Source organism: Streptomyces sp. NPDC017979 (assembly GCF_044328175.1).
In the GTDB taxonomy this organism is placed as follows: Bacteria; Actinomycetota; Actinomycetes; order Streptomycetales; family Streptomycetaceae; genus Streptomyces.
In genome coordinates, this window is record NZ_JBIRGU010000007.1 from 287,489 (window position 1) to 339,688 (window position 52,200).

43 protein-coding genes (1 of these 43 running past the window's edge) are annotated in these 52,200 nt (G+C 72.8%); 21 read left to right on the forward strand and 22 right to left on the reverse strand.

Annotation, left to right across the window (positions count from 1 at the left end; all coding sequences use genetic code 11):
• From ACH4E8_RS20775 to ACH4E8_RS20785, 3 genes are all read right to left on the reverse strand, one after another.
• On the reverse strand, positions 1 to 28 hold the beginning of the coding sequence (locus ACH4E8_RS20775) for an aldo/keto reductase (protein WP_398450219.1). The gene continues 959 nt to the left of window position 1, outside the view; 28 of the gene's 987 nt are visible here — the first part of the coding sequence; its start codon is at positions 26 to 28; the stop codon falls past the left edge of the window.
• Between the two features lie 165 nt (positions 29 to 193).
• Positions 194 to 535, reverse strand: coding sequence for a hypothetical protein (locus tag ACH4E8_RS20780; RefSeq protein ID WP_398450221.1), 342 nt, complete (start codon positions 533 to 535; stop codon positions 194 to 196).
• 207 nt (positions 536 to 742) lie between these two features.
• Positions 743 to 2,095 (reverse strand): M64 family metallopeptidase, encoded by a 1,353-nt coding sequence (locus ACH4E8_RS20785; RefSeq protein ID WP_398450223.1) that lies wholly within the window; start codon positions 2,093 to 2,095, stop codon positions 743 to 745.
• 317 nt (positions 2,096 to 2,412) lie between these two features.
• On the opposite strand from ACH4E8_RS20785, the gene ACH4E8_RS20790 reads away from it, so the two are divergent.
• Positions 2,413 to 3,696 (forward strand): tetratricopeptide repeat protein, encoded by a 1,284-nt coding sequence (locus ACH4E8_RS20790; protein WP_398450323.1) that lies wholly within the window; start codon positions 2,413 to 2,415, stop codon positions 3,694 to 3,696.
• Between the two features lie 49 nt (positions 3,697 to 3,745).
• On the opposite strand, the gene ACH4E8_RS20795 is transcribed toward ACH4E8_RS20790, so the two are convergent.
• The gene (locus tag ACH4E8_RS20795; RefSeq protein WP_398450224.1) at positions 3,746 to 4,843 is read right to left on the reverse strand and encodes an amidohydrolase family protein; all 1,098 of its coding nucleotides are present in this window, start codon (positions 4,841 to 4,843) and stop codon (positions 3,746 to 3,748) included.
• Between the two features lie 247 nt (positions 4,844 to 5,090).
• On the opposite strand from ACH4E8_RS20795, the gene ACH4E8_RS20800 reads away from it, so the two are divergent.
• Together ACH4E8_RS20800 and ACH4E8_RS20805 are read left to right on the forward strand one after the other, a co-directional pair.
• Positions 5,091 to 6,062 carry a zinc-binding dehydrogenase gene (locus ACH4E8_RS20800; RefSeq protein ID WP_398450324.1) on the forward strand — a complete coding sequence of 324 codons (972 nt, stop codon included), beginning with the start codon at positions 5,091 to 5,093 and terminating at the stop codon, positions 6,060 to 6,062.
• A gap of 262 nt (positions 6,063 to 6,324) precedes the next feature.
• On the forward strand, positions 6,325 to 8,034 hold the full coding sequence (locus ACH4E8_RS20805) for a lysyl oxidase family protein (protein ID WP_398450226.1): 1,710 nt from the start codon (positions 6,325 to 6,327) through the stop codon (positions 8,032 to 8,034).
• Between the two features lie 143 nt (positions 8,035 to 8,177).
• Here the strand turns inward: ACH4E8_RS20805 and ACH4E8_RS20810 are convergent, their stop codons facing one another.
• A complete protein-coding gene (locus tag ACH4E8_RS20810; RefSeq protein WP_398450228.1) occupies positions 8,178 to 8,627 on the reverse strand; it encodes an ATP-binding protein in 450 nt (149 codons plus the stop codon).
• A gap of 301 nt (positions 8,628 to 8,928) precedes the next feature.
• On the opposite strand from ACH4E8_RS20810, the gene ACH4E8_RS20815 reads away from it, so the two are divergent.
• Positions 8,929 to 9,165 carry a DUF397 domain-containing protein gene (locus tag ACH4E8_RS20815; RefSeq protein ID WP_398450230.1) on the forward strand — a complete coding sequence of 79 codons (237 nt, stop codon included), beginning with the start codon at positions 8,929 to 8,931 and terminating at the stop codon, positions 9,163 to 9,165.
• Between the two features lie 86 nt (positions 9,166 to 9,251).
• On the forward strand, positions 9,252 to 10,172 hold the full coding sequence (locus ACH4E8_RS20820; protein WP_398450232.1) for a helix-turn-helix domain-containing protein: 921 nt from the start codon (positions 9,252 to 9,254) through the stop codon (positions 10,170 to 10,172).
• A 63-nt stretch (positions 10,173 to 10,235) separates the two neighbouring features.
• Here the strand turns inward: ACH4E8_RS20820 and ACH4E8_RS20825 are convergent, their stop codons facing one another.
• Positions 10,236 to 11,048: an SAM-dependent methyltransferase gene (locus tag ACH4E8_RS20825; protein ID WP_398450234.1), complete on the reverse strand. Its 813-nt coding sequence runs from the start codon at positions 11,046 to 11,048 to the stop codon at positions 10,236 to 10,238.
• Positions 11,049 to 11,494: 446 nt separating this feature from the next.
• Here ACH4E8_RS20825 and ACH4E8_RS20830 point away from each other — a divergent pair, with 446 nt between their 5' ends.
• From ACH4E8_RS20830 to ACH4E8_RS20840, 3 genes are read left to right on the forward strand one after another with little or no spacing between them, the layout of a single operon-like run.
• On the forward strand, positions 11,495 to 12,544 hold the full coding sequence (locus ACH4E8_RS20830) for an iron-siderophore ABC transporter substrate-binding protein (protein ID WP_398450236.1): 1,050 nt from the start codon (positions 11,495 to 11,497) through the stop codon (positions 12,542 to 12,544).
• 14 nt (positions 12,545 to 12,558) lie between these two features.
• On the forward strand, positions 12,559 to 13,593 hold the full coding sequence (locus tag ACH4E8_RS20835; protein WP_398450238.1) for a FecCD family ABC transporter permease: 1,035 nt from the start codon (positions 12,559 to 12,561) through the stop codon (positions 13,591 to 13,593).
• The gene (locus ACH4E8_RS20840; protein WP_398450240.1) at positions 13,590 to 14,693 is read left to right on the forward strand and encodes a FecCD family ABC transporter permease; all 1,104 of its coding nucleotides are present in this window, start codon (positions 13,590 to 13,592) and stop codon (positions 14,691 to 14,693) included. The genes ACH4E8_RS20835 and ACH4E8_RS20840 overlap by 4 nt, the downstream gene beginning before the upstream one ends.
• 78 nt (positions 14,694 to 14,771) lie before the next feature.
• Here ACH4E8_RS20840 and ACH4E8_RS20845 read toward each other — a convergent pair whose 3' ends face one another.
• From ACH4E8_RS20845 to ACH4E8_RS20870, 6 genes are all read right to left on the reverse strand, one after another.
• Positions 14,772 to 16,208: a glucoamylase family protein gene (locus tag ACH4E8_RS20845; RefSeq protein ID WP_398450242.1), complete on the reverse strand. Its 1,437-nt coding sequence runs from the start codon at positions 16,206 to 16,208 to the stop codon at positions 14,772 to 14,774.
• Between the two features lie 165 nt (positions 16,209 to 16,373).
• Positions 16,374 to 18,221: a glycoside hydrolase gene (locus ACH4E8_RS20850; RefSeq protein WP_398450244.1), complete on the reverse strand. Its 1,848-nt coding sequence runs from the start codon at positions 18,219 to 18,221 to the stop codon at positions 16,374 to 16,376.
• Between the two features lie 105 nt (positions 18,222 to 18,326).
• Positions 18,327 to 19,235: a carbohydrate ABC transporter permease gene (locus ACH4E8_RS20855; RefSeq protein WP_398450246.1), complete on the reverse strand. Its 909-nt coding sequence runs from the start codon at positions 19,233 to 19,235 to the stop codon at positions 18,327 to 18,329.
• Positions 19,232 to 20,197 (reverse strand): carbohydrate ABC transporter permease, encoded by a 966-nt coding sequence (locus ACH4E8_RS20860; protein ID WP_398450248.1) that lies wholly within the window; start codon positions 20,195 to 20,197, stop codon positions 19,232 to 19,234. Before ACH4E8_RS20860 ends, ACH4E8_RS20855 begins: the two co-directional genes overlap by 4 nt.
• A 3-nt stretch (positions 20,198 to 20,200) precedes the next feature.
• Positions 20,201 to 21,442, reverse strand: a complete 1,242-nt coding sequence (locus ACH4E8_RS20865; protein ID WP_398450250.1) for a sugar ABC transporter substrate-binding protein — start codon at positions 21,440 to 21,442, stop codon at positions 20,201 to 20,203.
• Positions 21,443 to 21,804: 362 nt separating this feature from the next.
• Positions 21,805 to 22,863, reverse strand: coding sequence for a LacI family DNA-binding transcriptional regulator (locus tag ACH4E8_RS20870; protein WP_398450252.1), 1,059 nt, complete (start codon positions 22,861 to 22,863; stop codon positions 21,805 to 21,807).
• 469 nt (positions 22,864 to 23,332) lie between these two features.
• Here ACH4E8_RS20870 and ACH4E8_RS20875 point away from each other — a divergent pair, with 469 nt between their 5' ends.
• The 3 genes from ACH4E8_RS20875 to ACH4E8_RS20885 all read left to right on the forward strand — a co-directional run bounded on the left by ACH4E8_RS20875 (position 23,333) and on the right by ACH4E8_RS20885 (position 28,215).
• Positions 23,333 to 25,807: a SpoIIE family protein phosphatase gene (locus ACH4E8_RS20875; RefSeq protein WP_398450254.1), complete on the forward strand. Its 2,475-nt coding sequence runs from the start codon at positions 23,333 to 23,335 to the stop codon at positions 25,805 to 25,807.
• Positions 25,808 to 26,022: 215 nt separating this feature from the next.
• On the forward strand, positions 26,023 to 27,252 hold the full coding sequence (locus tag ACH4E8_RS20880) for an MFS transporter (protein WP_398450326.1): 1,230 nt from the start codon (positions 26,023 to 26,025) through the stop codon (positions 27,250 to 27,252).
• 60 nt (positions 27,253 to 27,312) lie between these two features.
• Positions 27,313 to 28,215, forward strand: a complete 903-nt coding sequence (locus ACH4E8_RS20885; protein WP_398450328.1) for an RNA polymerase sigma-70 factor — start codon at positions 27,313 to 27,315, stop codon at positions 28,213 to 28,215.
• An 18-nt stretch (positions 28,216 to 28,233) separates the two neighbouring features.
• Here the strand turns inward: ACH4E8_RS20885 and ACH4E8_RS20890 are convergent, their stop codons facing one another.
• Positions 28,234 to 28,899, reverse strand: coding sequence for a response regulator (locus ACH4E8_RS20890; RefSeq protein WP_398450256.1), 666 nt, complete (start codon positions 28,897 to 28,899; stop codon positions 28,234 to 28,236).
• On the reverse strand, positions 28,896 to 30,128 hold the full coding sequence (locus ACH4E8_RS20895) for a sensor histidine kinase (protein WP_398450258.1): 1,233 nt from the start codon (positions 30,126 to 30,128) through the stop codon (positions 28,896 to 28,898). The genes ACH4E8_RS20890 and ACH4E8_RS20895 overlap by 4 nt, the downstream gene beginning before the upstream one ends.
• Positions 30,129 to 30,261: 133 nt before the next feature.
• Here ACH4E8_RS20895 and ACH4E8_RS20900 point away from each other — a divergent pair, with 133 nt between their 5' ends.
• From ACH4E8_RS20900 to ACH4E8_RS20910, 3 genes are all read left to right on the forward strand, one after another.
• Positions 30,262 to 31,173, forward strand: a complete 912-nt coding sequence (locus tag ACH4E8_RS20900) for an ATP-binding cassette domain-containing protein (RefSeq protein ID WP_398450260.1) — start codon at positions 30,262 to 30,264, stop codon at positions 31,171 to 31,173.
• The gene (locus ACH4E8_RS20905; RefSeq protein ID WP_398450262.1) at positions 31,170 to 32,018 is read left to right on the forward strand and encodes an ABC transporter permease; all 849 of its coding nucleotides are present in this window, start codon (positions 31,170 to 31,172) and stop codon (positions 32,016 to 32,018) included. Before ACH4E8_RS20900 ends, ACH4E8_RS20905 begins: the two co-directional genes overlap by 4 nt.
• 142 nt (positions 32,019 to 32,160) lie before the next feature.
• A complete protein-coding gene (locus ACH4E8_RS20910; RefSeq protein WP_398450330.1) occupies positions 32,161 to 32,637 on the forward strand; it encodes a macro domain-containing protein in 477 nt (158 codons plus the stop codon).
• Positions 32,638 to 32,935: 298 nt separating this feature from the next.
• Here ACH4E8_RS20910 and ACH4E8_RS20915 read toward each other — a convergent pair whose 3' ends face one another.
• Positions 32,936 to 33,781: an NmrA family NAD(P)-binding protein gene (locus tag ACH4E8_RS20915; RefSeq protein ID WP_398450332.1), complete on the reverse strand. Its 846-nt coding sequence runs from the start codon at positions 33,779 to 33,781 to the stop codon at positions 32,936 to 32,938.
• Positions 33,782 to 33,896: 115 nt separating this feature from the next.
• On the opposite strand from ACH4E8_RS20915, the gene ACH4E8_RS20920 reads away from it, so the two are divergent.
• Positions 33,897 to 34,517, forward strand: coding sequence for a TetR/AcrR family transcriptional regulator (locus tag ACH4E8_RS20920; RefSeq protein WP_398450264.1), 621 nt, complete (start codon positions 33,897 to 33,899; stop codon positions 34,515 to 34,517).
• 50 nt (positions 34,518 to 34,567) lie between these two features.
• On the opposite strand, the gene ACH4E8_RS20925 is transcribed toward ACH4E8_RS20920, so the two are convergent.
• The 3 genes from ACH4E8_RS20925 to ACH4E8_RS20935 form a co-directional block, all read right to left on the reverse strand.
• Positions 34,568 to 35,224: a LysE family translocator gene (locus tag ACH4E8_RS20925; protein ID WP_398450265.1), complete on the reverse strand. Its 657-nt coding sequence runs from the start codon at positions 35,222 to 35,224 to the stop codon at positions 34,568 to 34,570.
• 158 nt (positions 35,225 to 35,382) lie between these two features.
• Entirely contained in the window at positions 35,383 to 36,219 is an 837-nt protein-coding gene (locus ACH4E8_RS20930) for a nitroreductase/quinone reductase family protein (RefSeq protein ID WP_398450267.1), read from the reverse strand.
• A gap of 436 nt (positions 36,220 to 36,655) precedes the next feature.
• Entirely contained in the window at positions 36,656 to 37,846 is a 1,191-nt protein-coding gene (locus ACH4E8_RS20935; protein WP_398450269.1) for a thiolase family protein, read from the reverse strand.
• A gap of 838 nt (positions 37,847 to 38,684) precedes the next feature.
• On the opposite strand from ACH4E8_RS20935, the gene ACH4E8_RS20940 reads away from it, so the two are divergent.
• From ACH4E8_RS20940 to secD, 3 genes are all read left to right on the forward strand, one after another.
• Entirely contained in the window at positions 38,685 to 39,602 is a 918-nt protein-coding gene (locus ACH4E8_RS20940; RefSeq protein ID WP_398450271.1) for a S1 family peptidase, read from the forward strand.
• 178 nt (positions 39,603 to 39,780) lie between these two features.
• Positions 39,781 to 40,209: a hypothetical protein gene (locus ACH4E8_RS20945; RefSeq protein WP_398450273.1), complete on the forward strand. Its 429-nt coding sequence runs from the start codon at positions 39,781 to 39,783 to the stop codon at positions 40,207 to 40,209.
• A gap of 292 nt (positions 40,210 to 40,501) precedes the next feature.
• Positions 40,502 to 42,814: a protein translocase subunit SecD gene (gene secD, locus ACH4E8_RS20950; protein WP_398450275.1), complete on the forward strand. Its 2,313-nt coding sequence runs from the start codon at positions 40,502 to 40,504 to the stop codon at positions 42,812 to 42,814.
• A gap of 54 nt (positions 42,815 to 42,868) precedes the next feature.
• Here the strand turns inward: secD and ACH4E8_RS20955 are convergent, their stop codons facing one another.
• The 3 genes from ACH4E8_RS20955 to ACH4E8_RS20965 all read right to left on the reverse strand — a co-directional run bounded on the left by ACH4E8_RS20955 (position 42,869) and on the right by ACH4E8_RS20965 (position 44,589).
• Positions 42,869 to 43,357, reverse strand: a complete 489-nt coding sequence (locus ACH4E8_RS20955) for a GNAT family N-acetyltransferase (protein ID WP_398450277.1) — start codon at positions 43,355 to 43,357, stop codon at positions 42,869 to 42,871.
• A gap of 79 nt (positions 43,358 to 43,436) precedes the next feature.
• The gene (locus ACH4E8_RS20960) at positions 43,437 to 43,814 is read right to left on the reverse strand and encodes a VOC family protein (protein ID WP_398450279.1); all 378 of its coding nucleotides are present in this window, start codon (positions 43,812 to 43,814) and stop codon (positions 43,437 to 43,439) included.
• A 49-nt stretch (positions 43,815 to 43,863) separates the two neighbouring features.
• The gene (locus tag ACH4E8_RS20965; protein WP_398450281.1) at positions 43,864 to 44,589 is read right to left on the reverse strand and encodes a siderophore-interacting protein; all 726 of its coding nucleotides are present in this window, start codon (positions 44,587 to 44,589) and stop codon (positions 43,864 to 43,866) included.
• 110 nt (positions 44,590 to 44,699) lie between these two features.
• Between ACH4E8_RS20965 and ACH4E8_RS20970 the strand changes: the two genes are divergently transcribed.
• Positions 44,700 to 47,393, forward strand: a complete 2,694-nt coding sequence (locus ACH4E8_RS20970; RefSeq protein WP_398450283.1) for a GNAT family N-acetyltransferase — start codon at positions 44,700 to 44,702, stop codon at positions 47,391 to 47,393.
• 358 nt (positions 47,394 to 47,751) lie between these two features.
• A complete protein-coding gene (locus ACH4E8_RS20975) occupies positions 47,752 to 49,233 on the forward strand; it encodes a PP2C family protein-serine/threonine phosphatase (RefSeq protein WP_398450285.1) in 1,482 nt (493 codons plus the stop codon).
• A gap of 21 nt (positions 49,234 to 49,254) precedes the next feature.
• On the opposite strand, the gene ACH4E8_RS20980 is transcribed toward ACH4E8_RS20975, so the two are convergent.
• A complete protein-coding gene (locus ACH4E8_RS20980; protein WP_398450288.1) occupies positions 49,255 to 50,757 on the reverse strand; it encodes a hypothetical protein in 1,503 nt (500 codons plus the stop codon).
• A 229-nt stretch (positions 50,758 to 50,986) separates the two neighbouring features.
• On the opposite strand from ACH4E8_RS20980, the gene ACH4E8_RS20985 reads away from it, so the two are divergent.
• Complete coding sequence (locus tag ACH4E8_RS20985; protein WP_398450291.1) at positions 50,987 to 52,105, forward strand: aminoglycoside phosphotransferase family protein; 1,119 nt, start codon at positions 50,987 to 50,989, stop codon at positions 52,103 to 52,105.
• Positions 52,106 to 52,200 lie beyond the last annotated feature (95 nt).

Consider the following 52,200-nt stretch of genomic DNA (forward strand, 5'->3'; position numbering starts at 1 on the left):
GGTCGGTGCCGATGTGGCGGTACTTCATGGGGTGTCCCCTCGTCCGCGCCCGCGGTGTTCACGGGCTACGGACAGGAGCCTCCCTGCTGGAGCGCACTCCAAGTCAAGTCGCGGACGGACCGGCTGCGGCCTCAAGACTCCAGCTCAGGGCTCAGGCTTCAGGACCCACGGCTCACGGCTCACGGCTCACGGCTCACGGCTCCGGCGACTCGGCGCGGGCGGCCATGATGTCGGTCTCGTACTGGTCGACGACCTGCTCGGCGCTGCGGCCGGAGTACCTGGCGACCTCGTCGACCGTGGCCACCGCCCAGTTGGCCAGGGAGAGGGCGAAGGCGATCAGGGCGTCCTCGCCCTGGGTGCGGCGTACGCCCAGGATGTACGCGAGGTTCAGGTACGGCACCAACTCGGGGGGCTGTTCGGAGTTCTGTCTGACCATGGCGATGGTCGTCCGGGTGGCCTCTGCCCGCAGCGGCAGCAGCCGTTCCCGTTCGGCATGGACCTCGACGAGCATGTGCCGGCGTGCTTCCTCGTCCACGCGCCCCTCCCGGTGACGACGCCTTCGACCGGATCCACGGTACGGAAACCGCGCGGGCGGGCAAGGGGAAACGGTCCACCACCCGCCCCTCGGGCGAGCGGTGGACCTCGGGTCAACCGCTGAGGCGAACGCACGGTCGACGGTGCACGCGCGTTCGCCGCGACTTTCGCCGCGACTTTCGCCGCGACTTTCGCCGCGGCTTCGACGTCAGAGGCGGACCTTCCAGTTGACGGCCGACTTCATGGTGGCGGCGACCTTCGGGTCCCGCACCGAGGCGGTGCGGTCCTCGGCGGTGACGGTCAGGGTGTGGGGGCGGCGGTCCACCAGGTAGCGGGCGACCTCCGCGACCCGGACCTCGGTGCGGCCCGCGAGCCGGCGCACCTCCTTGCCGTCCACGTACCAGCGGACCGTGAGCTGCTCGGCGCCCGGGCCCGCGAGGTTGACGACGTCCGCCTTCGCGGTGTGCCGCACGCGCAGCGGGGAGTCCGTGGGCGTCACGGCGGTCACCGGCTTCGCGTGGCGGTAGAAGCCGGCGATCATCGCCTCGACGCCGGGCAGGTTGAACGGCTTGTCGACCGAGCGCATCATCGAGTTGGCGGTGGGGCGGTTGAGACCCCTGACGAAGTAGCCGCCGCCTTCGTACGCGCCGACCGTTCCCCCGTCGGGCGAGGTCTCGCCGAGCCAGCGGTGCCACTTGACGCGCTGGGCGGCGATGTCGGCGGCGGAGCGGGTGGAGATGTTGCTGTCGGCGGGTTCGGGGCCGGTGTACTGCTCGTAGCCCGGGTAGTCGGGGTAGAAGTACTCGTCGGCGAGCTTGCCGAGCGAGTGGCCGGTCTCGTGGATGGCGACCTGGCCGGACTTGGCGTTGCCCGCGGAGGCGGTGGCGATGCCCTCGTAACCGAGGGTCGGGCTGGGCTCGTTGTAGCCGGCGCCGCCGTACTTGGCGCTGTTGGCGAGGACGATCACGAGGTCGGCCTCGGGCGCCTTGGCCACGTAGCGGTCGAGCTTGACCTGGTCGACGCAGAGCAGCCGCTCGATCTCGCCGCACCAGAAGTAGGAGCCCACGGCGGTGTCGCGGACGGTGGCGCGGTCCGGGTCGCCGCTGACCCCGGACTCGTTGGACACGGCGTCGACGGCCCATATGTTGAACATGCCCTCGTACGTGGTGTACGGCTCGACGGCGGCGGTCTGGGCCCAGATCTCCTTGGCGTCGGTGTGGAACTGCGGGAGTTCCGCGGCGGTGTAGCCGTCGCCGACCACGACGATGTCGAGGCGGTCGTCGGTGGCGCCGTTGTCGACGAGCTTGGTGACCCGGCCGTCCTCGGCGCTCTCGGCCGCGGACAGCCTGGCCTGCGGCCGGTCCCGGCCTTTCTGCGGGACGACGACGTGGCCGGATCCCGCCAGGGAACCGCGCTCGGGGCCGGGGACCTCGACCTCCACCACGGGCCGGTCGGGGGGCGTGGCGGCGACGGCCGCACCGCTGGGCGCAACGGCGACGACGGCGGTGACGACGGCGGCCACGGCGGTCGCCGCGGTGCTCCTGCGCACGGCTCGGCGCATGGGATCCCCTCCCCGGGAAGAGTTAAGCATCTTGTTAACCTCCATGAAACGCGTGCTTAAGTTAGGGGTCCGGGCCCCGGCTGCGCAATGGTCGGTCCGCGCCGAGGCCGCGCCGGCGGCCAGCAATACTGAGCCCGGCACACGGAGGCAGCCGAGCGGAGTGGGGCCCGATGAAGGAACAGGCCGAACAGGCCGAGCACACCGACCAGGCCGGTCGGACGGCACCCGTCGAACAGACGGCGCCGACGGCGCGGGCCGAGTCGACGGCACAGGCCGACATCGGCCGCCGGGTGCGCCGGCTGCGCAAGCAGCGCGGCATGACGCAACGCCAGCTCTCGGAGCCGGCGTACACCCCGGCGTACGTCTCCACGGTCGAGGCCGGCAAGGTCCGCCCCTCCGAGACCGCGCTGCGCTTCTTCGCCGAGCGGCTCGACACCTCGGTGGAGGAACTGACCACCGGCCGACCCGCCCGGTTGGCGACCGAGTTGCGGTACGCCCTCACCGACGCCCAACGGGAGTTGGCCACCGGCTCCGCCGCCGAGGCCGCCGTCCGCTTCGAACGGCTGCTGGCCGAGGCCGTGGAACTGGACCTGCCCCCCGAACGGGCGGAGGCGTTGCTCGGGCTCGGCGATTGCGCGCTGGAGTCCGGGGAACTGGACCTGGCGCGGGACCGCTTCGAGGCGGCGGAGCGGCTGCTCGCGGTCGCCCCGCTGCCCAAGCGCGCCCGGGCGGTCCGCGGCCGGGCGGTGGCACACCTCCTCGCCGGCGAACTGCGGTACGCCTGCTATCTGTTGGAGTCGGCGATCGACGGGCTCAGCACCAGCGGGCTGGCCGACCCGGAGGCGCTGGTCCTGCTGTACGCAGCGGTCATCGGCCCGTACATCGACATGGGCGCGCACGCGCGGGCCGCACACGCCGCCGAAGTCGCCCTGGCGCTGGCGCCCCGGGTCAGCGATCCGGCGCTGGTCGCGGGGATGCACCGCCAAGTAGCCCGCACCTTCCTCGCCGAAGGGCGCACCGCGGACGCGGACGCCGCACTGGCCGAGGCCCAGACGATCTACCGTCAACTGCGCCTCGGCACCGACCTGGCACACTGCCACTGGATGCGCGGATACGTCCACGCCCAGAACGGCCAACTCGATCTGGCGGAACGGGAGTTGCGTACGGCCCGGGACATGCTGACCGCCCGCCGGGCCACCTTGTACACGGCGCAGGTGGAGGTCGAGTTGGCGGACGTGCTGCGCCGGCTGGGCCGTTTCGACCAGGCGGCCGAGGTCGCGGCGACCCTGTTGCGACTGGGCGACCGGCACGGCGCGGTCCACGCGGGCGGTGCGCACCGGCTGCTGGGGCTGATCGCGGAGGAGCGCGGCGACACGGAGGACGCCGAGCAGCACTACGTGCAGGCGCTGGCGTTCCTGGAGCGCAGCGGCGCCAGCGGGGACCTGGCCGACCTGTGCCGGCTGCTGGGCGATCTGCTGCGCAGGGCGGGGCGGACGGAGGCGGCGATGGACGCGTACCGCACGGGTTTGGGCCACCGGGCCGCCCCGGGGACGACGACCCTGGGGCCGCCCCCGGCCGCTCCCCCGCACCCGGACCGCTGACGCACCCGCCGCTCTGGCCGGCCGCCGGCCCCGCCCGCAGCCGCAGCCGTCAGCGCACGGCGGCGGTGCGGCGCCCGGCCAGGGCCGGCATCAGGCGCAGCGCGTTCTCCCGGTTGACGCGCCGCCGTTGCAGGGTGCTCAGCCCGCTCTCGCGGTCGAGGGCGGGCGCGGCGACGTCGCTGACGGTGCCGGCGGGGCTGGCCGGCCAGTCGCTGCCGTACAGGATGCGGCCGGGGTCGGCGGTGGCGAGCAGCGCCGCGGCGGACGCGGCCCCCATCGGCGCCGCCGTGTCGAAGTAGAAGCGGTGCAGGTAGTCCCGTACCCGGGCGCCGTCGATCTTGGGGGTGAGGAAGCCGGCGAACGCGGCCATGCGGTCGGCGATGAAGGGCAGGAAGCCGCCGCCGTGCGGCAGGATGAAGGACAGGTCGGGGTACCGGTCCAGGGTCCCGTTGAGGATCAGGTTCACCGCGGCGCGCGTGGTGTCCAGGGGGAAGTCGCAGAAGAAGCTCGGCACTCCCGGCACGGCGTGTTCGGCGGGGTCGGTGCCGGGCAGTTCGTGCGGATGGGTGTTGATCACGGCGGAGCGTTCGTTGAGCTCCGCGAGGAGCTTGTCGTGGGAGGCGTCGCCGAGGTACACGCCGCGGGTGTTCGCCCGCATCTGCACGCCGACGGCGCCGAGTTCGTCCAGGCCCCGGGCGAGCGACCAGCGGGAAGTCTCCAGGTCGTCGGGGAAGAGCGGGGCGAAGAAGGCGAACCGGTCGGGGTGGGTCCTGGTCAGTTCGGTCACGGCCTCCAGGGCGACCGCGGTGCTCTCGCGCAGTTGGGTGCGGTCGCGAAAGCCCCGGACGGGCATGGCGAGGCTGACGACGGCGGTGGCGATGCCGGCCGCATCCATCACGGCCAGGGTGTCGTCCAACTCCCACTCGGTCCACCAGGGCAGGCGTGCCGGGTCGACGAGTTCCTGTGCGGTGGCCCAGGTGCGCCAGGCGGGGGCGGTGTAGTGGTGGTGGACGTCGATCCGGGCGTTGCTGGCGTCCGCGCCTGCCCGCTCGCCGGCCCGTGCGGGGTCGGCGACGGTCGCCGCCGCTGCGGCGGAGGCCATCAACAGCACGCTGCGGCGGCCGAGGGCCGGGCTCACTTCTGGCATGTCACTGTCCTGCCTGGTCAGTGGGGGTGAAGGTCGGTCCCACTGTGCGGTGGGGCGGGCCGATTCCCCGGGCGACACACGCCGGCGGACGGCTGAAGTGCACGACACCGGCCGCACTGCGAGCCCCGGCCGTACGCCATCGGGGTCCACTCCGCCTCACCGCAGCGCAGCGCCGGCGCCCGGCGGTGGCCGTGGAGCACGATGGGGGCGATCCGGCACACGAGGAGGAACCGTGACCCCCACGACCATGCGCGCCGTCGTCCTCGATCGCCCGGGCGGCGTGGCGGAGCTGCACCTGCGGACGCTGCCCAGGCCCGAGCCGGGACCGGGGTGGGTGCGGATCGCGGTGGAGGCGTTCGGTTTGAACCGCTCCGAACTCCACACCCGGCTGGGGCTCGCCGAGGGCGTGACCTTCCCCCGGGTGCTGGGCATCGAGGCGGTGGGGACCGTCGACCTCGACCCCGACGGAGTGCTGGCACCGGGCGGGCGCGTCGCCACGATGATGGGCGGGATGGGACGCACGTACGACGGCGGGTACGCCGAGTACGTGGTCGTCCCGCGCGCCCAGGTGATCCCGTTCGAGTCGTCGCTGCCGTGGGAGACGCTGGGGGCGCTGCCTGAGACCCTCCAGACCGCCTACGGCTCGCTGACCGTCGGGCTCGACCTGCAACCGGGGCAGACGCTGCTGATCCGGGGCGGGACCTCGGCGCTCGGGCTCGCCGCCACGACGCTCGCGAAGGACGTCGGCGCCACCGTCCTCGCCACCACCCGCAACCCCGATCGCCTCGCGGGCCTGGCCGAGCACGGCGTCGACCATCCGCTGGTCGACGACGGTCAGGTGGCGCGCCAGGTCAGGGAGGTCTTCCCGGACGGCGTGCACGCGGGGCTGGAACTCGTCGGCACGCCGACGCTGCCGGACACCCTGGCCGCGACCCGGGTGCACGGCACGGTCTGCTTCACCGGGATGCTCTCCAACGAGTGGCTGGTGCACGACTTCTACCCGATCTCCTATCTGCCGAGGGGAGTTCGACTCGCCGCGTACGGGGGCGAGGCGGAGGACCTGCCGGCCGCGGTCTTCCAGCGGCACGTGGACCGGATCGCGTCGGGCGACCTCACGCCGGGCCCCGTCCACGTGTACGCCCTCGACGACATCCGGACCGCGCACGACGACCTGGAGCACAACCGGCGCCCCGGCAAGCTCGTCGTCCGGACCCGATGACGCCAACAACCGACGGCGCCACTAGCACAGTTGGCGACCTCGTGAAGCCCCTCGGGGTCTCCACGGCCTGAAGTGCGCCCTCTTGGGCGCTTTCCGGACAACGATCGACGTTCCGCGCCACACAGACAACCCACAGACTCGCGATGCTCTCTGGAGGGGTGGCCACGGGATTCGCTGCCGGGCTCGACCACCCGGGGAAGGCGGCCCGTGCGCCGACCGACCGACCTGCCAGGGTCGGTGACACTCGTCCGAACGAGGGACAATGACCAGACATCACCGCGCACGACTGTGGCGTTCCGGGCTCGCATCCGCGGCGGCGCTGACGGTGGCAGCGGGCGTCACGGGGGCCACCCCCGTGTCCCGGGCCACCCCGGTGCAGCCCAAGCTGAGCCTGATCGCCGCGTCCGACTCCGTGGTCCTCGATCGCTACGTGGGGGAACCCGGCGAGCCGTCCGGGGTCTATCTCGACCTCGGCACGTACCTCGCCGTCGAGGGGCCGGCGCTGGAGTTCCGGGTGACCCGGGCGTCGTACAAGGACCCCGTGGTCGCCCGCCAGATCATCCGCAGCGGCGGCAAGACCGTCACCAAGACCCTGCCCAAGGGGCTCGTCAAGGACTTCTCCGGGCTGCCGGACTTCCTCCAGATCACCCTCGCCGACTCGACGGGCAAGGTGGTCGCCGCGCAGAAGGAGAGCTTCTGCCCGAACAACGCCGCCAGCCGGATCCGTCCCGACGGCCCGGCGAAGGCCAAGTTCCCGGAGAGCTGCCCGACCAACCCCTTCACCCTGGGGTCGGTCTGGGGCATCCAGCACGGCTGGGCCGCCAATGTGTACGCGCCCTTCTACGGTGCGCCGCTCGACCTGCCGGACGGCCAGTACGCGGCGACGGTGTCGGTCACCAAGAAGTACCGGGACCTGCTCGGCATCCCCGACAAGCCCCAGAAGCTCAAGGTCACCGTGCGCACGCCGCCGCGGACCCCGTCGGGTGAGGGCGCACGAGCGTCGGCGGCCGGCGGGCACGGGTCGCACGGATCCGGTCACGGGGGTCACGGCGGACACGGTGCGCCGAACTCGACTCCGGGGCTCGGCCGCGCCCACCTCCAGGGCTACGGGGTCGACACCCCGGCGCCCCCGGCGCTGCCCTGGGCGCTGAAGAAGGAGGGCTTGAAGGCCGCGGCGAGCGGTGACGGCCCCGGGCGCACCGACGGTTCGCGCATCGCGCCGCCCCGCCAGCCGGCGGCGAAGCGGCCGACCGGGCGCGCCTCGGTGCCCGCGAACGTCCCCAAGCCCGACCTGCGGGCGCTGCCCGCCTGGGACATCTTCATCTCCGCCGGTCCGGAGGGCGAGGCGCCCGGCCGCGATCACCTGGCCTTCAGCAGCACCACGTGGAACGCGGGCCCGTCCCCGCTGGTCGTGGACGGCTTCCGGCAGCCCAACAAGGGCCTGATGGACGCCTATCAGTACTTCTACGACGCCAAGGGCAAGCAGGTCGGCTACGCCCCCACCGGCACCATGGAGTGGGACCCGCGCGAGGGCCACGTGCACTGGCACTTCACGGACTTCGCCGCGTACCGGCTGCTCAAGGCGGACCAGAAGGAGGTCGTGCGCAGCGACAAGGAAGCGTTCTGCCTGGTGAACACGGACGCAGTGGACTACACGGTGAAGAACGCCAACTGGCATCCGTTCAGCACCGACCTCGGCAGCGCGTGCGGCGAGGAGAACTCGATGTCGGTGCGGCAGTCGCTGGACGTCGGCTCGGGTGACACCTACGCCGGCTACCTGCCCGGACAGACCTTCGACATCACGGACGTGCCCAACGGCACGTACTGGATCCAGATCGTCGCCAACCCCGACAAGCGGCTGAAGGAGACCGACCTGACGAACAACACCTCGCTGCGGAAGGTCGTCCTCGGCGGCAAGCCGGGCGCGCGGACGGTGACCGTGCCGCCGCACGACTTGATCACCTCCCGCTGACGTCGCGCGGGGCCGGCAGCGCCGAGCCCCGCGCCCGTCCCGTCAGGGCCCGGTCGCGCCGTTCGCGGGGCCGGGCCCCGTCGCGTCCGGGGCCCTCGGAACGAGCGGCGGGCTGATCTTGCAAAATGGTTACGGCAGAAAGATCAAGGAAGCCCGGCAGGCAGCGGCAGGGACGCCCAGACGGTCTTGCCGCGCGGCGGGGTCAGCTCCCAGGACCACGACGTGCTCAGCGCCTCGATGAGCGCCAGCCCGCGTCCGCCGAGCGCGCAGTCGTCCGGCGCGCGCAGGCACGGGGGGCGGGAGCTGGGGTCGGTGACGGCGCAGACCAGGTCGCCGGGGTTCAGGAAGATGCCCAACCAGACCGGGTAGTCCCCGTTCTCCCACGCCGTGGGGTCCAGGGCGTGTTGGACGGCGTTGGTGACGAGTTCGCTCACGACCAGTTCCGCATCGGCCACCAGTTCGTCGAGCGCCCAGCCGCTCAGCGTCGAGGCGACGAAGCGGCGCGCCTGGGGCGCGTTCCGCAGCCGTCCGTCGAGGCCGCAGGCGGCGAAGCCGGAGGGTGCGGCGCCGGCAGGAGTCGGCCCGGTGGGCACGCCCCCGCGCCGCCCCCAGGAGGGGCCGCCCGACGGGGTCGCCCCCGCGGCCCGTGCCGATCCGGTCCTTGCTTCGTCGGTCAGTCCCGGGGTGCGGGCGCTCCTGGCCGATGAGACTGACGCATGGGTCGTCACAGATCATGTCCCCCTGGACATCAGGCGCGTTGACACTCTGTCAGCAGCCACCGTCCGAGTATGTCGAGTGCTCCCGGCGAATGCAATTGCATCTGGGATTGCATTCGAGATTGCATTCGGTGGAGAGTGGAGGGGAAGAACCCGCCGCAGGAAAGGGGCTGTTGCCGTGGCACAGGTCTACAACGGCATCCCGGCGACCGCACTGGCCGCCGTGACTTGGACGAAGAGCAGTCACAGCAATGCGACCGGCAACTGCGTGGAGTTGGCCGGGCTCCCGGACGGTTCCGTCGCGATCCGCAACTCCCGGGACCCGCAGGGCCCGGCGCTGATCTACACGCGCGACGAGGTGGTCGCCTTCCTCGCCGGTGCCAGGGGTGGCGAATTCGACGCGGTCGTCGGCTGAAAATCGTCTTCCGAACACCCGCACCCTGCCGGGCGGGCCGGCCTTGGTGAATACTGGCGTTTTCCCCGCTTCCGCAGGAGCGCCAGATGGCTGCAGTCGAGCCGCACCTATCGTTGTTCGCCCGACCACTGGGGGCGGTGGAGAAGAACCCCACCGCCCTGAAGTTGATCCTCGGCGGCAAGCTGCGTGAGTTGCGCACGGCCGCCGGGCTCGACCCGGCCGACGTGGACCGTCGCCTCGGGTTCTCGCGTTCGAAGACCAGTCGGATCGAACTGGGCAGGCACGGCTGCAAGCGCGCCGACGCCGTGGCGCTCCTCCAGTTGTACGGGGTGGTGGACGAGGGCGTCGTCGACGAGTTCATCCGGCTGGTAGAGCAGTCGCACCGGCCCGACTGGTGGCACTCGTTCAGCGACGTGCTGTCGGGCTTCTTCCAGCCGCTGGTCGCCCTGGAGGGTGCGGCCGAGCGCATCCGCACGTACGAGCCGTTCTACGTACCGGGGTTGCTCCAGGTCCCGGCGTACACGCACGCGGTGATCAAGGCCGGGCCCGGGCGGCTGCTGTCGCACGAGGCGGTGCGGCGGGTGGCGTTGCGCCAGGAGCGTCAGCACCAACTCGACCAGCCGGACGCACCGCGGCTCTGGGCGATCATCGACGAGTCGGTGCTGCTGCGCACGGTCGGCGGCCCGGAGGTCATGCGGACGCAGTTGGAGCACCTGCTCGCGATGATGGAGCGCCCGCGGATCACGTTGCAGATCGCCCCGCTCGACGTCTCGGCGGCGGTCGGGGTCGGCACCGGGGTGACGTTCCTCCGGTTCGCGCTCGGCGACCTCAAGGACGCCGTCTACATCGAGCACCTCATGGACTCCACCTTCAGCCAGAAGCCGTCGATGGTGGAGGAGTACCGGAACATGCTGGACCGGCTCGGCGCCTGTGCGCTCACGCCGGTGGAGTCGGCGAAGGTGCTGCGCAAGCACCTCGAAGCGCTCGGCGGGCCGCAGTCGTCGTGACCGCGGCCCGCGGGAGCGGGTGACGCCGGCCGGTCGGCCGGCGTCGATCCATCCGGGCGGGCGTCAGCCGATGCGGGCGACGCCGCCCCACTCAAGCCACTCGTCGGTCGCCTGCACCGGCGCGAGGTCGTTGTCCGGACGCCAGGTCGAGACCTCCACCAGGCCCGGTTCCAGGACTTCGAGGCCGTCGAGGTAGCCGGCGACCTCCTCCTGTTCCCGCACCCGGCCCCAGTGCCCACCGGTGGCCTGGTCCATGAAGTCGGTGACGTACTGACGGATCTCGGGGCGGTCGCTGACCAGTTGGCACACGACCAGGAAGCTGCCGGGCACCAGCCGCTCGGCCACCCGCCTCACCAGGGCCGCCGGGTCACTCTGGTCCGGGATGCAGTGCAGCACCGAGACGAAGAGGGCCGCGACGGGTTGGCTGAAATCAATCAGCCTCTTCGTCTCCTCGTGGCCGAAGATCTCGTCGGTGTCTCGCATGTCGGCCTGGATGACCGCGGTGCGCTCGTTCTCGTCGAGCAGGGCACGACCGTAGGCGAGCACGATCGGGTCGTTGTCGACGTAGACGACCCTGGAGGTGGGGTCGACGGCCTGGGCGACCTGGTGGACGTTGTCCTGGGTGGGCAGGCCCGAGCCGTGGTCGACGAACTGGCGGATGCCGTAGTCCTGGGCGAGCACGCGCACCACGCGCTGGAGGAAGCGGCGGTTGTTGACCGCGAGCACCTTGGTGCTGGGGACCTGCTTGAGCAGTTCCTCGCTGGCGATGCGGTCGGACTCGTAGTTGTCACTGCCCCCCAGGTAGTAGTCGTACATCCGTGCCACGCTCGGCACAGTCGTGTCGATGGCGTCCGGGCGCCACGACTCCTCTTGCATCCAGTACTCACCCGTGTCAGTCGAGAGCTCAGCGGTAGGGCGCCCATGCTAAGGAGCGTGACGACCCGGGTACAGGCCGTTGACGAAGCAACTGCCTTGCCAGCGTGCTTTTCAGCCAGATCGTCAGATGTTCTGGCCGGTTCCGCGGAGGGCTCCGACCCCGGACGGCGAGCCCTTCCGTGACACCGCGCCCCTCCCCCGCGGCAATGGATCAAGGATTGACCTGCACCCTCACAACGAGCGGGGAACGCATCACCGCGCCGGGGGCGCATCGACCCCGACGCGGTACGCATCGGAACGGACCGCTGCATCCAACCGTGGGATCAGGCCATGCAGCCTCGGTTGAACATCAAGGCGACATTAGCTTAGGCTTGCCTAACTCGATCGAGGGATTGACATCAGTCTCGTTCGACGCTCTTGCCACACCACACTCTTGAGGAACATCCATGCTCGGGTTCACCCGCACGCGTCGGCGCGTGCTCGCCGCCGCGGCCACCGCAGTCGCCGTCGTCCTCACCGTCGGCGGCTGCTCGTCGGAGAGCGACGGAGACAAGGAGTCCTCCGGTTCCTCTGGCAAGGGCGGCGGCGCGTTCCCGGTCTCGATCAAGAGCGCCCTGGGAACCGCGGAGATCAAGGAGGAGCCGAAGCGGATCGTCACCCTCGGCCAGGGTTCGGCCGAGACCGCGATCGCCCTCGGCACCACCCCGGTCGGTGTCGAGGGCTACCCGTGGGGCAGCGACAAGACCGGCTACCTGCCGTGGATCCACGAAGCGGTGACGAAGAAGGGCGACAAGCTCCCCAAGCAGTTCACCGGCGGTGAGGAGCTGGACACCGAGGCCATCCTCGAACTGGACCCGGACCTGATCCTCGCCCCCTGGTCGGGCATCACGCAGAAGCAGTACGACGTCCTCAAGGACATCGCCCCCACGGTCGCCTACCCCGACCTGCCGTGGAGCACCAACTGGGACCAGCAGATCGACCTCATCGCCAAGGCGATGGGCAAGCCCGCCGAGTCGAAGAAGCTGGTCTCCACCATCGAGAAGCAGCTCGCCGACGCCGCCGCGACCCGTCCCGGCTACAAGGACCTGAAGTTCTCGTACGTCTACAACACCGGCCCCGGCACCCTCGGCGTCTTCAAGCCCGAGGAGCAGCGGGTGAAGATGGTCTCCTCACTCGGCCTCACCGTCGACCCGGTCGTCAACCAGTTCCCGGAGACCAAGGGCACCGACTCCGCGCTGATCGGCCTGGAGAACGCGGGCAAGCTGAAGGACAGCGACCTGCTCTTCACCTTCTACACCGACGAGAAGAACCGCAAGGAGATCGAGTCGCAGCCGCTGTACGCCGGGATCCCCGCGGTCAAGAAGGGCGCCGTGGTCGTCGGCGACACCAACTCCTTCGTGACCGCGTCCTCGATCATCAACCCGCTGACCGTGCCGTGGACGATCGACCGGTACCTGCCGCTGATCGACAAGGCCGTCGCCGCTGCCGGCAAGTAGGGCGCCGCAGCCAGATGGTCACCATCGCAAAAGCTCCGCCGAGCGGCGCCTCCCGTCAGGGGGGCGCCGCCCGGCGCGTTCTCGGCGTGTGCGGCGGACTCGTCCTGCTCGCGCTCGCCCTGTTCGCCAGCGTCATGTTCGGCAGTCGTACGACGTCCTTCGGCGACGTGGTCGACGTGCTGTCGGGGACGGCCGACGCCCAGCTCACCGCGGTCGTCGAGAGCCGCTACCCGCGAACCGCGCTCGGCGCGCTCGCGGGGCTCGCCCTCGCCGTCGCCGGCACGCTGATGCAGGGCGTGACCCGCAACCCGCTGGCCGAGCCCGGGCTGCTGGGCATCAACGCGGGCGCGTCGGCCAGCATCGTGACCGCGACCGCCTTCTGGGGCGCGAGCGGCAGTACCGCCGCCATGTGGTGGGCGCTGCCGGGCGCGCTGCTCGCCGGCGTGCTCGTGCAGGCGATCGGGTCCACCCGCTCCGGCCGCAGCCAGGTCCGTCTGGTGCTGGCCGGTGCGGTGCTCTCGGCCGTGCTGATGGCGTTCATCCAGGCCGTCACCCTCACCAAGCCACAGGTCTTCGACAGCTACCGGTACTGGGTCGTGGGCGCGCTCGGCGGCCGGGACATGGACGTCTTCTGGTCGATGGTCCCCTTCGCCGCTGCCGGGCTGCTGCTCGCGCTGGTGCTGGGGCACAGCCTGAACGCGCTGGCCCTCGGCGACGCCACCGCCGCCTCCCTCGGGGCCAACCCCTGGGTGGTGCGCGGCGGTGGACTCCTCGCGGCCACCCTGCTCAGCGCCTCGGCGACCGCGGCCGTCGGCCCGATCGCCTTCGTCGGTCTCGCCGTGCCGCACGTGGTGCGCGCCGTGGTCGGCGTGGACTTCCGCTGGCAGATCGCCTGCGCCTGCGTCGCCGGGCCGGCGCTGCTGTTGATCGCGGACGTCGTGGGACGGGTGGTGATGCGTCCGCAGGAGCTCATGGTCGGCGTGGTCACCGCGTTCGTCGGCGCGCCCGCCCTGCTGGTGGCGGTGCGCCGGATGAGGGGGAACGCATGAGCGTCACGCGTGAAGCGCAGCGGGTCGCCGCGGGGCGCCCCGGGTGGACGCCGGCCGTACGGACCGGCTCGCCGAAGGTCGTCCTGCGGCTGGGGCCCGTGGTGGCAGTGCCTGTGCGGCGCGCCTCGCTGCTGGCCGCCCTCGCCCTGCTGGTGCTGATCGTCGCCGCGTCGGCGGCGACGCTGTCGATGGGGCGGCTCGGGATCCCGCTCGCGGAGCTCGGGAGCGCGCTGGCCGGCGGGGCCGAGGGGCGGGACGCGTTCGTACTGGAGCGGCTGCGCGGCCCCCGGCTGGTGGTGGCGCTCGGCACCGGCTGTGCGCTGGGGCTGTCCGGGGCGCTGTTCCAGTCGGCCACCCGCAATCCGCTGGGCAGCCCCGACGTGATCGGGGTCGCCGCCGGGGCCGGCGCCGGGGCCGCGATGTCGGCGCTCTTCCTGCCCGGCACGGTGCCGGTGGCGCTCGGTGCGCTCGTCGGTGCCGTGCTGGCGATGGTGCTCGTGTACGCGTCGACGGGCACCGGGTTCCGCAATCCGGCGCGGCTGGTGGTCGCGGGCATCGGCGTCGCGGCGATCTGCCAGGCGATGACGCAGTACGTGGTGTACGCCATGGAGCGCGACAACGCCTCCGCGCTCACCGCCTACGTCAACGGCAGCCTGTCGTCGCGGTCGTGGCAGGACGCCACCACGATCGGGCTGGTGCTGTTGGTCGCGCTGCCGCTCACGGTACTGCTGGGGCGCCGGTTGAACGTGGGCGAGATGGGCGACGACATTGCGCAGGGGCTCGGGTCCGAGCCGAAGCGCACGAAGTCGCTGGCCGTGCTGTTGGCGATCGTGCTGTCCGCGGGGGCGGTCGCGGTCGCGGGTCCGATCGCGTTCGTCGCGCTGACCGCGCCGCAGATCGCGAAGCGGCTCACCGGGGTGACGGGCCCGCACCTGCTGCTGTCGGGGCTCACGGGCGCGCTGCTGCTGGTCCTCGCCGATCTGGCCGCCCAGCAGTTGCCGCTGTTCGAGAACCTGCCCGTCGGGATCTACACGATGGCGATCGGCGGGGTCTACCTCGGGGTGCTGTTGTTGCAGGAGCGCCGTCGCGGCAGGCTGTGACGTCCGGGTACGCGCGAGGGGCCGCGGCTGCCGGTGCAGCCGCGGCCCTTCGTTCGTGCCGTTCGTACCGTTCGCGCCTCAGATGCTGAAGCGCTCCTTGGCCAGCAGCGGCTTGACGCGCGCGGCGAACCCGCCGGTGCGGAAGGGGCGCTGGAGCAGCCCGGGCCGCAGCTCCTGGGCGAGCGCCGCCGCGATCATGCCCTGGTCGAGGGCGAGGACGAAGTCGCTGACGCGGCCCGTGCGGACGTTCACCGAGTCCCGGAAGCCGTATCCGTCGTGGTAGGCGCCGAAGTCGCGGGCGAGCGCCTTGAGGTTGGCAACGGCTTCGGAGCGGGCGTAGGGCAGGGCGAGCATCGCCGCGTGCGGGGTGACGACCCCGCTGGACTGGTAGCCCTCGACCTGCATGCCGATCGCGTCGACGCCGTACTCGCGGTAGCCGCCCTCGGGGACGTTGGACGGGGAGAACCCCCAGTAGCCGTACCCCTCCTCCACCATCCCGTGCTCGATCTGGGAGCGCACGTACCGCTGGTGGGTCAGCCCCCAGGAGCGACGGGCCCACTCGGGCTCCGGCACGAAGAGGGGCACCATCAGCGCCTCGAACATGGAGCCGCCCCAGGAGGGGACGAGCTTGCGCCCCCGGTGGGTGTAGTGGCCGTTGAAGACCCGGATGCCGTCGACGGTGGTGTACGAGCCGCCGGGCGACTGCTCCTGCTCGTGCTCGGGGAGCATCGTGCGCAGCAGGTGCCAGTAGTGGTCGGCGGGGAGCGAACCGTCGGCGATGCCGAGGTAGCTCGCCATCCGCGGCTCGGTGTTCAGGGCGCCGTAGTGGTGTCCGGTCGGTTCGCCGGTGTCGGTCCAGAAGCCGCCGCGGAGCTGGCCCGGGCCCTTGACCGGGTCCGCGGGGTCGTAGGGGGTGTAGTAGTACGACCAGTCCGCGGTGGCGAGGATGCGCCGCACCCGGTTGCCGAGCCGGGGCGAGGCGTCGGCGGCGATGCGCAGCCCGGCGACGAGCCAGGCGTTGTCGACGGAGGAGAGGAAGGGACGCACCGGGGCGCCGGTCTCCGGCCAGGTGGTGAGGACGGAGCCGTCGTAGGAGTCGTACCAGTTCACCCAGAAGCCGTGGAAGCGCTCCAACTGCTCGACCGCGGAGACCATGTGGTCGAGCCGGCGGTGCATGGTCGGGCGGTCGATGACGCCGAGGCCGCCCGCGGCGGCGGTGGACCACAGGCCGCAGCCGATGTTGGTGGGCGAGGTGTTGCGGGAGGGCACGGGGCGGCCGGGCCGGCTGAGGTCGGCCTTGTCGGCGGTGAGGCCGAAGTCCGTGGTCAGGGCTTCGATCGAGCGGTAGGTGTCGCGGAACCAGGTGTACAACAGCCCGGTGTCGGGGCCTTGGGTGCCGCGGGCACCGGCGGTGTCGGCGGCGGCAGCGGTCGGTGCGGTCACCGCGGGCAGGGCGAGGGCTGCGGCCCCGCCTCCCGCGACGGTCAGCAGCGTACGACGGTCGAGACGTGCCATGGGTGTCCAGCTCCCGGTGGTGGATGCGGGGGTGTGGAGATGACGCGGTGGAGCGGGGGGTGGCATGGGGGCGCGGGGGCCGTCGGCTCGGAGCCTACGACGGCCCCCGCGCTGCTGGGGAGACGGCGGCGGGCCCGGGCCCGCCGCCGTCCGTGCGGCGTCCGGTCAGCCGCGGGCGACGCGCAGGTGCCTGATGCCCGGGTTCGGCAGCTCGACGGTGAGGGTGAGGCGGCCGTCGGCGTCGGCGGTGTGGGTGCCGAGGTCCTCCTCGGGCAGTCGGTCGGCCGCGCGCAGCGCCGCCCACTGTTCGTCGTCGGGCCAGTCGCCGCCGCCCATCTCGTTCCACACGGCCTGGATGTTGGCGTGCTGCTCGTCGACCCGGTGCGAGGTCACGGCGTGCGCGGTGCCGGGCTCAAGGCCGGTGAGGGTGACCGTCGTGCGGCGGTCCAGCGCGGACGCCCCGGCGATCTTCGACTGGTCGAGGGTGCCGTTCCACAGCAGGACGTCGAGCGAAGAGGAGTCCTCCGTGCGCGTCGCGAGGCACTCGACGAGGGCGTCCGCGCCGTCCCCGGTGACCTGCGCCGGGATGCGCCCGCCGGCGAGCAGGGTGAGCAGCCGCAGCGCCCAAAAGCGCGGCTTGCGCAGATTGCCGACGGTCAGCAGGCCGAAGCCGCCGTGGAAGAGGCGGGGCGCCCAGCCCAGTTCCTCGAACTGGTCGGAGGCGACCCAGTAGGCGAGGCAGTCGGTGGAGGAGAGGGCGCTCTTCATGCCGCGCAGGACGAAGGGGGCGGCGAAGACGGAGTCGCTGACCGGGTGGAAGTGGGTGGGGGTGACGCCCCACTCGGTCCACAGGATCTCCGGCTCCGGCTTGCCGGTGGCCTCGGCGAACGCCCGCGTCATGGGGCGGAAGTCCAGCGGGGCGTTGCCGTAGGTGTGGGTGGAGACGAAGTCGACGGGCAGGTCGTGCTTGCGGCAGTGTTCGAGCAGGGCGCCGACCCAGCCGGCCGCCGCGGAGGAGGGTCCGCCGACCCGGATGCGCTCGTCGACGTCCTTGACGGCCGCGACCGCGATCTCGTACAGGCGGTGGTAGTCCTCCTGGGTGCCGTTCCAGAAGACCTCCAGGTTGGCCTCGTTCCACACCTCGAACTCCCAGCCGGCGACCTCGTCGCGGCCGTAGCGCTCCTGGAGGTGGACGGTCAGCGCCCGGCAGAGCTCGCCCCAGCGCTCCCAGTCGCGGGGGACGGAGACCTGCGCCTTGTAGTCGAAGACGGTGTAGTCGGGGTCGGCGGTGAGCTCCTTCGGCATGAAGGAGAGCTCGACCACGGGCTTGAGGCCGGTGGCGAGGAAGCGGTCGTAGACGGCGTCGAGGCCGGAGAAGTCGAAGGAGCCGTCGGCGTTGACGGTGACGGTCTCCGGCAGGAAGGTGCCGTGGGCGCGGACGGTGCGCACCTCCAGCTCGTCCCGGACGATGCCGAGGGCTTCGGCGTACTCGGCGGCGACGTCGGAACCGCCGGGGCCCGGCCGGTCCCACACGAGCAGCGAGAAGTGCTCGGCGCCGATCATCCGGTTCCAGACCCGGGGCAGTTCGGTGGTCGGCGCGGACGCGTCGACGGCGACGGCGACCTCGGCCGGCTCGTCGCCGGCGCTCAGGGCGCGGGCGCCCGCGACGTCGGACAGCGCGCCGGCGCCGTCGTCGGACCAGGTGGCGACCGCGTAGTGGTAGTCGCGGCCGGGCTCGACGAGGGTGTCCGCGTACGGGGGGTGGGGCACGGCGAGCACGTCGCCGCCGAGGTGGTCCAGCGGTTCGAAGGGACCGCTGGGGTCCTCGGCACGGTGGACGAGGTAGCCGATGGCGCCGTCGACGGGCTCCCAGTCGAGCAGGACGAGCCCGGTGCCGCTGGTGGCGATGAGCCCGCCCGGCGGGGGCAGTTCCCCGGCGCCGGTGAGCCGGGCGTCGCTGGGCTTGCCGATGCGGGAGTCCCAGTCGGCGTGGGCGGCGGACTTTTCGGTCATCACAGTGCAGACCTCTTCATCAGGGGCATGGCGGCGGGCGCCGCCGTGAGGGGGTGGGAGCCGAGTGCCCGAAGGGGGCGAAGGGCGAGGGGTGAGGAGCCGGGGCTACTTCAGACCGGCCGTGGCGATGCCCTGGGTGAAGTGCCGCTGGAGCACGGCGAAGACCAGCAGGACGGGCAGGACCACCAGGAAGGAACCGGCCATCAGGACGCCGTTGGCGCCGTTGGCCCGGTTCGGGTCGGTGGCGAAGGTCGCCAGCGCCACCGGGAGGGTGTACTTGTCGGGGTCGTTGGTGGCGATCAGGGGCCACACGAAGTTGTTCCACGACTGGAGGAAGGTGAGGATCGCCAGGGTCGCCAGGGCCGGCTTCACCAGCGGCATCACGATCCGCCAGAAGATGTACCACTCGCCGGCGCCGTCCAACCGGGCCGCCTCCAGCAATTCGTCCGGCACGGAGAGCATGAACTGGCGCATCAGGAACACCCCGAAGGCCCCGGCGGCGAACGGCAGCACGAGCCCCGCGTAGGAGTCGATCAGCTGCATCTTGCTCATCAGCACGAACAGCGGCAGCAGCATCAGGTTGCCGGGCACCATCAGCGCACCGAGCACCAGGCCGAAGACCTTGTTGCGACCGGCGAACTCCAGCTTCGCCAGGGCGTAGCCGAGCATCGAGCAGAACACCAGGTTCGAGACGGTGACCAAGGTGGCGACGACGACGGAGTTGAGGAAGTACTTCGGCAGGTCGAGCAGGTCGAGCAGGTCGCGGAAGTTCGACAGGGTCCACTCGGTGGGGATCCACACCGGCGGGCTGGCGGCCAGCTCCGGCTTGGTCTTGAAGGCGGAGAGCGCCATCCACAGGAAGGGAGCGGCCATCAGGACCAGCCCCACGCCGAGCAGCAGGTAGGCGGCGGGCTTCTTCAGCCGCTCCCCCGCCCGCCGCGGCACGGGCTGCGTCGGCGGCGTCCCCTGCGTCGACTGCTTGACGGGCGTCTTCATCGGTGCGGTGCCGCTCATTTCGTGTTGTCCTTCAGCAGACGCAGCTGGAGCACCGTGACCCCCATGATCACCACGAACAGCACGTACGCCATGGCGCTCGCGTAACCCATGTGGAAGAAGCTGAAGCCCTCCCGGTACATGTTCAGGGAGACGGTGAGGGTGCTGTTGGAGGGCCCTCCGTTGGTCATCACGAACGGCTCCTCGAAGACGTTGAGGTAGCCGATGGTGGTGATGACGGTGGCGTACAGCAGCGTGGGCCGCAGCAGGGGCACCGTGATGGCGCGGAACTCGTGCCACGCTCCGGCGCCGTCCAGTCGGGCCGCCTCCCGCACCTCGGTGGGGATGGCCTGGAGACCGGCGATGAACAGCACCATGACGGTGCCGAGGTTGCGCCAGATCGCCATGGTGATCAGGGAGGGCATCGCCAGGGTCTCGGACCCGAGGAAGTCCGGCGCGCTCGCGCCGAACTCGGCGAAGACGCCGGCGATCAGGCCGTCGGCCGGGTCGAGGACGAAGCGCCAGACGACCGCGATCGCCACGATGCTGGTGACGACGGGGGCGTAGAAGCCGATCCGGAAGAAGGTGCGCATCCGGTCGATGCCGTTGTTCAGCAGGACCGCGATGAGCAGTCCGGCGCCGATCGTCAGCGGCACGCCGACGACGACGAAGTACGCCGTGTTGAAGAGCGACTTCAGGAACTTCTCGTCTTCGAAGAGCTTGGTGTAGTTCTCGAAGCCGACGAACTTCGCGGAGAACGGGTCCGTGACGTTGCGCAGTCCGAAGTCGGTGAAGCTCATCACCAGGGTGGCGACGATCGGCATCGCCATGAAGACGGCGAACAGCACCAGGAAGGGCGTGGAGAACAGCCAGCCCGCCAGGTGGTGCACGCCCGCGCGGCGCCGTCGCGGGCCCGGCCGGGGCGCGGCGGTGCGCGCCGCGCCCGGCGGGGCCTCGGTGACCTTGTCGGTGACCGTGCCCATGGCTCATCCCACCAGCGGGGCGGTCTCGGACTGCATCTTCTTCGCGGCCTGCTCGGGCGTGGCCTTGCCCTGGGTCACCGACTCGATCGCCTCGTCGATCTTCGAACCGATCTCGGCCCACTTGGCGAGCGCCGGAATGGCCTTGGCGCTCTCCAGTTGGGTGCGGAAGACCTTGGCCATCGGGTCGGTGGCGAGCTTGCCCTGGTCCCAGGCGGCCTTGTTGGCCGGCAGGTCGGTGGTGCGCTCGTACCAGTCGGCCTGCGTCGCCGGCTCGCTCAGGTGGGCGACGAAGTCGGCGGCTGCGGCCTTGTGCTTGCTGTCCTTGGAGATCACCAGGCTGGAGCCGCCCGCCCAGGAGGTGGAGGAGTCGCCGGCCGGCAGCGGGGCCGCGGCCCACTTGCCCTTCAACTCGGGCTGGTTCTCGGCGATGTTGGTGGACTGCCAGGGACCGGAGAGGAACATCGGGACGCTGCCGTTGCCGAAGTCCTTCACCACGTCGTAGCCGGGCTGGACGCTCTTCTTCGCCAGGCCCTTGTCGAAGTAGGTGCCGTACTCCTTCAGGGCGGTGACCGCCGCCTCGCTGTCGAGCGCGGGCTTGCCGTCCTTCGTCAGTTCGCCGCCCGCCGAGTAGAAGAAGGGCAGCCAGTTCTGCCAGGCGTCGAGGTTGTAGGGCTGGAGCGAGATGCCCCAGGTGGTGTCGGCCTGCTTCTGGTACGCGGTGGCGAGCGCGGACAGCTCCGCCCAGGTCGCGGGCGGCTTGGTGATGCCGGCCTGCTGTGCAAGGTCGGTGCGGTAGTACAGCACGCGGGCCTCGGTGTACCAGGGGACGCCGTACGCCTTGCCGTCGACGACGTTGCCGTCCCAGGCCGCGGCGAAGAAGTCGTCCTTCTTGAACTTCGCGGTGTCCACCGGCTCCAGCACGCCGAGTTCGGCGAACTCGCCCATGAAGGTGCTGCCCATCTGCGTCACGTCCGGCAGCTTGCCGGCCGCGGCGGCGGAGACCAGCTTCTGGTGCGCGACGTCCCAGCCGACCGGGGTCACCTTGACGGTGATGTGCGGGTTCTTCTTCTGGTACGCGGCGGCGACGTCGCCGAGCTTCTCGCCCTCGGTGCCCATGGCCCAGACGGTCAGTGTCTGTTTCTCGTCGGCCGCCACGTCGGAGCCGCCCGAACCACCACACGCCGAGAGGGCGAGCACGGCCGCGAGTGCGAGGGCGGCCGAGGCTTTTCCGGTGGTGCGGTGCATGGGGCTCCTCCTTGAGCATCCGGCAACGTCGCCGGTCATGTATGCGCTGCCTGTAAGCGCATACATCACCCTGCGCCAGCCCCCGGACATTCGCAAGAACCCTTGGGATAACGCTTGCGTAACGGCAGCGCCATCTCTGCACGCCACGTCCGCACGCTAGGCCGGGAGGTTTGCGAACCGAAAGTGAATGTGTCCAATTCCGCTTTTTCCGCCCGGCGGGCCGAGGAGTGCAGCGGGCGGGCGACGCAAAAGGCGTGCGGGCGGGCGACGGGAAAAGCCTCCTGCCCCGGCTCGTCGGAGCCGGGGCAGGAGGCGGAGGGGACGGGAGTGGTTCGAAGGGCGCCCCGTCAGGGCGCGTCACATCAAGCGGGGTCCTGCGCAGGGCACCCGCAACTGGCCCGGCGCACCAGGGCGACGGGCAGCATCAGCGAGACCGGGTCCCGGTCGCGCTCCCCGAGCCGTCGCACCAGCAGGTCCACCGCCTCCTCCCCCAGTCGTCGCATGGGCTGGCGCACCGTCGTCAGCGCCGGCCGGACGATCCGCCCGAGCGGGATCCCGTCGAAGCCCACGACCGCGACGTCCTCCGGTACCCGCACCCCGCGCCGCTCCAGGGCATGCAGGGCGCCGATGGCCATCTGGTCGTTGGCGAACAGCAGCGCCTGCGGGCGCTCCCCCGTCCGGTCCAGCAGCGATTCCGCGGCCCGCGCCCCCTCGGCCTGGGTCATCATCGGCACCCGTACGGCCGGCTCGTCGGGCACGGGGAGCCCGGCCTCCCGGCACGCCTCGCGGAAGCCGGCGAAACGCGCTTCGGCGTCCGGCGAGTCCCGCTCCCCGCCGACGAAGGCGAGCCGGCGCAGCCGGTGGTCGCGCACCAGGTGGCGGGCGAGTTCCCGTTCGCCGTCGAAGTTGGCGACCTCGATGTGGTCCAGGTGGTCGATCTCGCGCGGCCCGGCCAGCATCACGACCGGCAGTCGGCGCGAGATGACCTCCAGGTCCTCGGTGGGGACGGTGCGCGCGAGCACCGCGAAGGCGTCGACCCGCCCGGCGACCTGCTCCACCAGGCTGCGCGGCCCGCCCTCCAGGGAGGCGGCGATCAGCAGGGCGTACCCGTGGCGGCGCGCCGCGCGCTCCATGCCGCGGATGATCTGGTCCGAGTAGAGGACGGCGGCGTCGTCGTCGACGGCGTCCGTCTCCGCGTCCGGGTCGGCGTAGTCGGGGAAGCACAGGCCGAGGACGCCGGTCGACCGGCTGGCGAGCCCCCGGGCGCTGCCGCTCGGCACGTATCCGAGTTCCCGGGCGGCCTCCAGGACGCGGTCCCGGGTCTGGGCGCGCACGGAGTCGGGGTTCCGATAGACCCGCGACACCGTCGCGATGGAGACGCCCGACTTCTCGGCGACGTCGTACACAGTGGGGGCGCTCACCCGACCGACCGTCCGCTTCTTCTGTCTCGTGATGCGTTTGCTGATGCACTATGAAAGCGCATTCACCCTAGGTCGACCGGCTGCGCCAGAGCAAGGGCGACCCCGGGCGGCGCCGCATATCAGCCCGTCGATACGGCGCTTTTTGGCCATCCTGTTGTCGCGTACGGTCAGGTTCGGCAGCCGTGGACGCCTCGATCCACCGTCCGTAGGTGCCCCGTGCAACGGGCGCACAACGCCCCTGGCCAGGCAGCACGCCCGTACGCCCCACCCCGCGACGACCGTGCGGGACGTCCGGATCCCGCGCCCCCGCGATCTCCGTGCGGCCTGCGCCGGGCCATCGCCCTTCCCTCCCGGCCTCCGCACCATAGAGTGGGCGGCCACGGCGAGGGCCGCATCTCAGCCGTCCCCGGCTCGCCCCTTGCCCTGAACCACTGCGCACGGCCACGGCTTCTTGGGGGCGATTCGGGCCTTGACCAGGCAACACTTTGCGTTCTGCGGAACGGACTTCGCAGGCGTCTACCTCTTAGGCGAACACGGCGACCGGCTTGAGCTGGCCGAGACCGTCGACGGCCCCGAAGCAGAGTACGAGATGCCGCCCGCCGTCCCCCTCGCCAGCCGCTCCCCGGTTGCTGAATCGTTCCGCACGGGCAAGGCGCGCTGGCTCGACCCCACCTCCCTGCCCGACGTGACCGCGCGCCTCGACTCCGACGGCCCCTTGGACCACAGCGCCGAGGGCGAGCGTCATCCGGCCGCCGACACCGAACTGCGGGACCTCGCCAAGGGCTGGCCGCCCGGCTCGTCACTGGCGGTCCTCCCGCTCGGCGGGCACGCGAGCCGGCGCGGCGCGCTGGTGTTCGCGGGCGTGGCGCCCGACGGCTTCGACGCGGACCGCCGCCATCTGCTGGAGCTGTACGCGGACCAGGTGGCCGCCGGGATCGAGGCGTACGAGGTCACCCGGCGCCGCACCCCCCGCCCCGACCGCGGCACCGGGCTGCTGCCGCTGCGCAGCGGCGCGTTCACCCTGGACCTCGCGACCGGCGCGATGACGGCGGACGAGCAGGTGCTGGACCTGCTCGGGCTGCCGCCCGGCGAGTTCGACGGCCGGGCCGCCACGCTGGTCGCCTGCGCCGTCCCGGACGACGTGCCGGCGCTGATGTCCGTGGTGGAGCCGGGGCTGTGGACCTCCCGCGAGCACCAACTCGCGTTCCGCATCCGCTGTCTCAACGGCGAGCTGCGCTGGCTGGGGCTGCGCTGTCGGATCCTGCCCGCCGCCGACGGCACGCCCCGCCGGATGCTGGGCGTCCTCGCCGACGCCTCCTATCTGCGGCCCAGCGCCGACGAGGTCTCCCGGGTGCAGTGGCTCTCCGCCGAGTTGGCCGGGGCGACGACCGTGCGCGACGTCAGCGAGGTGGTGGTGGCGGCGCTGCGCGAGCCGCTCAGCGCCAGCCGGGTGGCGGTCGCCGAGGTCGAGTCGGAGCGGCTGTTCGTGACGATCCTCGACCCGTCGGACCCGGACGCCTGGCCGGCGCTGTGGCGGTCCGAATGGCACTCGGAGTGGCCGGACGCGGCCCGCAGCGCCCTGCCCACCCTCGCGCGCGCCCTGCGGGAGGGCACGGTCACGGTCTGGCTGCCGGGCGCGGACCTGGAGCCCGACCTCACCCACATCGGGCCGGGCGGGCTCGCGATACTCCCGCTCCAAGCCGACGGCCGGATGGTGGGCGTGTGCCTGGTCGGCTGGGACGAGGAGCACCGGTTCGAGCCGGAGGAGCGGTCCCTCCTGACGGCGACGGCGAGCCTGGTGGGGCAGGCACTGATGCGCGCGCACGCCCTCGACGCCCGGCACGAGTTGGCCCGCACGCTCCAGCGGAGCCTGCTGCCGCGCAAGCTGCCGCGGCTGCCCGGGGGCCAGGCCGTGGCCCGCTATCTGCCGGCGACCGTGGGCCTGGAGGTCGGCGGCGACTGGTACGACGTCATTCCGCTGTCGGACAGCCATGTCGCGCTGGTCATCGGCGACGTGCAGGGGCACAGCGCGGAGGCGGCCACCATCATGGGGCAGATGCGCACCGCCATCAGGGCGTACGCGGTCGAGGGCCACCCGCCCGACGTGGTGATGAGCCTCGCCAACCGGTTGCTGACCGGCATGGAGACCGACCTCTTCGCGACCTGTTGCTACGTCGACCTGGACATGGAGGAGGGCGCGGCCCTCCTGGTCCGGGCGGGCCACATAGCGCCGCTGGTCAGACGGCCCGGGGGCGTCACCGATGAGATAGCCGTGCGCGGCGGGCCGCCGCTGGGCGTCCTGCCGGACGCCCGCTTCCCCATGACCGAGGCGAGGCTCGCGCCCGGAGGCGTGCTCGCCCTGTTGACGGACGGGCTGGTGGAGGCGTCCGGCCTCCCGTTGGACGACGGCGTGCAGCGGCTGCGGACGCTGTTCTCCGCCGCCGATCCGACGGACATCGGGCGGATGGCCGACGACCTGCTGGGGAACGTGGACAGCCGCGACGACGACGTGGCGCTGCTGCTGTTGCGGTACGACGGGACGGCCTCCCGTCCGCTGCGGGCCCAGTGGGCGGTGTGGCGGCTGCCGGACGCGATCGTGCACGCCCGTCGCTTCACCGCCCGCACGCTGCGCTCCTGGGGTGCGGGGGTCGACGTGGACACCGCGCAGCTCATCGTCTCCGAGTTGGTGACCAACGCGGTCCTGCACACCCGCGGTCAGGTGCGGCTCGATCTGACGCTGACCGGGCGGCGGTTGCGGATCGCGGTCAACGACTCGTCCCCCAGGGCTCCGGTCCGGTCGACGGCGCTGGACCTGGACGCGACCGGGGGCCGCGGTCTGGTGATCGTGCAGGCGCTGGCCACGGCGTACGGCTCGGTCCCGTTCGCGGGCGGGAAGCAGGTGTGGGCGGAGCTGCCCGTCGCCCCTGCGGACGCGGCTTCCTGACGCGTCCGCACTCCCGACGGCAGCGGCGGCTCGGGCCCGGGTTCGGCCCGGGCGCCTACACTCGTCGCCATGCGACGACGACCGTGATCCCGCGCTGAGGACCCGTCCGGACCGGAGGGCATCAGCGGAGCCGGTGGCGCACGCGCCCGGGCTCCGCCGGCAGGGCGCTCCCCCGCCCCCTGCCCGCTTCCCGTCCGGAGGACTTCGTCGTGCCCATCCGTCGTACCGCCCTGCCCCCGCGCGCGCCCGTGAGCGAACGCGACCGCTCCCTACGGCGCTTGCAGCGCCGGCTGCTCGCCCACTGCGGGTTGCGGGACCTGGTTTTGCTCTACCCCGTCTACGCGCTGCTCTTCGCCGAACACGGGCTGAGCACCGCCGAGATCTCCTCGCTCTTCGTCATCTGGTCGCTCACCTCCCTGCTGGCCGAGGTGCCGTCGGGCGTCTGGGCGGACGCCGTGTCGCGGCGCTCGGCGCTGGTGACCGGTCCGCTGCTGACGGGCGCCGGCTTCGCCCTGTGGGTGGCCGCGCCGTCGTACCCGGCGTTCGCCGCCGGTTTCGTGCTGTGGGGCCTGGGCGGGGCGCTGGCGTCGGGTGCGCTGGAGGCGCTGGTGTACGAGGAGTTGGCGCGGCTGGACGCCACCGACCGGTACGCCCGGCTGATGGGCCGCTCGGCGGCGATCGCCACCGTGGCGACGGCGGTCGCCACCGCTGCGGCCGCGCCGGTGTTCGGCGCGGGGGGCTTCGCGGCGCTCGGGGTCGCGAGCGTGGCCGCGTGCCTGCTGTGCGCGCTGGTGGCGGCGTGCCTGCCGGAGCACCGTGAGGCCCGGGCCGCGGACCCGGAGGATCCGGAGCCGGGGTACGGCGCGGTGCTGCGGTCCGGCCTCGCCGAGGTGCGCCGCAGCTCCGCGGTGCGCCGGGCGCTGTTGACCGTGGTGGTGCTGTCGACTGTGTGGGGTTCGTTGGACGAGTACGTGCCGCTGCTGGCCGCCGCGACGGGCGCGGCGACGCCGGACGTGCCGCTGCTCGTGCTGGTGGTGTACGCGGGCGTGGCGCTCGGCGGGCTGCTCGCGGCCCGCGCCGAGGGGTTGTCGGCGCGCCGCACCGCCGCCCTGTTGTCGGTCGCGGCCGGGCTGATGGCAGTGGGCGCGCTCACCGGCTCGCCCTGGGGGTTCGTGCTGCTGGCGGTGGCGTTCGCGGTCTTCCAACTGGCCGACGTGGTCGCCGACGCCCGGCTCCAGGAGGCGTTGTCCGGTCCGAGCCGGGCGACGGTCACCTCGCTCGCGGGCCTCGGGACCGAGGTGACGACGCTGCTGGTGTACGCGGTGTACGGGGCGGCCTCCGGGCAGACGGCGCACGGCGTGCTGTTCGCGCTGTTCGCGCTGCCCTATCTGGCGGTCGCCGGGGCGCTGGCGGGCGCCGCCGCACGGCCGCCGGCGAACCCGTAGGGCCACGTCGGCGGCTTGTCGGTGACTTGTAGCATGAGGTCCACCGACTGGAGGACGACGATGCGGGCGGGCGAGAAGGCGGACTCCCTGGACCGGGCGGCGCAGGAGTTCGTCGCCGTCCGTCCCCGGCTGTTCGGCATCGCGTACCGCGTGCTCGGCAGCGCGGTGGAGGCCGAGGACGTCGTCCAGGAGGCGTGGTTGCGGTGGCAGGGCGCCGACCGTGCCGGGGTGCGCGAGCCCGTCGCGTTCCTCACCACCGTCACCACCCGGCTGGCGATCAACGTCGCGACCTCCGCCCGGGTGCGGCGGGAGTCGTACGTCGGGCCGTGGCTGCCGGAGCCGATCGACACCGGCGCCGATCCCCAGGTGGGTGCGGAGCGGGCGGAGGCGCTGACCTTGGCGGTGCTGCACCTCCTGGAGCGGCTGAATCCGGTGGAGCGGGCCGCGTACGTCCTGCGGGAAGCCTTCGACTACCCGTACGGGCGGATCGCGCAGATCCTTGAGACGAGCGAGGCCAACGCGCGCCAGTCGGTGAGCCGGGCCCGTCGGCACCTGTCGGTGCCGCGCGGGGAGCCGGTGGGTCGGGCCGCGCACCAGCGGTTGTTGGAGGTGTTCCTCGCCGCCGCGCGGACGGGTGACCTGGCGGTGCTCGAAGAGGTCCTCGCCGAGGACGTGGTCAGCTACTCCGACGGCGGCGGGGCGCGCGGCGCGTCGAGGTTCCCGGTCGTCGGGCGGGCGCGGGTGTCGCGCTACCTCGCGGCGTTCGCCCCGCGCTTCTGGGCCGGGGCAGACGTCCGCCGGGTGGAGGCCAACGGCCTGCCCGCGGCCCTCGTCTCGAAGGGCGGCCGGGCCGTGGCCCTGCTGTGCGTCGACGCGTCGGAGCGCGGCGTCGAACGCATCATGTGGATCATCAGTCCGGCGAAGCTGGCGCCGTACGTCGCCGGGCTGCCCGACGGGTGGTGAACCGCCCGGCCGGGAAGGTCAGCCGGACCCGCGGGTGGGTGTGACGAGACCCAACTCGTAGGCAGCAATGACGAGTTGCACCCGATCGCGGGCGGTCAGCTTGGTCAGCAGCCGGCTGACGTGGGCCTTGGCGGTGGCCGGGCTGATGTGCAGCAGGGCGGCGATCTCCCCGTTGGACAGGCCGCCGCCGACCAGGGTGAGGACTTCCCGTTCGCGGGCGGTGACGCCCTCCACCGGGGTCGGTTCGGGCGCGGCGGCCCGGGGGCGGGCCGCGAACTCCGCGATCAGCCGGCCGGTCACCTTCGGCGCGAGGAGGCCGTCGCCGGCGGCGACCACCTCCACCGCGGCGAGGATCTGGTCCATGTCCATGTCCTTGACGAGGAAGCCGCTCGCGCCGGCGCGCAGCGCCCCGTAGACGTACTCGTCGTCGTCGAAGGTGGTGAGGATCAGCACCTTGGGGGGTGCGGGGGCAGCGGTGATCCGTCGGGTGGCCTCGATGCCGTCCATCCCGGGCATCCGGATGTCCATCACGACGACGTCCGGTGCGAGGCGGGCCGCGAGCCGTACGGCCTCCGCGCCGTCGGCCGCTTCGCCGACCACGTCCAGCCCGGGGCGGTCGGCGATCAGGACCCGCAGCCCGTGCCGGACGAGCGGCTGGTCGTCGGTGAGCAGGACCCGGATCATGCGACCGCCACCGACACCGGCACCGGCAGCGGGAGCGGGAGCCGCACCGCCACGCGGAAGCCGCCTTCGGGGCGCGGTCCGGCGGTGAACTCGCCGTGCAGCAGCGCCGCCCGCTCCCGCATGCCCGTCAGTCCGTAGCCGGCCGCACCGGGCAGCCCGATCGAGCCGCGGCCCTCGTCGGTGACCTCGATGCGGAGGTCGTCTCCCCCGTAGTCGACGGTGACCCGGCAGGCGTCCGCGCCCGAGTGACGGACCACATTGGTGATCGCCTCCTGGATGATGCGGTACCCGGACAGTTCGAACTCCGTCGGCAGTGGGCGCCGTTCGCCGCGCCACTCGACGTCCACCCGCAGGCCGGTGGCCTCACTGCGCGCCACCAGCCCTTCGACGTCGGCGAGTTCGGGTGCGGGTCCGAGCGGTGCGTCACCGCCCCGGTCCGTGAGCTCCGCCTCCCGTAGCGCGCCGAGCATCCGCCGCAGACCCGCCAGGGTGTCCCGGCTGGTGTCCTCGATGGCGGCGAGCGCGTTACGGGCCTCCGCGGGCTGGGTGTCGATGACGCGCCGCCCCACCCCCGCCTGGATGGCGATGACGCCGATGCTGTGGGCCACCGCGTCGTGCAGCTCGCGGGCGATCCGCAGCCGCTCGGCGACCACGGCCTGCGCGGCGGTGCGCTCGCGCAGGTCGGCCGCGTGCCGGCGGCGTTCGTCGACGGAGCGGCCTACGGTCCAGGCGGTGAGGACCATCAGGGCGAGGAACGCGGAGGTGGCGAGGAAGGAAGAAGAGCCCTCCCGGTAGTAGCTGGCACCGAGGACCTGTGCGCCGAGCGCCGCCGACGCCGCGAGGGCCGCGGTCAGGCGCGGGCCGACGGCGGCGATCCGGCCCACGGCGAGATCGGTGAGGACCGCTTGGAGGAACGCGATCTGCCACGCCTGCGTCGGCGCGGCCGGCCCGACGCCCATGACGTGCTGGCCCGCGGCCATGGTCGAGTCCGTGAGCACGGTCGCCGCGAAGGAGGCGACGAGCAGCAGCGCGAGCGCGCCCGCGGGCCGACGGAGCACCAGGGGCAGCAGGAGGACGGCGAGGAGGGCGGCCGGCAACAGGCGCAGCCCGGTCAGGTCGCGGCCGTCGTTGAGCGCGACGACGTACAGCAGGGCGACGTACGCGATCCCCGAGCACCAGGCCAGGACCTCGACGACGGGCGACCGCGGAGCGTCCGGCGGGGCATTCATGCGCCCGATCATAGGCAGGCGGCCCAGGCTTGGGCATGGGCCCCGGGGCGTACGCCTGCGGGCCACCACGGCAGCCCGTTTGCCGCCGGCGGCCCGATGCCGGAACGGGTCGTGCACCGGCAGCGTGGGGTCCGTGATCGAAGCAACCGAACTCACCAAGAACTACGGGCGGGTCAGCGCCGTCGACCGGCTGTCCTTCACCGTCCGCCCGGGTGTGGTCACCGGGTTCCTGGGCCCCAACGGCGCCGGGAAGACGACCACGCTGCGGATGGTCCTCGGACTGAACCGGCCGACGAGCGGCAGCGTCACCGTCGACGGGCGGCCGTTCGGCAGCCGCCCCCGCGGGCTGCGGCACGTCGGCGCCCTCCTCGACGCCCACGACGTGCACGGCGGTCGGAGCGCCCGGGCCCACCTCACGGCGCTGGCGGTCGGCAACGGCCTGCCGCGCGACCGGGTCGCCGTGGTGCTGGCGCAGGTGGGCCTGGCGAACGCGGCCGGCCGACGGATCGGCGGCTTCTCGCTGGGCATGAAGCAGCGGCTCGGCATCGCCGCCGCCCTGCTCGGCGATCCGCCCGTCCTCCTCTTCGACGAACCGCTCAACGGCCTCGACCCCGAGGGCGTGCTCTGGGTCCGCGGCCTCTTTGGGCAGTTGGCGGCGCAGGGCCGCACCGTGCTCGTCTCCAGCCATCTGATGCGGGAGATGGAACAGACCGCGGAGGACCTGGTCGTCGTCGGTCGCGGTCGGCTCATCGCGGCCGAAGGGCTGCGGGAGTTCGCGGCCCGCAGCACTCCGCTGCGGGTGGGCGTGCGCACGCCGGACGCCGACGTCCTGTCCGAGCTGCTGGTGCGCGCGGGCGCGACGGTACGGGCGGAGGGCGACGGGTCGTCAACGGTGACGGGCCTGGCCGCGGAACGCATCGGGGAACTCGCCTTCGCACACGGGGTGCGGCTGTACGAACTCACCCCGCGCTCGGCCTCCTTGGAGGAGGCGTTCCTGCACCTCACCGCGGACAGCGTCGAACACTCCGCGGGAGCCGTGCGATGACCCTCGTCGTGAACACGGAGCCCGTACGGTTGCGGCAGCTCTTCGCCGCCGAGTGGATCAAGCTCTGGTCGCTGCGCTCCACCGCCTGGGTGCTCGGCCTCGGTGCGCTGACGGTGCTCGGCATCAATGTGAACGCGGCCGTCTCCAACGCTGACCGGCTGGCGCAGCAGTCGGCGCAACCGCCGGAGCGGCCGGGGGTCGCGGCCCGCCCCGAGATGGTGTTCGACCCGCTGCACACCGCGTTCGTCGATCCCGCCTGGCAGTTGCTGATGGTCCTCGCGGCAGCGGTCGGCGGGGCGGCGGTCTTCGGCGAGTACGCCAGCGGTCTGATCCGTACGACGTTCGCCGCGGTGCCCGATCGACGGGCGGTCGTCGTGGCCAAGGTGCTCGTGGTGTCGGCGGTACTCCTGGTCTTCGGCGCCGTCGTCTCGGGCGCGTCCTTCGGTCTCACGCAGTGGGTGCTGCGGGACCACGGCGGTCTGTCCCCGGGTGATCCGGGCGCGCTGCGCGCCATGACGGCCGGCGCCCTGCTGGCGCCGCTGTGCGCGCTGGTGGGCATGGCGGTGGGCGCCGTCGTCCGGCACGCAGCGGGCTCCGTCGGCGCGGTGGTGGCGCTGCTGCTGCTCCTGCCGGCGCTCTTCCAGGGCGAACGCCACCGCTGGGTCAAGGAGATCGGCAACGCCATGCCCCTCAGCGCCTGGCGGCGCCTGGTGCTGAACCCGGACCGGGCGCACGACCTGGGCAAGCATCCGCTGACGGTCACGGAGGCGTGGGTCGTCTACGGGGCCTGGGCCGCGGCGGCGGTGGCCCTCGCGGCGTGGGTGGCGGGGCGCCGGGACGTGTGAGGCGCCGTGATGTGCTCGTACGCGTCGCAGCGAGGGCGACGGGCGCGGGGACGTGGCCTCCTCGCACCGGACCGGGGCACGGGCTGGCGGGCTCGGCGGAATGCGTTGGCTTCTGTTGGCGGGGCGAGGTGATGATGGCGTGGTGCAACCGTTGAACTTCGTCGCCGGCGACGCGACCAACCCCCAGGCGAAGGGCCCGAAGGTCATCGCCCACATCTGCAATGACCTCGGCGGCTGGGGCAAGGGATTCGTCCTGGCGATCTCGCGCCGCTGGCCCGAACCGGAGCGCGAGTACCGCCGCTGGCACCGCGAGCGCGCCGGCAACGACTTCGCCCTCGGAGCCGTGCAGATGATCCGCGTCCAGCCCGACATCTGGGTGGCCAACATGGTCGCGCAGCGCGGGACGAAGAGGGGCAGCGGCGGGCCGCCGATCCGCTACGACGCCGTCGAGAGCTGCCTTGAGGCCGTCGCCGAGCACGCCCTCGCCGGCGGCGCCTCCGTGCACGTGCCCCGCATCGGCTGCGGTCTCGCCGGCGGAACGTGGGAGCGCATCGAGCCGATCGTCTCCAAGACCCTGGGCGCCCGCTCCGTCGCCACCACCGTCTACGACTACGGGTGAGACCGCCGTCCCTCGCCGGGACACACCTGCACCTGGTGGCACACGCGCCACCGCGGTCCGCCGACCCTCCCGCACCGCAACGGGTCGAGCGGGCCCAGGAATTCGTTTGGCAGACCGCGGGGCCCGACGGTTTCGCCGCAGCCACCATCGAACTCCCCGGGAGCGGTGACCGGCCCCGCCTGCCCGCTGCCGAGCGGGCGCGGGCCCGCCGGGTCACCGGTGCAGGGGCCTCGCGGCACTGGTGGCCCGGCGCGCTCGCGTAGGGGATCGAACCGGAACTGCCGGTCGTCCCCGCGCATCAACTGCCGGGGGGCGTCTCCCTCTCCAGGAGGGCCCGGAAGGTGTGCGGGGGCCGACCGGTGAGGCGCTGGACGGTGTCGGTGACGCGGTCCTCCGCCCCTTCGGCGATGGCGCGGTCCATGCCGGCCAGCATGCCGGCGAACTCCACCGGCACCTGCGCCGCGAGGCGGTCGCGCAGCTGCCCGTAGGACAGACGGCGGTGGGCGACGGGGCGACCGGTGACCTCGGTGACGATCGCGGCGATGTCGTCGTGGCTGAGCGCTTCGGGTCCGGTGAGGACGAGATCGGAGTTGGGGGCCTGTTCGTCGGTCAGGGCGCGTACTGCGACGGCCGCGATGTCCTCGGCGTCGACGAAGCCGACCCGGCCGCTGTCGGTGGCGGTCCAGATGGCGCCTTCGTCGCGGATGCTGCGGGCGTGCGCATGCGCGCCGGTGAAGTTCTGCATGAACCACGAGGGCCGCAGTACCGCCCACTGTGCGAACAGGTCGGGCAGCGCCTGGTGCACCAGGCCAACCGCCGGCCCGCCCTCGGACACGGCCGAGGAGCTCAGCAGCACCGCGCGGTGCACACCGGCGGCGGCCCGGCGCAGGAACGGCAGCATGACCGCCGCGGGGTCGAAGTCGCCCACGGGCGGTACGAGGTAGACGCGGTCGACGCCGTCGAGGACGGCTGCGTGAGTGGCGGGGTCGTGCCAGTCGAAAGCGACCGGCTCGGTGTCGGGAAGCGGGGTGGCACGACGGCTTGCGGCTTTGACGCGGTGGCCTGCGTCCGCCAGTTGCGCGGCGGTGCGGCTGCCGGTGGTGCCGGTGGCGCCGATGACCAGGACGGTGTGGGCGGTCGTCATCGGCTGCTCCCGGTGAGGTCGTGGGGGCATGGGTATCCTCCAGTACAGGTAATGCGGACCCTGGGTCCGCTTTAACAATACGGACCGCTGGTCCAGTTTGTAAATGGAGGAAGGCATGTCCGAGCGCAAGTCCCGCAAGGACGCCGCCCGCAACCGGGAGGCCGTCCTCGCAGCCGCCGACGCCCTCTTCGCCCGCGGTGCGAGCCCCGCCGACATCACCATGGCCGACGTGGCAGCGGCGGCCGGCGTCGGCAAGGGCACGCTCTTCCGGGCCTTCGGCGATCGCGCCGGACTGCTCCGCGCGCTGTACGAGGCCCGGCTCGAACCGATCAGAGCGGCCGTCGAGTCCGGCCCGCCACCCCTGGGGCCGGCGACCCCACCGCGAGAACGCGTACCCGCCCTGCTCGACGCCCTGCTCCGCCTCAAACTCGACAACCGGCGCCTCGCGCTGGCCCTGGAGGACAGCGGAGGCACCAGTCCGTACCGGGCGGAGCATTACGAGCGGTGGCACGGCCTGCTCCAGGGCGCACTGGAACAGATCCCCGGCCTGACCGACAGCGACTTCACCGCCCACGCCCTGCTCGCCGCCGTGCGGGCCGACCTCGTCGAGCACCTGGCCGCAGAAGGGCGCGTACCGCGGGAGAGGTTGCGGGCGCAGTTGGCGAACTTCGTCGCCAAAGCCCTTGCCTCCGGCCCGTCACAAGGGTCGGCCGCCGAGGACCGGGCGGCCCCTTGATCAGCGGGACTTGCACCAGCGGCCCTCGGCGCGGGTGAGGCGGGCTCGGGTCAGTCCTTGCGTCCGGTCACCGCCACGGTGACGCCGAGGCCGATCATCGCCAGCCCACCGACGCCGCCCACGAGCGAGAGCCGCCCGGGCGAGCGGGCGAACCAACTGCGCGCCGTGGCGGCGCCGAGCCCCCACACGGAGTCCGAGACGAGCGCGATCGCATTGAAGACCAGGCCGAGCACGAGCATTTGGAGCACGACGTTGCCTTGACCCCGGTCCACGAACTGCGGGAGCACGGCGGCGAAGAACACGATCGTCTTGGGGTTCGACACCCCGACGACGAACCCCTCCCAGAAGGTGCGCCGGCCGCCTTGCGCGGCTTCGCCGTCGGCGCCCTCGGCGCCCGCTTCGGTCGCCGCCCGCAACTGGCCGCGCCCCTGCCACGCCTTCACTCCGAGGTACACGAGGTAGGCCGCGCCCGCCAGTTTCAACACGGTGAACAGGAGCACCGAGCGCTCCACGAGGGAGCCGACGCCCATCGCGACGGCGACGATCAGCGCGTAGGCCCCCACGGTGTTCCCGGCCACGGAGGTCAGCGCGGCGCGACGGCCCTGCGCCAGCGCCCGACCGACCACGAACAGCACGCTCGGGCCCGGGACCACGATCAGCAGGAAGGACATGACGGCGAAGGCGAGCAGACGGTCAGCAGACACCATGGCGCCCATGCAAGCACGGGGCGGCCGCGCCCTTCCACGCCTTTACCGGACCTCCGTCGGCGGGGCACGCACCGATGGGGGCCTTGAAGAGCGTCGGCAGGGCCCGTGCCCGCCTGGTGGCGGTGCACGGACCCGGCCGGTACCGGTGAGCTGGCGGGTCAGCCGTCGATCAGGGGGATCAACTGCGCTTCCTCGTGGTCCAGATGGGCGTTCAGTTCGGCGGCGAGGCGGTCGACCTCGGCCAGGACCGTCGCGGTCGCGACGTCCCGGGCGGTGACGACCCGCTGGAGTTCGTCGAGGAGGGCGGCGATCTTCCGGTGCTCCTCGTCCAGGCGCTGAAGGACGTCGGCGGCCTCGGGGTGCTGTTCCGCGATCATGGGGAACATGCCCTGGTCCTCGGCGACGTGGTGGGCGTGCACCCCCTGGCACAAGGTCAGACAGTTCACCCGCAACTGTGCTCCGAGGCCCGGCCCGCCGGCGGCGACCTCGGCGCGGATCAGTTCGATCTCGCGGCGCATCCCGTCGTGGATGCGGGTGAGCACCGCCCCGAAGGACGTGGCTCCGCCGACGTTCGGCGGCCCCGTGTCGATGCTGCGCAGGGCGACGACCGGGATCACCCGGTCCGTCTTGGCCTGGTACGCGGCCCAGCCGTCGGAGGTTTCGACGGCGCGCGCGAAGGCCCGGTCGCGTTCCTCGCCGGTGAGGACGGTTGCCTCGGCCTCGTAGGTGAAGACGCCGTCCTCGACGGTCACTTGGGGGTTGGCCAGGAGGTTGTGGTACCAGGCTGGGTGCCGGGGCGCGCCGCCCGCCGAGGCGATGACGAGCACGCGCTCGCCGCCGTCGGGCAGGTAGGCGACGGGGGTCGTGTGCCGGGTGCCGCTGCGTGCTCCGGTGGTGGTCAGCAGGAGCAGTCGGCTCCCTTCGAACGGACCGCCCACCTTCCCTGCGTTGGCCCGGAACTCCTCGATGACCTGCTGGTTGAAGTCGTTCGGCATTCTCTGCTTTCTCGGTCCTGGTGTGGTTGCGTCGGCGACGGTCCACGTCGCTGACGTTCTGCATCCGCGCATGGCGGGGCGCCGCCTCGGCACGCGCGTGCGTCCGGCACGCGACGAGTCGCTGAAGCGGTGGAGGTGAAGGGGGAGCAAGAGCGAAGGAGAGCGGTGGAGTTGCGGTGCTCGGCAACGGCGCAGCACATCCGGCGCGCGAAGAAGCGGCGCACGGCGACATGGCGTCCACACGTCTCACGGGGAGTACGACGCCATCAAGGGGCGGGCCTCGCGCCCGCGCCCGCCTCACTCAGAGGCCGGGCGTTCCTGGTGTTGTTGGCCTACGGCCGACCCGGCAGTCACATCGTGATGTTATCCACCCGGCCCGCGCCGGGACAACCGAGTATCCCGGCGCCACGGTCGGCGCGACCGCCACCGGCGCAGCTCAGCGCTCCAGGACGAGCGCGAGGCCCTGCCCGACGCCGATGCAGAGGGTCGCGACCGCGGTCCCGGCGCCCGCCGCGGCAAGTTGGTGGGCGACGGCCCCGGTGATCCTGGCACCGGACGCCCCGAGCGGGTGCCCCACGGCGATCGCGCCGCCGCGCGGGTTGACCACGTCCGGGTCGAGACCGGGCCACTGACCGAGGCAGGCCAGCGCCTGGGCCGCGAACGCCTCGTTGAGTTCGAGTGCGGTGATCTCGTCGAGGCTCCGGCCGGCCTTCTTCAGGGCCCGGTGGACGGCTTCCACGGGACCGGCGCCGAAGTACTGCGGTTCGATGCCGGTGACGGCGGACGCCGCGATCCGGGCCAGGGGTTCGCGGCCGGTGGCGCGCAGTCCGTCCGCGTCGGTGAGCAGCAGGGCAGCCGCGCCGTCGTTCAGCGGCGAGGAGTTGCCCGCGGTGACGGTGCCGTCGGACCGGAAGACGGGGCGCAGCGCTGAGAGCGCCTCGGCCGAGGTGGTGTCGCGGATGCACTCGTCCCGCACCAGGTCCACACCGTCGACGGCGACGACCTCCGCGTCGTACAGTCCGGCCGCCCAGGCGCGGGCGGCCTTGCGGTGGCTCTCCAGGGCGAAGGCGTCCTGCGCCGCGCGGTCGATGCCGTAACGGTCGGCGACGAGTTCGGCGCCCTCGCCGAGCGCCACCGTCCACTCCTTGGGCATCGCCGGATTGACCATCCGCCAGCCGAGGGTGGTGGAGTGCATCTGCTGGTGGGCGGCGGAGAAGGCGCGCTCGGGCTTCGGCACGACCCACGGCGCCCGGCTCATCGATTCGACGCCGCCCGCGACGGCCACGGACGCGTCGCCGACGGCGATGGCGCGGGCGGCCTGGACGACCGCCTCCATGCCGGAGCCGCAGAGCCGGTTCACGGTGACGCCGGGGACGGTGACGGGGAGCCCGGCGAGGAGCACGGCCATCCGGGCCACGTCGCGGTTCTCCTCGCCGGCGCCGTTGGCGTTGCCGAAGAAGACGTCGTCGATGCGGACCGGGTCGAGTTCGGGCGTACGGGAGACGAGCGCTCCGAGCACCCCCGCGGCCAGGTCGTCGGGGCGGACGCCGCCGAGCGCGCCGCCGTGCTTGCCGATCGGGGTGCGGACGGCGTCGACCACGTAGACGTCGCGGAGGCGGTCGGTCATCTCGGGCTCCTTGCCACAGGGGGGGTCGGGCTCGGCATCGACGCACACCGGGCGTCCCGCGGTCGGTCCACCGGGCCCGGCCGGCCGTTCGCCGGGTGAACCGTCGTTCACCGTCCGCCGACGAGTTTCGTTTTAGGGACCATTCATGTCAATGAACCGAGGGCGGGCGGGGTTCGCGCGTAGGCCCGACGGGCCGCGCAGCAAACGTCGATATCCGGACATGGATCTCCGGTCGACAAACCACCACCCTTCACCCAACGCCCGCCCCGCAGCCGCGCCGGCCGATCGCTCGCGCCCCGCCCGACCGTTCGGCGCGCCCCCGCAAGGGAGACCCGACGCCCGCGACATCGACGGCGTCGGCGCAGCGTCCCGAACCGCCGGGACGACCCCGGCCTCCGTATCGAAAACCCCGATCGCGCCATGCACATCTGTGCACCAGCGGGCTCGCTTGCCGTCGCCGCACTGAACAGCGAGGACACCCCGAGCGCGGGGGCACGGCGGTGACCGGCGCCGACCCGCATCCAACCGGCCACTACTGAGTGACGGTTCAGCGCTTCGCCGATCGCCGTCCACCCCGTCCGCCGCCTCCGCAGCACCACCGCCCCCACCCCGGCGCGCCGCAGCGGGCGGCCGAAGCGGTCTACACCACTGCTGAACGCGCGTAGAGCGACCGAAAGACGTCCTTGCCCCGAACCCATCCGGAGTCCAGGCTTCCAACCACGCCGGTTGACAGGCACATGACCGAAACGAGTTCGGTCCGCCGCACCGCACCACCCCGATCGGCGTCCGTTGCGGACCCGCCCCCCAACGGGTCCCGAACCCCACCGGAGGACGAGTAGTGAAGAAGCGCACTTCCCCCCACGGCGGCGTTTCCCGGCGCGTACGACTGCTGGCCGTCGCCGCGGGCCTGGTCACCGCCACGGCGCTCGCCGCTCCCGCCGCCGTGGCCGAGTCGGGCAGCAGCAGCGCCCGCGCCACCACCGCGCAGCTGGCCCAGGCCAGCGAGGCCGTGCTCGAAGCCGACGTGGCCGGCACCGCCTGGTACACCGACGCCGCGTCCGGCAAGGTCGTGGTCACCGCGGACGAGAGCGTCTCCGCCACCGAGCTGGCCACGATCAAGAAGGCGGCCGGCAAGCAGGGCGGCGCCGTGGAGGTCAAGCGCACCACCGGCACGTTCAACAAGCTCATAGCCGGCGGCCAGGCCATCTACGCCGGCGGCAGCCGCTGCTCGCTCGGCTTCAACGTCCGCAGCGGGAGCACCTACTACGCCCTGACCGCTGGCCACTGCACCAACATCGCCAGCACCTGGTACACCAACTCGGCCGGCACGAGCACGCTGGGCACCCGCACCGGGTCGAGCTTCCCCAACAACGACTACGGCATCATCCGCCACAACAACGCGTCGGCCGCCGACGGCCGCGTCTCCCTCTACAACGGCAGCTACCGCGACATCACCTCCGCCGGCAACGCACGCGTCGGCCAGTCCGTGCAGCGCAGCGGCTCCACCACGGGGCTGCACAGCGGCTCGGTGACCGGTCTGAACGCCACGGTGAACTACGGCGGCGGCGACGTCGTCTACGGCATGATCCAGACGAACGTCTGCGCCGAGCCCGGCGACAGCGGCGGCGCCCTCTTCTCCGGCTCCACCGCGCTCGGCCTCACCTCCGGCGGCAGCGGCAACTGCCGCACCGGCGGAGTCACGTTCTACCAGCCCGTCACCGAGGCGCTCAGCGCCTACGGGGTCAGCATCGTCTGACCCGGGCACCTTGGCCTACGGCCGGCGCGGGCCGGTGGTCCCTCCCTCAACGGGGGACCACCGGCCCGCGCCGCGTCGGCCCGATTGCACCGCGGCCCGCGGGGGCGAGCTCCCCCGCACCCCCGTTCGTCGCCTACGCTGTGCCACGACGGCAGGTCCGAGCAGGGAGGGGGACGGTGTGCAGCAGCGCGTACGCATGAGCGGCTTCGCCGGGTTGCCCGCGCTGTTCCTCGGGCTCTGCGCGGCCCTTCTGGTGCTGCTCGGCGCCGCTCCGAGCGCCCGTGCGGCCGTCGCCGCCGGTTCGACCGTGACCACTCCGGTCGGCGCGAACCCCACCACCCCGGACCGGGCCGGCACCGCCCAGCGCACCACGGTGCTGCGTCCGGAGAGCCGGCGCGCCACCAGCGCCGCCGTGGACCGGGTCGTGGCCGCTGACACGGGCAGCCGCCCGCCGACCGCACCGCCCGCGTCCGCGCATCCGCTCTCCGCCCTCCCCCAGCCGCCGCTGCTGCGCGGCGAGCCCGTGGGGCCCCGGCAGGAGCGCGGCCCGCCGCAGCGCCACCAGGACTCCCCCAGCACCCGAGCGCCGCCCGCCGTCCTTTCCTGAGCCGTGTCCGGGCGCCCCGCGCGCACCACGGCCAGCAGATGGCGCTTCGGCGTCCGCCCCGCCGTGCCCTTCGGCCCGAGCCGCGTGCTCACCGGCCGCGGCACCAGCGACGGACGTCGTCCACCGGCGCGTACCAGGAACCGCTTCACCGGCCGCACCCGGCCAGGTCCGGTCCTTGCGTACGCGCTGCTGCGGCGCACCGAGCCAGGGGTTCGCTCCCTGACGGCTCCCGTGCTCCGCTCCTTGACCGTCCGCAGACGCCCGGCGTCTGCGTGCTGCCCGTGGAGTCCCCTTGTCGCCCCGTGGAACGTCGTCCCGCGCCACGTTCTGGCGCGCGTTCGCCGCGCTCGCCGTCGTCGCCGTGTCCCTCTACGTCGCCCTCACCGTGTCGCCCCGCCTCGGGCTCGATCTGCGCGGCGGCACCCGCATCGTCCTGGAGGCCCAGGACTCGCCGACCGTGAAGGCCGATGCCGCCGCCACCGACCGTGCGCTGGAGGTGCTGCGCCAGCGGGTGGACGCCCTCGGGGTGTCCGAGCCCTCGCTCGCGCGCTCCGGCGACAAGCGCATCGAGGTCGAGTTGCCCGGCGTCCAGGACCCGAAGGAGGCGGCCGACGTCATCGGCCGCACCGCCCAGCTCACCTTCCACCCGGTCACGTCGGCGTCCCCGGGACCGGCCGCCGCGCCCGGGGCCGACGGCTCGCGCGTCCTGCCCGACCCCGACGTGCCGGGCGGCTTCCTCGCGCTCGCGCCGCCCGCGCTCACCGGCGACGGCGTCAAGGACGCCGAAGCCATCCTCGACGCCCAGTCGGGCCGCGGCTGGACCGTCGACCTGTCCTTCCGGGGGAAGGCGGGCAACGACTGGGAGCGGATCACCGGAGAAGCGGCCTGCGCGGCGCCCGGCGACCCCGCGCGGCGGGTCGCGATCGTGCTCGACGACCGGATCGTCTCGGCTCCCGGCATGGAGCAGAGCGTGTCGTGCGGGGCCGGCATCGCCGGCGGCTCGGCCCAGATCACCGGAGGTTTCGACGGCGACGAGGCCCGGGAGCTGGCCGCGCTGGTCAAGGGCGGCGCGCTGCCGGTGCCGGTCACGGTCGTCGAGCAGAGCACCGTCGGACCGACGCTCGGCGCGGACGCCATCAAGGCCAGCGCCTGGGCCGCGGTCATCGGCCTGATCGGCACCGGGCTGTTCATCATCGCCGTCTACCGGCTGCTCGGGCTGCTCGCCACGATCGCGCTGGGCCTGTACGGGCTGATCTCGTACGCCGCAGTGGTCGCACTCGGCGCCACGCTCACCCTGCCCGGGCTCGCCGGCTTCGTGCTGGCCATCGGCATCGCCGTGGACGCCAACGTCCTGGTGTTCGAACGGGCCCGCGAGGAGTATCTGAAGCCGACCCGCAAGCTGAAGCCCGATCTGCGCCGGCCGCTACAGATCGGCTTCAACAAGGCGTGGAGCGCGGTCGCCGACTCCCACATCACCACGCTGCTCGCCGCCGGGCTGCTGTTCGCCTTCGCCATCGGCCCGGTCAAGGGCTTCGGCGTGACGCTCGCCATCGGCGTGCTGGCCTCGCTGGTGTCGGCGATGGTCATCACCCGGCTGTTCGCCCAGTGGGCGCTCGAACGCTCCTGGGTGCGCGAGCGGCCGAAGCTGACCGGCATCGCCTCCCGAGGCCGGCTGCGCACCCGGCTGGAGGCCCGTCCGCCGCGGCTGATGCAGCACCGCAAGCGCCTGCTCGTCGGCTGCGGCGCCCTGCTGCTGGTGGCCCTCGCCGGCATCGGGGTGCGCGGGCTGGAGTTCGGCGTCGAGTTCACCGGTGGCCGGGTGGTGGAGTACGCCACCGAGCGGCCCGTCGACGCGGACACCGCGCGCAAGGCCGTCGCGGACGCCGGCTTCCCGCGGGCCGTCGTGCAGGCGTCGGGCGACAGCGGCATCTCCGTGCGCACGGGCGAGCTGTCCAACGAGGAGCAGCAGGAGATCCGCACGGCGCTCGCGGACGTGGCGGGCGGGGCGACCGTCGAACGGGACGACATGATCGGGCCCAGCCTCGGCAGCGAACTGCGCACCCAAGCGCTGATCGCCCTGTCGGTGGCCGTCGCCGCGCAGCTCCTCTATCTGACGGTGCGGTTCCGCTGGACGTTCGCCGCGTCGGCGGTCGCGGCGATGGTGCAGGACGTGCTGCTGGTGGTGGGGCTGTTCGCCTGGCTCGGCAAGCCGGTCGACAGCGTCTTCCTCGCCGCGCTGCTGACCGTCGTCGGCTACTCGGTCAACGACACCGTCGTGGTGCTCGACCGGCTGCGGGAGCTGCGGCGCGCCTCGCCGAAGGCGGCCTGGCCGGACCTCGCGGACAAGGCGGTGGCGCAGACCCTGCCGCGTACGGTCAACACCGGCATGGGCGCGTTGTTCGTCCTGATCGCGCTGGCGGTGCTCGGCGGGGACTCGCTCACCGACTTCTCCGTCGCGCTGCTCGCCGGCGTCGTGGTGGGGGTGGCGTCCACGGTGTTCACGGCGATGCCACTGGCGGTGATCCTCCAGGGGCGCCGTCCGGAGAAGGACCGCTCGCGGCCCGCGCGGGCCAAGGAGCCCGACGCGTCGGGCGCCGTGGTGTGACGCCCCGCCCTGCCGGTCGCGCCGTGCGGTGCGGCCGGCAGGGCCCTTGCGGGCTCACCCCGCGGCGATGTCGAAGTGCAGTTCGGGGCGGTCCCAGGCCACCACGGGCGGGTCGGCGAGCGCCGTCCCGGTCCGTACGGCGCCCATGGCGCGGTAGAAGCCCTCGGCGGGCGGGTGGGAGACCACCCGCACCCGGCTGAGGCCGACCCGCCCGGCCTCCGTGCGCATGTGGTCGATGAGCAGCCGGCCGACGCCGAGCCCCTGGGCCCGGTCGGCGACGAACATCAGGTCCAGCTCGGGCGGGTCGACGAGCAGGGCGTAGAAGCCGAGCGGGACTCCGTCCGCCCCCTCGGCCAGGTGGACCTCGTGGGCTTCGATGTAGTCGGGCCCCACCGCGACCCCGGCGACCATCGAGGCGTACCGCCCCTCGTACGCGCGGGAGCGGCGGACCATCGCGGTGAGTCGGCGGGCGTCGGCGGCGGTGGCCCGCCGGATCCGCGGGGGTGCGGGAGCGACCCGGGCGACGGGACCCCGTCCCGTCATAGGTGAACTCATGGAGTGAGTATTACATGCACCTACGGGTGTCGATCACCCGAGCACCGATCGACCGGGCGTCGGCCGCTCAGACGTCGACGAAGAGACAGAAGGGGTGGCCCGCCGGGTCGAACAGAACGCGCACGTCGCCCTGCGGTTGGTGGGCCGCCTCCCGGGCACCGAGCGCGACGGCGTGCCGCACCCCCGCCGCCAGGTCGTCGACGCGGATGTCGAGGTGCAGCATCTTCTGTTGCGCACCGGGCGCCTCGGGCCAGACCGGAGGGACGTACCCCTCCTCCCCCTGGAGGGCGAGCCGGACCCCTTCGCCCCCGGGCGCCTCGATCAGCACCCAGTCCGGCTCGCTGTCCCGTACGTCCCAGCCGAGCAGCCCCCGGTAGAAGTCGGCGAGGGCGTGGGCGTCGGCGCAGTCGAGGACGACGGTGGCGAGGACGGGGCGAGGGGACACGGCGCTCCTTCGGTCGGGGCGTCGCCCACCCGCCCCGGACCGGGTTCGATCACGCGGCCGGGCGCCAGTAACCCAGTGCGTTCACCCGCGCCTTGGGCAGGGCGAGCTCCTTGCGGATGTACGCGGCAAGGGTACGGGTGGTCACGGTGTCGCAGGCGATCCACACGTACGCCGTGGTCGGATCACCGACCAGCGCGGGCAGGGCCGCCTTGACCTCGGAGACCAGTTGGCGCCCGCCGTCCCGGCGGGGCACGGTGCGCAGTTCGTGACGCTCGGGGTCGAGCCGCAGCGGCAGCCCGGCCGCCCCGTCTGCGGTCTCGAAGAAGATCGTCGCGGGGACGTCGGGCAGCGCGTCGAGCAGGGAGTTGATCGCCGGCAGGGACGCGGGGTCCCCGATGGCGACGATCCGCGGCGGCAACGGCGCGGGCGCGGTGAAGCCGGTGCCCTGGAGCGTGGCGTCGACGGTGTCGCCCGGAGCGGCGGCGCGCGCCCAGTCGCTGGCCGGCCCGTCGTGGAGGGCGAACTCCAGGCTGAAGGTGCCCGCTTCGGGGTCCGGGTCCACGAGCGTGTACGCGCGCTGGTGCGGCTTGCCTGCGTTGTCGAACCAGACGCGGACCCACATCGTGGGGTGGACCCCGGTCTGCGCGAGCATGCCGCCGTCGGCGAAGTGCACCCGGTGGTAGCGGTCGGTCACCCGCTCCGAGCCCACCACCGTGAACTGGAAGTCCCTACCCCGCATCAGTTTGAGGACGACGCCCTCCCAGCCGTGCCCCACGTCTGACTCCTCCCAATTGGTTCGCGTTTGTACGCCGAACACCCGTGCGTTAACTTAGGTCAGCCTAACCTAATTTTGGTTGGGGTTCGTTGCCGAGGGGCGGGAGAAGCGTGAACGTCAAGATCTACCGTGACGCCTGGGGGGTCCCGCACCTGCGGGCGGACACCGTGGACCGGCTCGCGTACGCCCAGGGGTGGAACGCCGCCGTCGACCGCGGCTGGCAGATCGAGGTCGAACGCCACCGCTCCCAAGGCACTTCGGCGTCCTTCCTCGGCTCCGACGCCGTCCCCTGGGACCTGTTCGCCCGCCGCAGCCGCCTCGACGACACGGCACGGCGGTGCTTCGACCGGCTCGACGACGCCACCGCAGCGTGGGTCACCCGCTATGTGGCCGGGGTGAACGACGGCCTCGCCGAAGGCGCCCGGCGCGCACCCCAGTTCGCGGCCACCGGGCTCGACCCGCGCCCCTGGGAGCCCTGGGTGCCGCTGGGCATCTGGCTGAGCACGCACGTGCTGTTCGCCGGCTTCCCCACCAAGCTCTGGCGCGAGGAGGTGGCCCGCGCCCTCGGGGACTCGGCGATCGAGCTGTTCTCCGTGGAGGGCGCGCACAGCTCTGGCAGCAACGGCTGGTTCGTCGGCGCCGACCGCACCGCACACGGCGCCCCGCTGATCGCCGGCGATCCGCACCGGCCGATCGAGGACCCCGGGGTCTACCAACAGATCCGACTCGCCTGCGACGCGTACGACGTCGTGGGCCTCGCCGTCCCCGGAGTGCCCGGCATCGCGCACTTCGGCCACGCGGGTTCGGTGGCCTGGGCCATCACCAACGCCATGGCCGACTACCAGGACCTGTACCGGGAGCGGTTGCGCGAGGCCCCCGACGGCTCGGGGAGCTGGCAGGCCCTCGGCCCGCAGGGCTGGCGGCCCGTCAGCGTCCACACCGAGACCGTGGCGGTGGCGGGTGCGCCGGCCGTGCACGTCGAGGTGGCGGAGACCGAACGCGGACCCGTCGTCGTCGGCGACATCGGCGACGGCGACGCCGACGTGCTGAGCCTGCGCACCCCGCCAAGGGTCACCTGCGAACTCGGCTTCGCGAGCCTGCCGGCGCTGCTGCGGGCGCGCACCGTGGCCGACGTCGACCGGGCCCTGGACGGGTGGATCGAGCCGGTGAACGTCGTCATCGCCGCCGACACCGAGGGCGGCCAGCTCCACCGGGTCGCCGGCCGGGTGCCCTCACGGCACCGGGACAACCTCCTGCGGCCCGTGCCCGCGTGGGAGCCCGCGCACCTCTGGCACGGCTGGCGCGCCACCCCGCGCGCCGCCGTCGGCGCCTTCGCCGTCATGGCGAACGAGCGCGGGCTCGCGGCCCCGCTGGGCGTGGAGTTCGCCCCGCCGCACCGCGCGCGGCGCATCCGGGAACTGCTGCACGGCCGGCGCGTGTGGACCGCCGAGGGCATGGCGGAGATCCATCGGGACACCCGGCTGGACTCCGCGAAGCCCCTGCTGGCGCTCGTCGAAGGGCTGCGGGGGCTGAGCCCGGGGGCCGCGCTGATACGCACCCGGCTGGTCGCCTGGGACCGCCGCATGGACGCCGGGAGCACCGACGCCGCCTGCTATGCCGACGTCCGCGCCGCGGTCGTCCAACTCATCGCCGCCCGACCTGAGTTCAAGGCGCTCGCCGAGAACGTCGAGTCCCGCGCCTGCCCGGAGGCGATGCGGCCCTGGCTCGCCTTCCTGCCCCGGGTCGCCTTCGCCCTGGAGGGGCTGCTGACCGAACCGGGGGCTTCGGTGCTGCCCCCGCGCGACCGGATCGAGGTCGTGCGCAGCGCCGTGGAGCAGGTCGCCGCCGACCACCGCGCCCGCGGCACGGACGCACCGGAGCCGACGTGGGGCGCCCGGCACCGCCTCGCCCCCTGGAGCGCGCGCCCGAAGGCGGATCTGGGCGAGTGGCCCGGGGTGCCGGGCGACCACGACTGCGTGCTGTCCGCCTCCAGCGTGCCCGGCGTCACCGATCTGAGCACCCGCGGCCCGGCCGCCCGCTTCGTGTGGGACCTGGCCCGCCGCGACAACAGCCGCTGGATCGTGCCGCTGGGGTCCTCCGGCGTCGACGGCGACCCCCACCGGCGCGACCAACTCCCCCGCTGGCTGCGGGGCGAACTCGCCCCCGTCGTCACCGACTGGAACCGACTCACCGAGGAGCACTTTTCCGCCATGTCCGCCGCATCCCCCACCGCCCTGCGCAAGGCCGTCCACGAGCAGTCCGTCGACGGTTTCGGACTGGTGCGCGTCGTCCCGCTGGATCCCACGGCCGACCTCGACCTCGTCCACGGCTGGGTCACCGCCGAGCGCGCCCGGTTCTGGGGCATGCAGGGCCACACCCGGGAGCAGGTGCAGGAGACGTACGCGTACGTCGACTCCCTCACCACCCACCACGCCTTCGTCGTGGAGCGCGACGGCGGACCGGTGGCGCTCTTCCAGACGTACGAGCCGGCCGCCGACCCGCTCGGCGAGTGCTACGACGTCGAGCCCGGCGACATCGGCGTCCACCTGCTGGTCGGCCCGGCGCCCGAGGGTGCCCCGGGCGGGGAACGGGGCTTCACCCAGGGGCTGCTGGTGGCGCTCGTCGGGTACGTCTTCGCCGACCCGGGGCACCTGCGCGTGGTGGTCGAGCCGGACGCCCGCAACGAGAAGGCCGTCGAACGCATGCTCAGGGCGGGCTTCGAGGCCGGCCCCGAGATCCAGAAGCCGGAGAAGCGGGCCCGGCTCGCCTTCCTCCGCCGAGAGCGGTGGGCGGCGCACGGCTGAGCGGTGGCGTGCGTCCGGGGTGCGCCGGGCGCGCGGGGTCGAAGGGGACGCGCCGTCGGTCGTACGACCCGGCGCGCCCGACGCGCGGGCGGCCGTCGGACACCCATGCGGATCCGGACGATCGCACGGGTGTCTTCCCCGGGGCCCCCTTTCCCCGGACCGGCCCGGCAGGGTACACATGTGCTGATCACCCCCCTGACACCGACCCGTACCGCCCACGGCATATGCCTCGGGCACCAGCTCGTCGAGTGTTGCCAAACGCCTTACGGGCCCTCGCTCCCTGTGCGAGAGTCGTAACGGCCCCTTGTTCAGACCGTCCCAGACCTGGCCCGAGGCCATGCCTGCATCGGAGTTCGACATGTCGTCCCATGTGTTCGCGGACCGTTCCGGCGAGCAGCCTCCCCGGCGCGGGCCCGTCACGGGCCCGGTCGCCGTCGACGCCCTGATCAGCCGGACCCGACGGCTGCGCGGCGAGGTGGACGCCGTGCGCCCGGACGCCCCGGTGGACGAGGAGGACCCGCACGTCCGCTGGCAGCGGGCGCTGTGCGACCTGGCGGTCCATCACCTCGACGACCTCGGCGTCCAGCTGGACCAGTTGCGCGAGGGGCTGGACGGCGAGGGGGCCGACGGGTACGACCCGTACGCCTTCCGCCCGGCGGGCACCGGTGAGCTGTTCGGCTACGAGGCGGACCACGCACAGAGTTCCGGATCGCTGCTCAGCCGGGTGGGCAGCGCGGAGTGGAACCTCCTCACCGACGGGGTGAACTGGTCCGACGAGCTGTTCGCCATCCTCGGCCGCCCGCTCGACAGCGGCGCGATGACCCTGGACGAACTGCCGTCCGTCGTCCACCCGGACGACCAGACGCTGCTGACCGCACTGGTGACCGGCTGCCTGGTCGACGGCCGCCCCATCGACGGCGAGTTCCGCGTCGTGCACCCCGACGGCCGCGAGCGCACGGTCCACATGATGGGCGAGCCGGTCCTCGACGCCGACGGGTCCACCGCCTCCATGTGGGCGGTGTTCCGGGACGTCAGCGCGCTGCGCCGGAGCGAGCAGGCCGTGCGCGACAGCCAGGAGACGCTCCGCCGCCAACAGCACGCCGAGCGCACCGAACACCGGCTCGCGGTGGAGTTGCAGGAGGCCGTGCTGCCGCCCTGGCACGGCTCGCTGACCTTCCCGCTCGGCGGCCCCGCCGAACTGGACGTGGCCGCGCGCTACTTCCCCTCCGCCAACAGCGCCCTGATCGGCGGCGACTGGTACGACGCGCTGCAACTGCCCGGCGGCGGCTCCCTGCTGAGCGTCGGGGACCTCACCGGCCACGGGGTCGTCGCGACCTCCTCCATGGCGATGCTGCTGGGCGCCCTGCGCGGCATGGCGGTCGCCGGCATCGAGCCCCGCCGGCTGATGGAACACCTGAACCAACTGATGGAGACCGCCGCCCAGCCCACCCTCGGCAGCGCGGTGTGCTGCCGCGTCGACCCCGCGGGCCGCACCCTCACCTGGGCGCAGGCCGGGCACCCCGCCCCGCTGCTGTTCCGCGACGGGACGGGGCACGCGCTGACCCCGCCGGACGGCGTGCTGCTCGGCGCCGCCGCCAGCCCCGAGTACGAGCAGTCCGAAGTGGACCTGCTCCCCGGCGACCTGCTGGTGCTGCACACGGACGGGCTGACCCGTACGAGCGCGGCGGACGCGACCGACAACACCCCCCTGCTGGCCCTGGCGCCGAAGCTCGCCAGGGCCCGGAGCGCGCAGGACGGACTGCGGACCGTGGTCGAACGCTTCGGCGGCGACGGCCGCGAGGACGACGCCTGTGTGATGGTCGTGAAGATCGGCTCCTGATCGGCTCCGGCGGGCCGTCCCTCAGACCAAGGGCGCGCGCGCCTTGCGCGACGGGCTGGACGGCATGGCCTGCGCGAGCTCCTCCCGTAGCCCGTCGATGGCGTCGTACCCCTTGTACCGGCCGGTCAGCCGGTACATCTCGCGCAGCCGGTCCCAGGTGCGGTGCGAGGATGTCTCCCCCATCGACGCCAGCGCGAGCCGTGCGTAGCGGTCGGCCTCCTCCGGGTCGTCGGAGATGAGGCACGCGGAGGCCATCGAGATGTAGTCGAAGATCTTCGACCGCTGGCGGCCGCCCTCGCGCAGTTCCAGCGCCTTCCTGGCGTGCCCCTGGGCCAGGGGCGCGGCCGAGGGGTCGTGCTCGGCGAGCGTGCGGTACGCCAGCGCCTGCATGCCGTGCAGGTCCGCCTCGTCGAACATCTGCATCCAACTGGGCGGCGTCACGTCGCCCCGGTCGGAGACGAAGAGGTCCTCCGCCTCCCCGAGCGTGCGCCGCATCGCCTGGCCGTGCCCCATCGACGCCTGGGCCCACGCCTCGATGGTGCACAGCATGGCCCGGGTGCGCGGCAGGGTCTCGTCGCCCGAGCCGGACTTGGCGAGCTTCATCAGGTCCAGGGCCTCGTCGGGCCGGCCCAGGTGCACCATCTGGCGGGCCGCGCGCGACAGCGCCTCACCGGCGCGCGGGCGGTCGCCGCCCTCGCGCGCCGCGTGCGCGGCGATCACGAAGTACTTCTGGGCGGTGGGCTCCAGGCCCACGTCGTGGGACATCCAGCCGGCGAGCACGGCGAGGTTGGCCGCCACCCCCCACAGCCGCCGCTGGAGGTGCTCGGGGTGGCGGAAGGCCAGCATGCCGCCCACTTCGTTGAGCTGGCCCACCACCGCCTTGCGCTGGAGTCCGCCGCCGCGGGCGGCGTCCCAGGCCCGGAACACCTCCACGGACCGCTCCAGGGCCTCGATCTCCTGCGACCCGATGGGGGCCGCTTCGTAGCGGTCGTACCCAGCGGGGTCGGCGGGCAGGGGACCGGTGGCGAAGGGGGAGTCCTGGACGAGTGCAGGGTCGGTGTGGAGCCAGTCGTACATGGCGCTGCTGAGTGCGGAGCCCGTGGCGAGCGCTGCGCCCGCGCCCACCAGCCCGCGTCGGTTGAGCATGAGGTCCATTCCCGTGAATTCGAGGAGGACCGCTGCCGTCCGGCCGGTCGGCCAGGAAAGCGCCTCCGGGTCCGCCGCGTGCTCCGCGGCCCGCGCGCCCTTTCGCCTGCCCGCTCGTCCGCTCCGGACGAAGCCCAGGTCCTCGGTGGTCACGACACGGCCGAGCCGCTCCGTGAACAGCGCCGCCAGCACCCGCGGAACCGGGTCGCGCGGGGTCTCCCCCGTGTCGATCCACCTCCGCACCCGTGAGGTGTCGGTCGCCAGCTGCGGATGGCCCATGGCCGCCGCCTGCCGGTTCACCAACCTCGCGAGTTCGCCCTTGGACCAGCCGGCCAGGCCGAACAGGTCGTTGAGGCGGGCGTTGGGTCCACCGGTCACGTAAGCCCCCAGGTTCTCGGCTGAGTTGACAGTAGCCCGCCGTTTGGGGGGTGGCGACTAATCGCCAGGGTTCGCCAGGGTCCGCCAGATGGTGTGCCACCCGCGCGCTGGTGTGACGTAGGAACGCGCCACCCCGGCCCGGCGACCGCCGCGTTCCCCAGGGCGTGAGGTTTCGTCGGGGCGGGGCAGCGCACGCAATCCGTCGGCGCACGAAGGGATCTGTCACCCCATGCACGCAGCATCGTCCGCCGTGTCCGCCCCACCCCAGTCCCCGCGTTCCGCCGCGGCGCTCGGAGCCGGGCCCCAGGTCCGGCGCCCCCCGCGGTTCAGGGCCGCCGCCGCCATGGTCGGCCTGCCGCTCAGCGGGAGGATCGACTTGTCCGGACCCCAGGGCGCTCAGCTGAGGATGGCCGTCGCCTCGGTGCACCGGATCTGTCCTGAGTTCCGTCCGGTGCAGGTCCTGCGCCGCAGCGGCCGCTCGGTGCTGATCGTCGGGACGACCGGTCGCACGACGGCGGTCGCGAAGTGCCTGCTGGACCACTCGCCGGTGTGGACCGAGCGCTTCCGGCACGAAATAGCTGCATATCGCACTTTCGTTCGGCACCGTCCGCCGGCGCGGCTGCCGCGGCTGATCGCCGCCGACCCGGACAACTGCACCCTGGTGATCGAGCGGATGCCGGGCCGGGCCGCCGGGCTGAGCAGGCACCCGGCCGAGGCGCCGCCGCGGGCGGACCTGCGGGCCGTGGTGGGGTCCGTGGTCCGGCTGAACGACTGGCGTCCGCCGGCCGGGCTGTTCGACGCGCCGCTGGACTACGCGTCACGGATCGCCCGCTACCACGAGTTGGGGCTCTTCACCGACCGGGACCTCGGCGACCTCCAGAAGCTGCTGCACGGGCTGGCGAACTCGGGCCACCGCGGCCCGATCGGCGAGTTCTGCCACGGCGACGCACTCCTCTCCAACGTCCTGCTCTCCCCCACGGGGCCGGTGCTGGTCGACTGGGAGCACACCGGGTGGTACCTGCCGGGGTACGACCTGGCCACCTTGTGGTCGGTCCTCGGTGACGCGCCGGCCGAGCGCCGCTGGATCAGCCAGCTCGCCCAGCGCAAGGGACCGGCGGCACGGGACGCCTTCTTGGTGAACCTGATGCTGGTGTTGACGCGGGAGATCCGCACGTACGAGACCGCGGTCCAGCGGACCATGAAGGAGGCGCCCCCGGCGGGGGGCGCGGTGCCCGCCACCCCGAGCGGTCTGTCGACGGGCGAGGAGCAGCGGTTGCTGTTGCGCCGGCTGCACGACGACTGCGCCATGGCCCGGCGGGCGGTGCGCGCCGCGGTCGGTACGCGCTGAGAACGACGGCGGACGGCCGCTGTCCCTGCTGCACGGGCGAGAAGTGCCGTGCGCCCGGTGTTCCCGCACCGGGCGCACGGCACTTTTGGCGTGCG

Bases quoted from the DNA above. Each gene is read 5' to 3' on its own strand.
- ACH4E8_RS20955 (WP_398450277.1), bottom strand. From the start codon at position 43,357: ATGACGGGACGGGGTCCCGTCGCCCGGGTCGCTCCCGCACCCCCGCGG.
- ACH4E8_RS20800 (WP_398450324.1), top strand. From the start codon at position 5,091: ATGCGCGCCGTCGTCCTCGATCGCCCGGGCGGCGTGGCGGAGCTGCAC.
- ACH4E8_RS20985 (WP_398450291.1), top strand. From the start codon at position 50,987: ATGCACGCAGCATCGTCCGCCGTGTCCGCCCCACCCCAGTCCCCGCGT.
- ACH4E8_RS20845 (WP_398450242.1), bottom strand. From the start codon at position 16,208: ATGGCACGTCTCGACCGTCGTACGCTGCTGACCGTCGCGGGAGGCGGG.
- ACH4E8_RS20790 (WP_398450323.1), top strand. From the start codon at position 2,413: ATGACGCAACGCCAGCTCTCGGAGCCGGCGTACACCCCGGCGTACGTC.
- ACH4E8_RS20935 (WP_398450269.1), bottom strand. From the start codon at position 37,846: ATGACCGACCGCCTCCGCGACGTCTACGTGGTCGACGCCGTCCGCACC.
- ACH4E8_RS20830 (WP_398450236.1), top strand. From the start codon at position 11,495: ATGCTCGGGTTCACCCGCACGCGTCGGCGCGTGCTCGCCGCCGCGGCC.
- ACH4E8_RS20975 (WP_398450285.1), top strand. From the start codon at position 47,752: ATGTCGTCCCATGTGTTCGCGGACCGTTCCGGCGAGCAGCCTCCCCGG.
- ACH4E8_RS20835 (WP_398450238.1), top strand. From the start codon at position 12,559: ATGGTCACCATCGCAAAAGCTCCGCCGAGCGGCGCCTCCCGTCAGGGG.
- ACH4E8_RS20850 (WP_398450244.1), bottom strand. From the start codon at position 18,221: ATGACCGAAAAGTCCGCCGCCCACGCCGACTGGGACTCCCGCATCGGC.
- ACH4E8_RS20855 (WP_398450246.1), bottom strand. From the start codon at position 19,235: ATGAGCGGCACCGCACCGATGAAGACGCCCGTCAAGCAGTCGACGCAG.
- ACH4E8_RS20805 (WP_398450226.1), top strand. From the start codon at position 6,325: ATGACCAGACATCACCGCGCACGACTGTGGCGTTCCGGGCTCGCATCC.
- ACH4E8_RS20795 (WP_398450224.1), bottom strand. From the start codon at position 4,843: ATGCCAGAAGTGAGCCCGGCCCTCGGCCGCCGCAGCGTGCTGTTGATG.
- ACH4E8_RS20885 (WP_398450328.1), top strand. From the start codon at position 27,313: ATGCGGGCGGGCGAGAAGGCGGACTCCCTGGACCGGGCGGCGCAGGAG.
- ACH4E8_RS20920 (WP_398450264.1), top strand. From the start codon at position 33,897: ATGTCCGAGCGCAAGTCCCGCAAGGACGCCGCCCGCAACCGGGAGGCC.
- ACH4E8_RS20785 (WP_398450223.1), bottom strand. From the start codon at position 2,095: ATGCGCCGAGCCGTGCGCAGGAGCACCGCGGCGACCGCCGTGGCCGCC.
- ACH4E8_RS20825 (WP_398450234.1), bottom strand. From the start codon at position 11,048: ATGCAAGAGGAGTCGTGGCGCCCGGACGCCATCGACACGACTGTGCCG.
- ACH4E8_RS20865 (WP_398450250.1), bottom strand. From the start codon at position 21,442: ATGCACCGCACCACCGGAAAAGCCTCGGCCGCCCTCGCACTCGCGGCC.
- ACH4E8_RS20895 (WP_398450258.1), bottom strand. From the start codon at position 30,128: ATGAATGCCCCGCCGGACGCTCCGCGGTCGCCCGTCGTCGAGGTCCTG.
- ACH4E8_RS20915 (WP_398450332.1), bottom strand. From the start codon at position 33,781: ATGACGACCGCCCACACCGTCCTGGTCATCGGCGCCACCGGCACCACC.
- ACH4E8_RS20930 (WP_398450267.1), bottom strand. From the start codon at position 36,219: ATGCCGAACGACTTCAACCAGCAGGTCATCGAGGAGTTCCGGGCCAAC.
- ACH4E8_RS20890 (WP_398450256.1), bottom strand. From the start codon at position 28,899: ATGATCCGGGTCCTGCTCACCGACGACCAGCCGCTCGTCCGGCACGGG.
- ACH4E8_RS20905 (WP_398450262.1), top strand. From the start codon at position 31,170: ATGACCCTCGTCGTGAACACGGAGCCCGTACGGTTGCGGCAGCTCTTC.
- ACH4E8_RS20925 (WP_398450265.1), bottom strand. From the start codon at position 35,224: ATGGTGTCTGCTGACCGTCTGCTCGCCTTCGCCGTCATGTCCTTCCTG.
- ACH4E8_RS20840 (WP_398450240.1), top strand. From the start codon at position 13,590: ATGAGCGTCACGCGTGAAGCGCAGCGGGTCGCCGCGGGGCGCCCCGGG.
- ACH4E8_RS20820 (WP_398450232.1), top strand. From the start codon at position 9,252: ATGGCTGCAGTCGAGCCGCACCTATCGTTGTTCGCCCGACCACTGGGG.
- ACH4E8_RS20860 (WP_398450248.1), bottom strand. From the start codon at position 20,197: ATGGGCACGGTCACCGACAAGGTCACCGAGGCCCCGCCGGGCGCGGCG.